Here is a 48,674-nt window from a genome sequence, read left to right as displayed (position 1 = left end):
TTGTGACAACGGATGCGCATTATAGGGAGTCAGAAAATTCTAGCAACCCTTATTTTGCATTTTCTTTTCGTTCGCGCTTTTTTTCATCAAAACGGTGATAAATCAACTAAAACAACGGTAGAATTGATTATTTCAGCAGCAATTATCCCCCAACTCACGTAATATAATTGCTCAAGGTTATGTATTGGGACTAATTATGGAATTTAGTGAGCAGCAAACTGCTTCGCAAAAAAACCTTTCTTATCTTATTGCCGAACAGCTAGGCCAAGAGATTTTGAAAGGCACTTATTTACCAAGCTCTATTCTTCCCAGTGAAATAGAGTTATCTGATAAATTCCAAGCCAGCCGCACAGCGATTAGAGAAGCGGTTAAGATGTTAGCAGCAAAAGGGATGTTACTTGCGCGTCCTCGCATTGGCACAAGAGTTATGCCTTCATCCCACTGGAATTTTTTGGATCAAGATCTGCTTAAATGGTGGATAAGCAGTGATGAACAAACGGTCGTTATTAGGCATTTTCATGTTGTAAGACTCGCGATTGAACCGCAAGCTTGCTACCTTGCCGCAAAACATGCCACAGACAAGCAAAATAATTTACTCAAAGCACTCGCCAATGAAATGCAATTATTAGAAAAGCAATTTGATAGGCAACGTTGGATAGATGTTGATCACCGTTTTCATCTAACGATTTATGAAGCTTGTGCCAATCCATTTTTGATCTCCTTTGCCAATTTATTCCGTTCTGTCTATCAATTCTATTTTGATGCGATTACAGAAAATGACGTTATTGAAGTAGACATTCATCAGCAACTGGCAAATGCCATAATAAAAGGTAATAGCGCCAAAGCGTTTGATCTCTGCTATAAGTTATTAACTATTACTGGAAAACAAACCTAACACGATAACTTTCCATGTTTGCTTTAACTTTTTATTTAATAGGTTACCGATGTTAAAAACAGCTAAAAGCATGTCAGGCCTTCCATGGATAGCCGCAATGGCATTTTTCATGCAAGCCCTTGATGCAACCATTTTGAACACGGCGCTACCTGATATCGCCAAAAGCCTCCACCATTCACCACTCGCCATGCAATCTGCGATTGTCAGTTATACATTAACAGTTGCATTATTAATTCCTGTGAGTGGATGGTTTGCAGATAGGTTCGGCACTCGTCGCATTTTTATTATCGCTGTTTCACTGTTTTCCTTTGGTTCCCTTCTTTGTGCACTATCACCGTCATTGACATTCTTAGTCACATCCCGCGTTATCCAAGGTATTGGTGGGGCAATGATGATGCCTGTTGCGCGCCTTGCATTGATCCGTGCCTATCCACGCAGTGAATTACTCCCAATATTAAACTTTGTTACTATCCCTGGATTAGTAGGTCCTATCTTAGGCCCTTTACTAGGCGGTGTATTAGTGACTTATGCCACATGGCATTGGATCTTTATTATCAATATTCCGATTGGTATTTTAGGGATCTTGTACGCCTTAAAATCAATGCCTGATTTTAAAATGCCAAAACGTAAGTTTGATGTTCTTGGGTTTATTCTCTTTGGCTTTGGTCTTGTCATGTTATCAGTCAGTCTGGATCTCTTTGGCGACAAGTCCTTGCCCGGTTACATTCCAGCATCCATCGTACTCGGTGGTTTTGTATGCCTATTTCTTTATGTTTTTCATGCTCGACGTATAAAACATGCCATCATTCCACTAAATTTATTTAAAACCCGTACTTTTAGTATTGGTATTAGCGGTAATATTGCCACTCGATTAGGGACAGGAAGTATTCCATTTTTGATGCCATTAATGTTGCAGGTTGGTTTTGGCTACGAAGCGGTTATCGCCGGTATGATGATGGCTCCAATGGCTATAGGGTCAATTATCGCAAAATCAGCAGTAACTCGGATACTGACTCGCTTTGGTTATCGAAAAACACTGTTTACCGTGACGGTCATTATTAGTTTTATGATAGCTCAGTTTTCTCTCCAGACTCCGACTATGTCTATCTATTTACTGGTGATACCTCTATTTGTGCTTGGGATGGTTATGTCAACGCAATTTACTGCGATGAATACGATTTGCTTAGCTGATTTAACAGATAATAATGCCAGTGCGGGGAATAGTATGTTAGCGGTGACTCAACAGCTATCGATCAGTTTTGGTATTGCAGTCAGTGCGGCAATATTGAGCTTCTATGAAGGCTTACCACATGGGAATACTGTAGATAATTTCCATTACACCTTTATAACTATCGGTGCCATTACATTACTTTCTGCATTTGTCTTCTTGTTGTTGAAGAGAAGTGATGGTCAAAACTTAATAAAAAATAAGTCTAAACCATCAGATAAGAACTAATTTCGTTTAACGGATTGGCGCTCAACCAGTTTGGGCGTCAACACCAAAACGTTAGCGTCGGCTTCAGGGTTATCCATTCGAAAAATAAGCTGGTCGACAGCCAATTTACCCAATTCATCTTTTGGTTGATGAATCGTCGTTAATGGCGGGATCATATAAGGTGATAAGTCGATATCATCGTAGCCAATGATTGAGATATCATCAGGTACTTTCAGCCCTTTACGAAATATCGCCTGATAAGCGCCAACGGCCATGGCATCATTCCCGGCAAAAATAGCTTTAGGTGGGTTAGCAAGCGCCAACAGTTTATTCATTGAATTAAAGCCACCAGCAAATTCAAAATCACTAAAAATAATATATTCATCAGGAATATTCAGCGATGCTTGCTTCATCGCCTGCATGAAACCTTGGAAACGCGCACGTGCTGGTGATTTGTCTTGGGGGCCTGCGATGCAAGCAATTTGGGTGAACCCCGCATCAATTAAATAACGTGCGGCAATCTCCCCGCCAAGAAAAGAGTTATCTTGAATAATATCGCCATCAGACTCAAAGGGAGACCAATCCATCATCACGGTAGGCACTGCGGGATAACGGGAAAGAACCTCTTTTGATGGCCCCTGAACTTCTGTACACATCATCAGTAAACCATCAACGCGTTTCTGTAATAGTGTTTCTAAACTATGATTCATCCGCTGAAGGTCGCCTTCAGTATTACAGAGGATCAAACTATAACCACGTTCATAACAACTGCGCTCAACCCCACGAACCACTTCTGCATAAAAAGGGTTATTACTGGTTGTCAGTAACATACCTATCGTATTAGTACGATTCATTTTTAAGCTACGAGCTAACGCCGATGGAGCATAATTTAGCTGCTCAATCGCATTTTTGACTCGTAATGTCACACTTTCGCTGACATAGCGATTTTGGTTGATGACATGAGAAACGGTGGATGTCGACACGCCAGCAAGGCGCGCAACATCTTTCATTGTTGCCACAAGCTATTCCTGTTGAGTTAAAAATGCATCGATTTCATTGCGCCATGGTACAGAGGGTTGTGCACCGGGTCGAGTTACCGCAATTGCAGCCGCTGCATGAGCGAAAACAATAGCCTCAGCATCACTTTTCCCTTCAAGTAAAGCGGTAACATAAGCGCCATTAAAGGTATCCCCTGCCGCAATTGTATCGACGGCTTTCACTTTAAATCCAGCGATAATTTTACCTGTTGAACCTTTTTCACTATACCAAACGCCTCTCGCCCCTAACGTAATCATGACTTTACTGATACCTTTATCATGCAATACTTGAGCTGCCGCTTGTGCGCTCTGATCATCTTTGACGGTAATTCCAGTCAAATGCTCCGCTTCTGTTTCATTTGGCGTAATAATATCGACTAAAGCAAGTAACGAGTCAGGAAGAGCTTGGGCAGGTGCAGGGTTTAAGATGACTTTTGTACTGTTTTTTTGTGCAATTTCCGCTGCTAACTGAACCGCTTCAATAGGGGATTCTAATTGCATCAGTACGGCATCTGCATCAATGATTTTTTGCTGATAGTGGTTCACTCTTTCTTTAGTTAAATGCGCATTGGCTCCAGCATGGATACCAATTACGTTTTCACCTTGTTGGTTTACAAAAATCAGTGCAACACCCGTTGTTTCATTATCAACGACATCAATACATTCAACATCAATATGATCATTTTTGAGCTGCGTTTTGATGCTTTGCCCAATGCTATCGTTACCGACGCAAGCAATAAATGTTATGTCAGCACCACTTCGTCCAGCAGCAACCGCCTGATTCGCACCTTTACCACCAAAAGCAACCTGATAGTGATTACCTCTAACCGTTTCTCCCGGTTGCGGAAATTGCCCGATGTTTAGAATATGATCAGCATTGATACTACCTAAAACCACAAGTTTAGCTGCGCCCATAACATTTATTTCCTTTTGCCTTTTTTATTTTATTCGCAAATAGAGCAAACCGCCGTTAAGGATAACGGCGGTTAATCTTTATTACTTTTTAACAACCAGTTCTAGTTCTACAGGTACTGTTGGCTCGACCTTTTCACCTTTCAAAACTTTATCGGCGATTTGTACACCTACAATGCCAATTTGATCAGGGCGCTGTGCAATTGTTGCGCCTAGTTTGCCCCCTTCAACCGCTTTAATACCATCATTGGTTCCATCGAACCCGACAACTAATACATCATCACGTCCTGCGGTTTGTAACGCTCTTAGCGCCCCTAATGCCATTTCATCATTTTGAGCAAATACCGCTTGCACAGTAGGATGCGCTGTCAGTAGGTTTTGCATCACGTTTAAGCCTTTTGTTCTATCGAAATCAGCAGGCTGGCTGGCTAATACATTAAATTTATGCTCTTTTGCACCGGTATTAAAACCTTCACCGCGTTCACGAGCAGCGGAAGTTCCTGTGATCCCTTCGAGTTGGATCACTTTGGCGTCGTTACCTGTTTTTTCAGCGATAAAATCTGCCGCCATCTTACCGCCCATTCGGTTATCAGAAGCGACATGACTGACTACATCACCTTTGTTAGCTGCGCGGTCTAGGGTGATAACAGGAATTTTTGCTTTATTGGCCATGATAATGGCATTCCCAACCGCATCTGAATCGGTCGGGTTAATCAACATGAGTTTAGTGCCACGAACAGTTAAATCTTGAACGTTAGCTAGCTCTTTAGCAGGGTTATCTTGAGAGTCGAGTACTATTAGTTCGTAACCTAATTTATCGGCTTCTTTTTGAGCACTATCTTTCATTGTCACAAAGAACGGGTTGTTCAGTGTGGAAATAACCAGAGCGATACTTTCTTTCGCCATCGCATTAACACTCACAGTAGCACTTAAAGCGACGGCTGATAGCAAGGTTGCGAGTTTTTTCATTTTCATAATCGTATTCCTGTAGGGTATAAGTTACTTTTTATTATCAACGAGTACGGCAAGTAAGATGACAACCGCTTTTACAATCATTTGATAGTTTGATGATATACCTAGTAAGTTTAAGCCATTATTGAGAAAACCTAAGATAAGAGCACCAATCAAAGTTCCAACAATGCGTCCTTTACCACCAGCCAGACTTGTACCGCCAAGAACAACAGCGGCAATTGCGTCAAGCTCATAACCATTACCAGCCATTGGTTGCGCTGACGACAGTCGAGCAACTTCAATAACACTCGCCAATGCCGCTAATAATCCACACAGGGCATAGACAATAATTTTAATTCTGTCGACATTAATGCCAGATAAGCGCGTCGCGGCTTCATTTCCACCCAATGCGTAGATATATCGACCCAAACGGGTGTGGTGTAATAGATACCATGCCGCGGCAAACACAATGATCATCAACCAAACAGGGGTCGGGATCCCGAAGGGACGACCAATACCAAACCAGCCGAAAAGATCCGCATTATCACTGAAACCTGTATTGATCGGGCTACCATCGGTATACACACGTGTCACCCCCCGCAATAACAACATCATGACTAATGTCGCAATAAAGGCTTGAACTTTACCTTTGGCGACAATCACCCCCGTACAAGCACCAATAGCAGCCCCAAGGGCTAATGCTCCCGCAACGGCGACGAAGGCATTCACATCAGCCCCCACCATCGATGCCGCAACAGCCCCTGTTAAAGCCAGTAATGAACCAACAGATAGGTCAATACCGGAGGTTAAGATCACCAACGTCATCCCCACAGCCATGATGGCGTTAACCGATGTCTGTTGCAGGATATTAAACAGGTTATTAAGGGTGAAAAAATTCGGGCTAAGGGATGAAACAATGGCAATTAACACTAATAATGCAATCAGTGATTTTTGCTCCATTAGCCATGCTTTACTGAACCAACGTTTTGAGGTTGTGGTATTCGATGTCATTCTGATAACTCCTGAACTGAGCCGTAGCTTTTGCCAACAGCGGCAGCCATTAAGACTTCTTGAGTGGCCTGTTTAGCTGAAAACTCACCGCTAATATGCCCTTCATGCATAACGAGAATGCGGTCACTCATCCCAATCACTTCTGGCATTTCAGAAGAAACTAAGATGATGCTCAGCCCTTCTTTTTTAAATTGGTTAATTAATTGATAGATCTCTTTTTTAGCCCCAACATCCACACCTCGAGTTGGTTCATCTAAAATCAGGACTTTAGGCCTTGTCATCAAACCACGCGCAATCGCGACTTTTTGCTGATTTCCTCCCGATAGGTTGCCAATAATCTGATCCATGGAAGGGGTTTTGATATTAAATAAGCGAATAAAGTCACCGACCGTCTGTTGTTCTTCTTTATGTTTAAGATTGCCGCCAGCACGACTAAAGTAACGAAGTGCTGTCAACGACATGTTCTCTTTGACGGACATACCTAGTACTAAACCGTCACGTTTACGATCTTCCGAGATATAGACAATGCCGTTATTTAAACCATCTTGTGGCGTTTTTAATGAAATACTTTTGCCATCAAGGCGTACTTCACCTGATTTTTTTGTCGCAGCGCCGTAAATGATCTTCATTAATTCAGTACGCCCTGCTCCCATCAAACCAGAAACGCCTAGAATTTCACCGCTTCTCAATGAAAAGCTGGCATTATCGACACCAGGGCCTGATACATTTTCAACCTGTAAGCGAACCTCTCCCACCGGAACATGAATACGTGGGTATTGGTCTTCTAATTTACGGCCCACCATCATTTCAATCAGGGTTTCTTCTTCTAATTCTTTGACGGGTTTTTCACCGATAAATTGTCCATCACGAAACACGGTTACATCATCACAGATTTCAAAAATCTCTTTTAAGCGATGAGAGATATAAACAATTCCACGCCCTTGCGCTTTAAGCTCTTCAATAACTCTAAAGAGTGATGCTGTTTCCGTATCTGTGAGGGCATCCGTTGGTTCGTCCATGATGATGACTTGCGATTCAAAACTTAACACTTTCGCTATCTCAACCATTTGCTGTTCGCCAATAGAAAGCTCAGCGATCAATTGATGGCTGTCATAATCCAAGTTCAAGCGTTTTAGTAGCTTATCGGATTCACTGAACATGGTTTTCCAGTCGATTTTGCCGAATTTATTAACAAATTCGCGACCAAGAAAAATATTTTCAGCAATTGTCAGTTCAGGGATCAAATTAAGTTCTTGATGGATAATACCAATCCCTGCTTCTTGTGAATTTTTAGGGCCATGAAAGACCACTTCTTTCCCTAAATAACGGATAGCGCCAGCATCTTTACTATAGATACCTGTAAGCACTTTCATCATGGTGGATTTACCCGCACCATTTTCACCGACTAGCGCCATCACTTTTCCTGGGTAAACTTTAAGTGCAGCACCGTTTAGTGCTTTTACTCCGGGAAAAGACTTTTCAATGCCAATAAGCTCTAATAAAGGCTGCATACACACCTCAAAACGTCACACCAGAACAAAGGATCACATTAGCAAAAGGTGAACACTCCCCTGTTCTAATCACCGCTTTGCTGTCATGAGTCATTTTTTTAAAGCTTTCATGACTACAATATTCCACTGTTATTGGTTTTCCTTGGGCAAGCTCTAATGCCTGCAAATGTGCCAATATTGCGCGTTCCATTTCAGGATTGACGGTCGTGATCTCGCCAGCCAAAATTGCCTTTTCAATCTGCATCTCTTGAGTAATGACACTCAATACCGACATCAAATCGGGCAAACCTTGTGTAATAGCTAAATCAATACGTTCAACCTGCTGTGGTATAGGTAACCCAGCATCAGCAATTGTGATATGGTCGGTATGACCTAACTTTGCTATCACGGATGTAATATTGGAATTAAGCAAAATACCTTTTTTCATTGTTCCCGCCGTTTCCTTATGAGCGAAACGTTTCGCTAAATCTAATCATAGATAAGAAAATGAACAACACAATGTTGTTGGCTAAGATTTGTGATCGCCATCGAAACGTTTCGTTAACGCCCAAAAGAGAAGAAAAGATGAAAGTATTGAATTAGTTATAGCTGAATCGTTTTTGTTGATAGTAAGTCTAAATCAAAGAAAAATGACAAAATTCGTTGCAAAATTGGCACCTCGATGGATAACCTAGCAATAAATGACATAAATAATAAAAGGAACGAATATGCAGTTAGCGGAAAGAATCGCCCAACTTAGCAATTACCTTGAAAGTGGTTTGTATGAACGCCAGCAAGCAATTCGTTTATGTTTATTGGCCACATTAAGTGGTGAAAGTGTCTTTCTTCTAGGGCCTCCAGGTATCGCTAAAAGCTTAATTGCACGCCGCATGAAGTATGCGTTTCGCCACGCGAATGCGTTCGAATATTTAATGACCCGTTTTTCCACACCAGAGGAAATTTTTGGGCCATTATCCATCCAAGCTTTAAAAGATGAAGGGCGCTATCAACGACTAACAAAAGGCTATTTACCTGATGCTGAGGTGGTTTTTCTTGATGAAATTTGGAAAGCTGGCCCCGCTATCTTAAATACCCTACTCACCGCTATCAATGAACGGAAATTCCGTAATGGAGATGGTGAAAGTGCTATTCCTATGCGTTTATTAGTCACCGCATCTAACGAGCTTCCTGATGCTGACAATAGCTTGGAAGCGCTATTTGACCGAATGCTTATCCGTATTTGGCTCGATAAAGTACAAGAAAAACAAAACTTCCGAGCGTTGCTGACAGGTAAATCCCCCCAAGATGAGTCACTGGTTCCTGAACACTTAAAAATCAGTGATGATGAATATAAAGAGTGGCAACAGCAAATCCCTAAAATTACGCTGCCCGATCACTGTTTTGAACTTATTTATCAACTCCGCCAGCAACTGGATGCCACCGATAAACACCTTTATGTCTCGGATAGACGCTGGAAAAAAGCGGTCTATTTATTACAAGCCAGTGCGTTTTTTAATGGGCGAAATACCATTTCACCCCTTGATATCATCCTATTAAAAGATTGTTTATGGCATGACATGCAATCGATGAATGCCTTACCTCAATTACTCAAGTCCATATTAGAAGAAGATGGCTGGCAACAGAGAAAACTCTCTCGTGAAATAGAAATGCTCTACCAAGAGTGGACCTCATCAACCCAAGATCAAAACAATCAAAATGCTTTTAAGGTCAATAAAAATACGCCAATGTTTGCTCGTAAGCCAACGTACACTCTTCCAGAAAATATCAAAGAGGGGCGTTTAACACTATTTTTGCATAAGCCACTACAGTTACATGATATAAAAGTAACGTTTATTACCACGGATAAAAAGTTACTGACTCATTTTCTAACGAAAGGTACTACTCTATCAGCTCACCTCAATGGTATTGGTTTTGCACAAGAAATTGCTGCTGAAATTAATAACTTAAATCAGATTCAGCTATTAGATGTGAGTCACCAAGCTTCCACTCTTTATTTACAAGAATCCACCACCACCGTCGATAAAACGGATAACACACAATGGTTAGAAAAGCTTGATAAGATCCAACAAGATATTCAATCGGCGCGTTATCAATTTGAACAACAACAGCCCAATTTATTTATTGAATCAAGCTGGCTGGCAGGAATCGAAGGAAGCTTTATGAAGTTAACTGAAAAGCTCACTCAGTTACGTAATCAAATAACAGGAAAAATGGCGGATTAACTATGCTGAGTTTAGCCACGCTAGACTTATTGCTTTCCGTTAATGAAAGCCAGCTTATAGAAGAGATTATTATCTCTCTTCTTGCCACACCTCAACTCGCCGTTTTCTTTGAAAAACACCCTCGACTTAAAAAAGCCCTGTTAAAAGATTTATCGGAATGGAAAAAAGATCTTAAACAAAAGCTGCAAGATGCCTTAGTGCCTGCTCAACTCGCTGAGGAGTTTCAACTTTATCAACAGTCTCTTGGTCAAGCGACTGAGTTATTTTTTAATCAATTACCCGAGATTATTGAAACACTAAAAGCCATAGACTCTCCTTTTTATGCCGAAGCCTGCAAATTAAGTTCAGGTAAAATAGAGAATAAAAGCGCTAGGCAAAGTTTATTTATCCAACGCTGGCGGATCAGTTTGATATTGCAGGTGACAACTTTACATAAAGAGTTATTAGAGCAAGAAAAAGAGCAGTTACTCGCTGAACTACAACAACGGCTCGCGTTAAGCGGTAATCTTGAAGAGATTTTAGGTGAAAATGAGCGGGCTGCTGGCCGGTTATGGGATTTAAGTAAAGGGCTAAATACAGCATCAGCCTATAATGATAAGTTATTGAATCAATATAGTGATTTTTTACGCCAACAACCAGAATTGGAAAAGATAGCTCAATTATTAGGCCGCAGCCAATCTGCTCGCACCCTGCCTGAAGATAGCGTGCTGCTAGAGCCAATGACTATCTTCGAGAAAGTCCCTGAAACAATACCAGAGCAAGTTGATGGATTAAGCCAAAGTGATGACGTATTACGACTATTACCTACCGAATTAGCGATGTTAGGGCTTGAAGAAATTGAGTTTGAGTTCTATCGAAAACTGCTTGAAAAGCAGTTAATCACTTATCGTCTCCAAGGGGAAAGTTGGCAAGAAAGACGAGTATTGCGCCCCGTAACTCACCATCATCATGAAGAGCAACCTAGAGGGCCTTTTATTGTCTGTATTGACACTTCAGGCTCTATGGGGGGAATAAATGAGCGATGTGCAAAAGCATTTTGCCTCGCATTATTAAAAATTGCGCTGGCGGATAACCGTTCATGTCACATCATGTTATTTTCTACTGAACTCGTCCATTATGATTTACTCTCCGTGGATGGTTTAGAGCAGTGTATTCGTTTTTTACACCAAACATTTCGTGGAGGAACAGATTTAGCTAACTGTTTGCAAGAAACGGTCAAAAAACTCGAAACCCCGACATGGTCAGATGCTGACGCGGTGGTGATTTCCGATTTTGTTTCTCAACGTTTGCCTGACGAATTAATCAAAAAGATAAGATCCCTTCAGCAGGTAGGGAAATACCGCTTCCATGCGGTATCTGTTTCAAATTATGGGAAACCCGGCATCATGAAGATATTTGATCATATCTGGCGCTTTGATACCGGATTAAAAAGCAGGTTATTGCGCCGCTTTAGTCGCTAACTACAGCATACCCGCAACAGATTCACGAGTTTCTGGAGACCAAACACCACATTGAACTTGGCCAATGTGCTGACGTTGGAGCAGTAACATCACTAAACGTGACTGACCAATACCGCCGCCGATAGTCTGTGGCATTTTGCCTTCGACTAATGCTTGGTGCCATTCTAGCTCCATGCGCTTTTCATCGCCTGTTAAGCTTAGCTGACGAGTCAGGCACTCAGGGCTAACACGGATCCCCATTGACGAGATTTCAAATGCGTCTTGCAGCACTGGGTTCCACACAATGATGTCACCGTTTAAGCCTTTAAAGCCATCTTCGTTTTCAGTTGTCCAGTCATCGTAGTCTGGTGCACGCACATCATGCGCTTCACCGTTTGATAGCTTCCCACCGATACCGATAAGGAAAACAGCGCCTAATTCTTTAGCAATCGCACGTTCACGGCCTTTTGCATCTAAATCAGGATAGCGCTGTAGCAGTTCTTCACTGTGGATAAAGTGAATTTGGTCTGGCAGGAACGGTGCCAGCCCAAATTCGCTGCTAATTGCGGCTTCTGTTTGTTTTATTGCCTGATAGATTTTACCCACTGTCTGCTTCAGATAAGGAAGTGTACGCTCCTCATCTGCCATCACTTTTTCCCAATCCCACTGATCAACGTAAACAGAGTGGATTGGTGTTAAGCGATCTTCGTCCGGACGTAACGCTTTCATATGAGTGTAAAGGCCTTGGCCTTGTTTAAAATCGAAACGGCCTAATGTCTTACGTTTCCATTTAGCCAAGGAGTGAACCACTTCAAAGGTTGCGTCAGGAATTGATTTTACTTTTACTTGAACTGCTTTTTCATGGCCTGACAAGTTATCCTGAGTTCCATCACCTAAACGGCTTAAGATAGGACCTTGAACTTCAATTAAGCCAAGCTCTTTTTCAAGTAAACGTGAAAAATAAGATTTAACAAAGCTGATTTGCTGCTGTTGTTCGATGAATGATTTGTCCATTTTATTTACCCATAATTTGTTAGCTGCGTTAGCCGATGTGTAGATTAAGCAACAAAACAGGGGTGGAATTCAATATACTTCATTAAAAAAACACTTTCTCATTTATTTTATCTAAAAAAATGGGTATAAAAATGAGAATTCGTTAAATTAAGGAGGTAATAATGCCTGAAAATTATCAAATCGATAATCTCGATCGTGACATACTTCACGAATTAATGCGCAATGCACGTACAGCTTATGCTGAACTTGCTAAAAAATTCTCCGTTAGCCCAGGTACTATTCACGTCCGTGTAGAAAAAATGAAGCAGGCAGGGATCATTACAGGAACACGTATTGATATCAGCCCGAAACAACTCGGTTTTGATGTGTGCTGCTTTATTGGCATTATTTTGAAAAGTGCTAAAGATTATCACACCGCCCTCAAAAAATTAGATGCCCTAGAAGAAGTAGTTGAGGTCTACTATACGACTGGGCAGTACAGTATTTTTATTAAGGTGATGTGCCGATCTATTGATGCCCTCCAAGACGTACTTATCAACAAAATTCAAACTATCGATGAAATTCAATCGACAGAAACGCTGATCTCGCTACAGAACCCGATCATGAGAACAATCACCCCATAGAAAAAATTTATATAACCACATTATCCACAGGTAGATCCCAGCTCATTCACAGCGTACAATAACGCCCTAATATTGCTATCGGGAATCACCATGACAAAAGTAACCCTAATAAGTGGCAGCACAATGGGCAGTGCTGAGTATGTTGCAGAACATATGGCTGAGATCTTAGAAGAACTTGGTTATGAAACAGAAGTGCAGCATGGGCCTGATCTTGACTCACTTCCACGTGAAGGTTTATGGCTGGTGGTGAGTTCCACTCATGGGGCAGGCGATCTTCCTGAAAATATTCAACCTCTAGCTGAACAAATTGAAAGCCAATCCCCTGATCTTAGTCAGGTGCTGTTTGGTAGTGTAGGTATCGGTAGTTCTGAATATGACACTTTCTGTGGCGCGATCCATAAATTAAGTCGCCTATTAGTCGATCATGGGGCGAAAAGGATCGGTGAGCCACTAGAAATCGATGTACAGCAACACGAAATACCGGAAGATCCAGCAGGGGAATGGGTTAAAATTTGGGCAAACGAACTCTAGTTTGTTCAAAATAACAACGAACAGATGTGGATAACTCTGGTAAGATCGCGGTATTAACCCGTAGTTATCCATAGTATAAGTTTTAAAGGGTCGGGTGCCTGTGCATAACCCCCCTTTTAGATCCCAGCTTATACGCAAAAGGATCACGGATCATTCACAGTATATGATCCTTTACACTTTTATGATCTTTAAAGTGAAAAGTCAGTTATCCACAGATATCGATGATCCTAATAAAAGATCTAATAAAGAGATCTTTAAATAAAAAGATCTTTATATAATAAGGCTCGGATCAACTTAGCTTGGTCTATCCTTAAAACTTGAGTAGAATTCTCTCCTCGAATGCAACACTCAGCATTTTTCTAACGTTAAGGTTCACACATGTTTTATCCAGAGCAATTTGACGTCATCGTAATTGGTGGTGGTCATGCCGGTACTGAAGCAGCAATGGCAGCTGCACGTATGGGGCGTCAAACCCTATTACTGACTCACAATATTGATACATTGGGCCAGATGTCTTGCAACCCAGCCATCGGTGGGATCGGTAAGGGGCATCTGGTAAAAGAAATTGATGCCCTTGGTGGCCTAATGGCTATCGCGACAGACAAAGCGGGTATTCAATTTAGAACCCTCAATGCCAGTAAAGGGCCAGCTGTTCGTGCAACTCGAGCACAAGCAGACCGCGTCCTTTATCGCCAAGCGGTAAGAACGGCTTTAGAAAATCAACCAAATCTCATGATCTTCCAACAACCCGTGGAAGACTTAATTGTGGAAAATAACACGGTTACTGGTGCGGTAACCCGTATGGGGCTGAAATTTAAAGCCAAAGCAGTTGTGTTGACAGTCGGTACTTTCCTTGATGGAAAAATCCACATTGGTTTAGAAAATTACAGTGGTGGACGAGCAGGGGATCCCCCATCTGTTTCACTGTCACAGCGCCTAAGAGAATTACCTTTACGTGTTAATCGTTTAAAAACGGGTACACCACCAAGAATTGATGCTAGAACAATAGATTTTAGCCAATTAGCTCAACAGCTTGGTGATGATCCAATGCCTGTATTCTCCTTTTTAGGATCACAGGATCAACATCCACAACAGATGCCTTGCTATATCACTCATACGAATGAAAAAACCCATGATGTGATTAGAAATAACCTTGATCGTAGCCCAATGTATGCTGGGATCATTGAAGGGATCGGTCCTCGTTATTGCCCATCGATCGAAGATAAGGTCATGCGCTTTGCCGATCGTGACGCTCACCAGATCTTTTTAGAGCCTGAAGGGTTAACGAGCAATGAAATATACCCTAATGGGATCTCCACCAGCCTACCATTTGATGTACAGATGCAAATTGTCCACTCAATGAAAGGGATGGAAAATGCAAGGATCGTACGTCCGGGTTACGCTATTGAGTATGATTTCTTTGACCCTAGAGACCTAAAACAAACACTTGAAAGTAAGTTTATTAATGGTTTGTTCTTTGCTGGTCAAATTAACGGAACTACAGGTTATGAAGAAGCTGGTGCGCAAGGGTTGCTAGCTGGCTTAAATGCGGCTCAATATGCTTTTGATTTAGAAGGTTGGTTCCCTCGTCGTGACCAAGCTTACATGGGAGTGCTGGTGGATGACCTTTGCACCCTAGGAACAAAAGAGCCTTACCGTATGTTTACTTCTCGTGCAGAATATCGATTAATGTTACGTGAGGACAATGCTGACTTGCGCTTAACAGAAAAAGGCCGTGAGTTAGGATTAGTCGATGATGTCCGTTGGGCTCACTTTAACAACAAAGTTGAGTTGATTGAGAAAGAGCGTCAACGCCTAAAAGATATTTGGGTTCATCCAAAATCTGAAGGTCATGATGAAATCAATCAGATACTGTCAGTTCCGCTTTCTAAAGAAGCGAACGGGGAAGACTTATTACGTCGCCCTGAAATGGATTACCAAACATTAATTTCACTAAGCCGTTTTGCACCGGGGATCACCGATCCTCAAGCTGCGGATCAAGTTGAAATTCAAGTGAAATATGAAGGTTATATCGCTCGTCAGCAAGAAGAGATTGAGCGCCAACTACGCAATGAAAACACCTTATTGCCTGTTGATCTTGATTATAAGCAAGTCAAAGGGTTATCAAATGAAGTGATGGCTAAGCTAAATGATCATAAGCCAACTTCAATTGGTCAAGCTTCGCGTATTTCGGGAATTACTCCAGCAGCAATTTCCATCTTGCTTGTTTGGTTAAAAAAGCAAGGCATGTTGCGTAGGAGCGCTTAATAATGAGTTTATTAGCACAACTAACGCGCTTATCGGCTCTCGCGAACATTGAATTAACCGATCAACAAAAGCAGCAGCTAGTGGGATATGTCGAACTACTGGCGAAATGGAATAAGGCTTATAACCTGACCTCTGTTCGTGACCCTCAACAAATGTTAATCCGCCATATTATGGATAGCATAGTGGTGAACGGTCAGCTTAAGGGCACATCATTTATTGATGTTGGAACGGGGCCGGGGTTGCCTGGAGTACCGTTAGCGATTGTTCGACCTGATTCGCATTTTGTTTTGCTTGATAGTTTAGGGAAGCGAATTCGCTTCCTCAAACAAGTCCAACATGAGCTAGGGTTAAATAATATTGAGCCGATTCAATCACGTGTTGAAGAGTATCAGCCTGAAGCAGGGTTTGATGGCGTAATTAGCCGCGCATTTGCTTCCTTAAGTGATATGTTGAGCTGGTGCCATCATCTGCCAAATGCTTCTGGGAAGTTCTATGCATTGAAGGGAGCGGTGCGTGAAGAGGAACTGACTGACTTACCTGATAATTTTTCAATTGATACCATCGTTGAATTGAAAGTGCCTGAACTTGATGAACAACGTCATTTAGTGATTTTATCTTTAAAATAAAGTTGCTTTTCATCAATAAATTTTTATCTTTTAGAGCTTTAGCAGTAGCATTTACAATGTTACTGCTATTTTTATTTTTACCTTATTCTCTCAATTCGGGTTTTACGTGATATTTACACGGTAATAACGAATAACTAGCAAAAATGAACATTAGAGATTAAAAAATATCTCTAAATGGATATTTTAGATAAATCCAGTTTGTGTCTTAGTTAATTAATAATGAAATATTTGATTTATTATGGCTTTTTTTTGTTTAAAAAATATCGCTTTTAATTATTTGATTTATGGCTCAAATCTTTTTTTTCTTAGTGAGAACGCGGGAGTCCGCTAATAATCTGAACAGTAAATATTGTGACACTCATCACAGAAAAATGTTTTTAGTTGTCAAGTCATTAACTATTTATTAATTATTATTGCCACATTTCTGCGCTATCTCGAAAAAATTAAATATTTATTCACCTTTTCGCTACTTACTGATTGAATTCATTTCGCCTGCCCGTATAATTTGCTCGTTTTTGTCTCTTGACACATTTAAGCAAAGACAGTTTTATACAACACTTAGCGTTTCTGAGGCTGAGAATAGCTGGGAGTACAAAAAGTTATGTCTGTATCCCTTTACGACAACAAATATGCTGTAAAGCAGTTGTCTTTTCAGTTAATAACTTTTGTGATCCTCAGTGGGGCTTTCTGTGCAAATAGTATAGAATGGGGGGCCTCTGCTCTTGCGGGTGGTTTAGCATGCTGGTTACCAAATATCGTATTTATGCTGCTAGTCCACTTTCAGAAAGCAAAAGAAGAGGATGAACCTGTCCGCATTGCCTGGTTCTTTGCATTAGGAGCAGGGCTAAAGGTTGTTACAACTATTATCGTACTAGTTGTTGCTTTTGGTGTGTTTAAAGCGTCATTAACACCACTGGGTTTGGCCTATTTAGCTGTGCTAATTGTTCAGATTGTTGCACCAGCCGTTTTTAAACGGTAAGTAATTTTAAACTACAAAAGGGTAAGAGGCATCATGTCTGCATCAGGAGAAGTGATGACTACAAATGAGTACATAGGTCACCATCTGAAAAACCTTCAGTTGGATCTACGTACCTTTGAGTTGGTCGATCCCCACGCTAGTCCAACATTTTGGACGTTGAACATTGACTCGCTTTTTTTCTCGATAGTTCTCGGGGCTCTGTTCCTGTGGCTATTTAGAAAAGTTGCAGTTAAAGCGACTAGTGGCGTACCCGGTAAGTTACAGACTGCAATAGAACTGATCATTGGTTTTGTTAATAATACCGTTCGTGATATGTATCACGGCAAGAGCAAAGTTATTGCTCCTTTGGCATTAACTGTGTTCGTCTGGGTATTTTTGATGAACCTTCTGGATTTACTCCCTATCGACTTTATTCCATACATTGGTGAGCACTATTTAGGTTTACCTGCTCTGCGTATTGTTCCAACAGCAGATGTCAGTATCACTATGTCTATGGCGATTGGCGTGTTTATCCTAATCCTCTTCTACAGCATTAAGATGAAAGGAATTGGTGGATTTACTAAAGAGTTAACTCTTCAGCCATTTAATCATCCAGTTTTTATTCCTATCAACTTAATTCTTGAAGGGGTAAGCCTGCTATCAAAACCTATATCACTCGGTCTACGACTGTTTGGTAATATGTATGCGGGTGAATTGATCTTTATTCTTATCGCGGCTCTGCTTCCGTGGTGGTCACAGTGGTTGTTAAGCCTACCTTGGGCTATCTTCCACATACTGATTATTACGTTACAAGCCTTTATTTTTATGGTTCTAACGATTGTCTATCTGTCGATGGCATCTGAAGAGCATTAATTTAACTATCAATTATTGATTAAACTGAAACAAACTGGAGACTATCATGGAACTTGGTATCTTGGCTGCCGCTGTAATGATGGGATTAGCGGCAATCGGTGCTGCTATCGGTATCGGCATCCTAGGTGGTAAATTTTTAGAAGGAGCTGCTCGTCAGCCAGATTTAATCCCTCTGCTGCGTACTCAGTTCTTTATCGTAATGGGTCTAGTCGACGCTATTCCGATGATTGCAGTTGGTCTGGGCCTATATGTGATGTTTGCTAGTTAGCCCTAAACCGCTAACTATTTTGAATATCAAGTGATAATTGAATAAGAGGTATTGTCTGTGAATCTAAATGCAACAATCCTCGGCCAGGCTATCGCGTTTGTCCTGTTTGTTTGGTTCTGTATGAAGTATGTATGGCCACCGATTATGGCGGCCATTGAAAAACGTCAAAAAGAAATTGCTGACGGTTTATCTTCCGCAGAACGTGCTAAAAAGAACCTGGAACTGGCGCAAACCGACGCAACCGACCGACTGAAAAAAGCGAAAGCTGAAGCTCAGGTCATCATCGAACAAGCGAATAAACAACGCAATCAGATGATTGAAGAAGCAAAAGCAGAAGCTGAAGCAGAACGTACAAAAATCGTCGCACAAGCCCAAGCAGAAATTGATGCTGAGCGTAAACGTGCACGTGAAGAGCTACGTAAACAGGTTGCGATGCTTGCTGTCGCAGGTGCCGAGAAGATCATCGAACGTTCCGTGGATGAAGCTGCTAACAGCGACATCGTTGATAAACTAGTCGCTGAACTGTAAGGAGGGAGGGGCATGTCTGAAATCGCTACTGTAGCTCGCCCCTACGCCAAAGCAGCTTTTGACTTTGCTGTGGAAAATCAATCTGTTGAAAAATGGCAAAATATGCTGGCCTTCACCTCTGAGGTGACGCGCAATGAACAGGTTGGTGAGCTACTTTCTGGGTCTATTGCCCCTGATAGGTTAGCAAAAACGTTTATCTCTGTTTGTGGAGATGAAATTGACGAGCATGTTCAAAATCTGATTCGTATTATGGCTGAAAACGGGCGTTTGAGTACGCTACCAGAAGTGTTAGCTCAATTTATCCAATTGCGCGATACCCTGGAATCAACGATTGAAGTTGATGTTATCTCTGCTAACGAATTGAATGAACAGCAGTTAGCCAAAATTTCTGCAGCGATGGAAAAACGTCTGTCACGCAAAGTTAAGCTGAATTGCAAAATTGATAAGTCTGTTATTGCCGGAGTGATTATTCGTGCTGGAGACCTCGTTATTGACGGGAGTGTCCGCGGTCGCTTAGAGCGTTTAACTGACGTCTTGCAGTCTTAAGGGGACTGGAGCATATGCAACTGAATTCCACCGAAATCAGCGAACTGATCAAACAGCGTATTGCTCAGTTCGATGTTGTGAGTGAAGCTCACAATGAAGGTACGATTGTATCCGTTAGTGACGGTATCATTCGTATTCACGGTTTAGCCGAAGTCATGCAGGGTGAAATGATCGCTCTGCCTGGTAACCGTTACGCAATCGCATTGAACTTGGAGCGCGACTCCGTTGGTGCGGTTGTTATGGGTCCTTATGCTGACTTAGCTGAGGGCATGAAAGTTAAATGTACTGGTCGTATTCTTGAAGTTCCAGTGGGTCGTGGCCTGCTAGGACGTGTTGTGAATACACTGGGTGAACCTATTGATGGTAAAGGTCCTGTTGAGCACGATGGCTTCTCACCAGTAGAAGTGATTGCTCCAGGTGTTATCGACCGTCAATCTGTTGATCAACCTGTACAAACTGGTTATAAATCAGTCGATGCGATGATTCCAATCGGTCGTGGTCAGCGTGAGCTTATCATCGGTGACCGTCAAACAGGTAAAACTGCTTTGGCAATCGATGCAATCATCAACCAACGTGATTCTGGCATCAAATGTGTTTACGTTGCTATCGGTCAGAAAGCATCAACGATTTCTAACGTTGTTCGTAAACTGGAAGAACACGGCGCATTAGCTAACACCATCGTTGTCGTTGCAACTGCATCTGAATCAGCTGCACTGCAATACTTAGCACCATACTCTGGTTGTGCGATGGGTGAGTATTTCCGTGACCGTGGTGAAGATGCACTGATCGTTTACGATGACCTGTCTAAGCAGGCTGTCGCGTATCGTCAGATTTCACTATTGCTACGTCGTCCACCTGGACGTGAAGCTTACCCTGGTGACGTTTTCTATCTGCATTCACGTTTGCTGGAGCGTGCTGCTCGCGTTAACGCTGAATACGTTGAAAACTTCACAAAAGGTGAAGTTAAAGGTAAAACAGGTTCATTGACAGCATTGCCTATCATTGAAACTCAGGCTGGTGACGTTTCTGCATTCGTTCCGACTAACGTAATTTCGATTACAGATGGTCAGATCTTCCTAGAATCTAACCTGTTTAACTCTGGTATTCGTCCAGCGGTTAACCCGGGTATTTCTGTATCGCGTGTTGGTGGTGCTGCTCAGACGAAAATCATCAAGAAACTCTCTGGTGGTATCCGTACAGCACTTGCTCAGTATCGTGAACTGGCAGCATTCTCTCAGTTTGCTTCAGACCTTGATGATGCAACGCGTAAGCAGTTGAATCATGGTCAGAAAGTAACTGAACTGCTGAAACAGAAACAATATGCACCGATGTCAGTTGCAGAGCAGGCACTGTCTCTGTTTGCTGCAGAACGTGGATATCTGGAAGATGTTGAGTTAGCGAAAATTGGTGCGTTTGAAGCTGCATTAGTTTCTTATGCATTGCGCGAGCATGCTGACCTTATGAATGAAATCGGCCAGGCGGGTAACTATAACGATGATATCGAAGGCAAGTTGAAAAAACTGCTCGAATCATTTAAAGCAACTCAGTCCTGGTAATACTATTCGGCCCGTAAATTTAAATGGGCCGTCTGGTTAAAAGGAGAAGCAGAAATGGCCGGCGCAAAAGAGATACGTTCCAAGATCGCCAGCGTGCAAAACACGCAGAAGATCACTAAAGCGATGGAAATGGTCGCTGCGTCCAAAATGCGTAAATCGCAGGAACGCATGGCGGCCAGCCGTCCTTATGCAGAGACTATGCGCAGTGTGATTGGTCACCTTGCGTTAGGGAATCTGGAATATAAACATCCATACCTTGAAGAGCGTGAAGTTAAGCGTGTTGGGTATCTGGTTGTTTCTACAGACCGTGGTTTGTGCGGTGGCTTGAACATTAACCTGTTCAAAAAGCTGTTGTCAGACATGAAGACGTGGTCTGAAAAAGGCGTTCAAGTTGACTTGGCTTTGATCGGTTCTAAAGCAGTATCATTCTTTGGCTCTGTTGGTGGCAATGTTGTCACACAGGTGACAGGAATGGGGGATAACCCAACGCTTTCAGACTTGATTGGCCCAGTTAACACTATGCTACAAGCCTATGATGAAGGGCGTTTGGATAAACTGTATGTGGTGACCAATAAGTTCATCAATACAATGTCTCAGGAGCCAACTATTCTTCAACTTCTGCCATTACCTGAAAGTAATGACGAGTCATTGAAGAAAAAATCTTGGGATTATTTATATGAACCCGATCCTAAGGCGTTGCTGGATACCCTGCTGCGTCGTTATATCGAGTCGCAGGTTTATCAGGGCGTCGTTGAAAACCTGGCTAGTGAGCAGGCCGCACGAATGGTAGCAATGAAAGCTGCTACCGATAATGGTGGAAACCTGATCAAAGAGTTGCAGTTGGTTTACAACAAAGCTCGTCAGGCCAGCATTACTCAGGAGCTTACCGAAATTGTTTCGGGTGCTGCCGCGGTTTAACAGCTAGGTTTACGAATTACGTAGAGGATTCAAGATGGCTACTGGAAAGATTATCCAGGTAATCGGCGCCGTTGTGGACGTCGAGTTCCCTCAAGATGCAGTACCAAAAGTGTACGATGCGCTTGAGGTTGTTAACGGTAAAGAAAAACTGGTGCTGGAAGTTCAGCAACAGTTAGGCGGTGGTGTTGTTCGTTGTATCGCAATGGGTACATCAGATGGCCTAAGCCGTGGTTTAGAAGTTAAAAATTTAGAACACCCAATTGAAGTACCAGTAGGTAAAGCAACACTCGGACGTATCATGAACGTTCTGGGTGACCCTATTGATATGAAAGGTGATATCGGCGAAGAAGAGCGTTGGTCTATTCACCGCGCTGCACCAAGCTACGAAGAGCTATCGAGCTCAACTGAACTGCTAGAGACAGGTATCAAAGTCATGGACTTGATCTGTCCATTCGCGAAAGGTGGTAAAGTTGGTCTGTTCGGTGGTGCGGGTGTTGGTAAAACGGTAAACATGATGGAACTTATCCGTAACATCGCGATTGAGCACTCAGGTTACTCAGTATTCGCAGGTGTTGGTGAGCGTACCCGTGAAGGTAACGACTTCTATCATGAAATGACAGATTCAAACGTTCTTGACAAAGTATCACTGGTTTATGGTCAGATGAATGAGCCACCAGGAAACCGTCTACGCGTAGCATTGACTGGTTTGACTATGGCTGAGAAATTCCGTGACGAAGGCCGTGATGTTCTGTTGTTCGTGGATAACATCTATCGTTATACACTGGCAGGTACAGAAGTATCGGCTCTGTTAGGTCGTATGCCATCAGCAGTAGGTTATCAGCCAACATTGGCAGAAGAGATGGGTGTTCTTCAAGAACGTATCACTTCTACTAAGACAGGTTCTATCACCTCTGTACAGGCTGTTTACGTACCTGCGGATGACTTGACTGACCCATCACCAGCAACAACCTTTGCTCACTTGGACGCAACAGTGGTTCTGAGCCGTCAAATCGCTTCTCTGGGTATTTACCCTGCGGTTGACCCTCTGGATTCAACTAGCCGTCAGCTTGACCCACTCATCGTTGGTCAAGAGCACTATGATGTTGCACGTGGCGTTCAGTCTATCCTTCAGCGTTACCAAGAACTGAAAGATATCATTGCAATTCTGGGTATGGATGAATTGTCTGAAGAAGACAAACTGGTTGTTGCTCGTGCTCGTAAGATCCAGCGCTTCCTGTCTCAACCATTCTTCGTTGCAGAAGTCTTTACTGGTTCACCAGGTAAGTTCGTTTCCCTGAAAGACACTATCCGTGGCTTCAAAGGCATTCTGAACGGCGATTACGACCACCTGCCAGAACAAGCGTTCTACATGGTTGGTACCATTGAAGAAGCTGTGGAAAAAGCTAAGAAGCTTTAATCAGGCTGACGGGAGGTTGATATGGTAGCTGCAATGACATACCACCTGACAGTTGTCAGCGCTGAAAAACAGATGTTTGAAGGGCTGGTACAAAAAATTCAGGTGACAGGTAGTGAAGGTGAACTGGGAATTTATCCACAGCACACCCCACTGCTGACTGCCATAAAACCGGGCATGGTACGTATTACTAAGCAATTTGGTGAAGAAGAGCTAATTTACCTCTCTGGCGGTATTTTAGAAGTGCAACCAAATGGCGTTATCGTACTGGCTGATACAGCTATCCGTGGTAAAGATTTAGATGAAGCGCGTGCGCTGGAATCTAAACGCAGAGCGGAAGAACATGTCCGTAAAGCTCACGGTGATGTTGATTATGCTCAGGCATCGGCAGAACTTGCGAAAGCAATAGCGAAACTTCGAGTTATCGAGTTAACTAAAAAGCTGATGTAATGAAGGCAGTATAAAGAAAAGCCAGTCGGTTAATACCTGACTGGCTTTTTTATTTGTGCGAAATATGTAGTAATTTATGTAGGAAATAGGTTTACTTTTATCCCAAAGTTGGAGTTTCAGGAAATTATGACTGTGCAAAGAAAAAGTGTCGTCATTCTTGCTGCTGGAAAGGGCACTCGAATGTATTCAGAACTGCCTAAAGTCCTGCATTTATTAGCAGGTAAACCAATGGTTCAGCATGTTATTGATACAGCTAAATCTGTTGGGGCATCAGACATTCACCTTGTTTATGGACATGGTGGCGATTTACTGAAAGAAAAATTGGGTGAACAAAACCTCAATTGGGTATTACAAGCAGAGCAACTCGGTACAGGGCACGCAATGCAACAAGCTGCCCCACACTTTCAAGATGATGAAGATATCATCATGCTTTATGGTGATGTGCCATTAATTGCGAAAGATACGCTGCAACGCTTAATTGAAGCTAAGCCTGAAGGTGGTATCGGTTTATTAACGGTAATTTTAGATAACCCAACTGGTTATGGCCGTATCATCCGTGAAAACGGTGAAGTTGTCGGTATCATTGAACAAAAAGACGCAACTGAAGAGCAACGTAAGATCCAAGAAATCAATACTGGGATCATGGTTGCAAGTGGTAAAGACTTTAAACGTTGGTTATCCCAACTGGATAATAATAATGCTCAGGGTGAATACTATATCACTGACGTTATTGCATTAGCTCATAAAGAGGGGAACAAGATTGAAACTGTTCACCCTAGCCGTTTGAGTGAAATGGAAGGGGTGAATAACCGCTTACAACTTGCCGCTCTTGAACGTATTTATCAAAGAGAACAAGCAGAAAAGCTCCTGCTTGCAGGGGTAATGCTAATTGACCCTGAACGTTTTGATATTCGCGGTACATTGACACATGGGCGCGATATTATCATTGATACGAATGTGATTATTGAAGGTAATGTGACGTTAGGTAATAACGTACATATTCAATCAGGCTGTATTCTTAAAAATTGTGTTATTGGTGATAACTCGGTTATCAGCCCCTATTCTGTGATAGAAAACTCTGAATTATCTGCGGAATGTACAGTCGGTCCTTTTGCTCGTTTACGTCCTGGTGCTAAATTGGCAGCCAAAGCCCATGTAGGTAACTTTGTTGAAATGAAGAATGCCTCATTAGGTGTTGGTTCTAAGGCTGGCCATCTAACCTATTTGGGCGATGCTCAGATTGGTGAAAACGTCAATATTGGTGCAGGAACGATCACCTGTAATTATGACGGTGCGAATAAGTATAAAACCATCATTGGTGATGATGTGTTTGTTGGTTCCGACACCCAGTTAATTGCTCCTGTTTCCGTTGCAAATGGTGCAACCATTGGTGCTGGTACAACGGTAACTCGTGATGTTAATGAAGGTGAGTTAGTCGTGAGTCGTGTGAAACAAGTCCATATTAAAAACTGGCAGCGTCCAGTGAAGAAAAAATAAAATACATTTTTAGGAGAGGTGAATGTGCCTCTCCAATAGTAGCGTTAATAAGATAAAAATATAATAAACCCCATTTTCTACAAGGCTTGGGGAGCAGCAAAAGCTGTAACAACAATCAGGTAGCGACATCATAAGGGTTGGAGCCCTTTGTTTAGGAATAAATTTAATATGTGTGGAATTGTAGGTGCTGTCGCACAACGTGATATCGCAGAAATTTTGATAGAGGGGCTTCGCCGCCTTGAGTATCGTGGTTACGACTCTGCTGGTATGGCTGTCGTTGATCATGAAGGCCATCTTCAGCGTTTACGTGAAGTTGGTAAAGTACAAATGCTGGCGGAAGAAGCGGAGAAAAACCCTGTATCAGGTGGAACGGGGATCGCACATACCCGTTGGGCAACCCATGGTGTTCCGAGTGAACGTAATGCTCACCCACATACTTCTGGTTTTATTGCCGTTGTTCATAATGGGATCATTGAAAACTATTTAGAACTTAAAGAAGAGTTAAAGCAACTTGGCTATATCTTTAGTTCTGATACTGATACCGAAGTGATCGCACACCTTGTTCATCATGAACAACAAAAAGGTGGTGCTTTAGTTGAAGTGGTTCAGCGCGTTATCCCACAATTACGCGGTGCTTATGGCACGGTGATCATGGATAGTCGTACTCCTGAATTATTGGTAGCAGCCCGTTCGGGAAGCCCATTAGTGATTGGTTTAGGTGTGGGTGAAAACTTCCTCGCATCGGATCAACTTGCATTATTGCCTGTTACACGTCGTTTTATTTATCTTGAAGAAGGCGATATTGCGGAAGTCACTCGTCGCACTGTACGTATCTTTGATAAGCAAGGTCAGGCTGTTGAACGAGAGCAAATTGAATCTAATGTTCAATATGATGCAGGTGATAAAGGTGTTTATCGCCACTATATGCAAAAAGAGATCTATGAGCAGCCAATGGCGATTAAAAACACCCTTGAAGGGCGTTTTAGCAAAGACAATGGCATCGATCTGAGTGAGTTAGGCCCTAAAGCAAGTGAAATATTATCTCAAGTTGAGCATATTCAGATTGTAGCTTGTGGTACATCTTACAATGCGGGGATGGTTGCACGTTACTGGTTTGAATCTTTGGCTGGCATTCCTTGTGATGTTGAGATTGCCTCTGAATACCGCTATCGCAAGCCCGCTCATCGCAAAGGCAGCCTGATGATCACGCTATCACAGTCAGGTGAAACGGCTGATACGCTAGCAGCATTACGTTTATCGAAAGAGCTAGGCTATTTGACGTCTCTTGCGGTATGTAACGTGGCTGGCTCTTCATTGGTACGTGAATCAGACTTTGCACTAATGACTAAAGCAGGTGCAGAGATTGGCGTTGCTTCAACCAAAGCGTTCACCACGCAATTAACCGTACTGTTGATGCTGGTCGCCTATATGGGACGTATTAAAGGCGCAAGTCCTGAATTAGAAGAGAGTATTGCTAATGCTCTGCATGCACTGCCTGCGCGCATTGAAAGCATGTTATCTCAAGATAAAGTGATTGAGGCGCTGGCGGAAGATTTCTCTGATAAAAATCATGCTCTATTCCTGGGTCGTGGCGAGCAGTACCCTATTGCGGTTGAAGGTGCATTAAAGCTCAAAGAGATCTCTTATATTCACGCAGAAGCGTATGCGGCGGGTGAATTGAAACATGGTCCATTGGCTTTGATTGATGCCGATATGCCTGTCATTATCATTGCACCTAACAACGAACTGTTAGAAAAATTGAAATCTAATATCGAAGAAGTACGCGCTCGTGGTGGCTTGCTTTATGTGTTTGCAGATCAAGATGCAGGCTTTGAAGCGAGTGAGAATATGAAAATTATTCCGTTGCCACATGTTGAAGAGTTGATTGCGCCGATTTTCTATACGGTTCCTCTACAACTGCTCTCTTACCATGTTGCGTTGATCAAAGGTACTGACGTTGACCAACCACGTAACTTGGCTAAATCAGTGACGGTTGAATAAATTAGAATTATTTAAAATTTAAATACATTAAATCCGATTATGCTTTTAACTGCATAATCGGATTTTTTATTTTTATCTTAACATGCTGAGATCAATACCAATTATTGGCAATGATGGTGAAAAGTAATGACACGTTGCTTTATAAGGAAGGAGTTTGTTTTGGTGTAAAATAACATCAAAAATTGTTTGTATATTATAAGGTTGATCTGAGTTTTGATGGTTTACTTTGACTCGTTCATCTTGGTAATTTAGTAAAATACAGGGGAGAAAAGTCAGATTTAACCGCTTAGCCACTTGATAGCGGTGGTTGCCATCCATAATAATGCCGGAGTTTATTTCGCAAGGAATAGGGGTTGTCCAAATACCCTCACCAATTATTTTTTTACTTAAATAGTCGACGTGGCGTTGATCCGTTTCTTCTGATGAGCAAAGAAATTGTATTGGCTTCAGTTCAATATGATAGGTATTGATAGTCATACCCCCTCCTTCTTATCAAGATGGTTATTTATCACCTAAACTTACAAAGTAACCAGGTTCATAGCTGATCGGTAAAAATTTATCGTAAAGCGCCTTAAATGTTTCATCTGCATTTAAATCTGGAAATAATTCGGGATGGAACCAACGTGCTAATTGTTGGATTGCAATAAAATCGTATGGACTATTATAAAATTGATGCCAAATTGCATAAAATTGTTGGTTTTTGACGGCATTACTTCCGGTATAAGCAGGCTTTTTTAGGTATTTTTTTAGCTTCGCTTTTGCCGCTTCCATATTTTCATTTGGCCCTAAACCAATCCAATCACCATTAGGCATAAATGATGAAAAGTTTGCACTGGTAACAACGACTTTATCAGGATTTGCGGCAATAACTTGCTCCGGATCCATCATATAAAATGTGTTAGGCGCATTTTTTTCACCGATATTTTCACCTCCGGCGAGTGAAACAAAACGCCCAAAGTTACCATTGCCAAATGTCAGACAGCATTCATCGGTATATCCACCAATGCGCTCAATAAAAATACGTGGCTTTTTAGGATTTTGGTTACTTAATACATCACTCACTCGTTTTAATTGCTTATCTCTAAATTCAATAAACTTTTCTGCTATTTCTTCTTTACCCCATAAAGTGCCGAATAGGCGCATCGTTGGCGTCGTATTTTTTAATGGGTTATAGCGAAAATCAATATAGACAATAGGGATCCCTGCTTTCTCTAATGCTTTATCATACCCTTGTTCTTCTATTGCTGTTTTTGCCTCAATATTCATGATGATAGCATCGGGTTGTAGCGCTAATGCTTTTTCAATATTGAGTGAACGTTTTTCAGTGCCGCCAAATGTGGGAATACGGTTCAGTTGAGGAAAATAAGTACTGTATTGTCGCCATGTTGCAGGATCTGACGTTTGCATATCATTCCCCATCGCAACAATACGTTTTGCTGGATTATCTTTATCTAGCATGGCGACAAGGTAGAGCATACGCCCTTCACCTAAAATGACTTTTTTTATGGGGGTATTTACGGTGACCTTTCTACCAAGTATATCTGTAACAACGGTCGGTTTTGCTGAGATTATTGTGGAAAATAATAACCCAAAAAGAATAAGTAAAAATTTAGCCATTTGCTGGTGTAGCCTATACTTTTTTTTCATATTGTTCCTTATTGATGATATGTTTTGTTAGTAAAATAATCGTGCTAAGGCATATTAGATAACCGACTGAAATATAATAAAAAAGCATATTGATTCCAGGGTAAATAATAAGAATACTGCCGAGAGAGATCCCCCCGATTGATGCAAATTGATTAATACTTTGCGATAAACCAAGTACATAACCTTGATGTTCTGCTGGCGATGCTGAGGAGATCAGTGCTGTTAAGATGGGAGTGGTTGCGCCCAGTAAAATTCCCCAAATAAAATAGAGTAAGGCAAACCAAATAATTGAAGCGTTTGCGAGACTGATGGCAATAGCCGCGCAGCCAAAGATAATCCATCTTAAGCGTGTCAAAGAGGCAACAATGGATTGGTGTTCAAACCATTTAGCCCATAATTGAGCCGATAGGATCACCCCCATCGCTTGTAATCCATAAATAAGCCCTATTACCCAATAGTCTGTTGAGTAGGTTTTTTCGATATATAAGGAGAAACTGGGCAGGGTGATAAGCCGGATCATTAATAATAACCCTGTAAGCAACATCAATTGTTTAACGATAGTTTGAGGGGAACCGTTTTTTTTCGTTGTATGGGCTGTTTTGGCGGGGGATAAAAGGGGGGAATGCTTATCTGATGGTAAAAATAGAAAAACAGCCACGGCACTTAACATACAAAGCCACCCAGCCATCATATTGATCCAAAAGAAATTGAGATAATCTAAAATTAACCCGCCAGCCAGCGCCCCTAATAGAGAGCCTATATTGGTTGATATTTGTAGTAGGGCAAAGAGATGAGTCCGTTTTCTAGGGGCTGTTACCGCCACTCCGTAAGCTTGCGCTGGCGCTATATACCCCGCACATGCTCCTTGAATAAACCTTAATAGTAAAATTAACCAAGGGTCATTACAGAATGACAGTAAAATTTGGGTAATTGATAACCCAAGCAAGGCTCGGATTATCATTGCTTTATTCCCCATCCGGTCACCAACTTTCCCCCAAAAAGTACTGGTTAGCATGATGCCAATCATGGGGGCTACATAGACCATTGTTAGGGCGAAAGGGAGTAGTGAATCTGAGCTGTTATTTTGCAAATGAATAGGCCAAAATGGCCCACTCATTTCCATTGCACCCATTGATATTATTTGAATACCGAATAAGAACCCAATAATCAGATGGTTTTTAAGCAATTTCACCGTTTAGCCACCCTATATTGAGTGAGGTCTATCTTGGTAAATATAGGGTGATGAATTTCAGGTTTTAGCCCTAAATAATCCATACACCAAGTGTAGATCTCTTGCATATAGGGAATAGGGATATTGAGATGCTTCCCTAAATTAACGAGTAAGCACAAACCATAAATAATATCTTCCTGAAAAACGCGATGGTTTTTATTGAAGACCCAGCCACCGCCTTCAGCCTTTATAAGAGGTAATTGAATACCATGGTAGGCCTTGTTTGAACGAAGAATTGACCATAGTGTTTTGGCATCCTCGATTTGTTCGGTATAAGCTTCTCGTAATTCTTCAATTAAAGGTTTTACGGTATTAAGTGAGATTGCCAATTCTTTGGTTAAATATTGGCAAATCGCCAGTCGCTCCTCATCACAGCGCTGTAAATAATAAGCACCAAGTTCAGGGCAATCATTCCACCAGCACAGTGGAGATTCAAAATTGCGTTGATGCCATTGAGCGTAGGGGCCTATCAGCCCATAAATGACTGAGCTGTGCATAATAGGATTTGCGGGAGTGAGGGTTATTTCTAAGTAATTATCAAGAATAGTAATAGGAGCCGAGTATATTTCCGATAACCAACAATGGAGTTGGTTTTTATTTGTTTCATTTTCTCGATGATGAAACGCAATAAAGAGTTCAGATTTCTCACCACCGAAACAAACTTTTGTGCCAAGTTCTAAACCCCATGCAATATGAGGCACATCTTTCATGCCCCATATTACGACATTAGGTTTATCTTTAAAAAATTGTTCAGCAAGCCAATCAAAGCCATTTATACCGGGAATGGCGCCAATAAACACCGTGTGGGATGTCGATAAGTAGGGTGAGATAAAATTTAGCCAATTTGCTTGTTGATGGGAAGGAACAGTAAGAATAATTATATCGGCATGAGGTATGACGATTTGCGGTAAATTAGTTATTAATTCAATCGAATAATCAATAACTTTTCCATCATGATAGTGAACTGATAATTTTTGGTTCTGCTGCTGGTGGCGTTCGACGGTTATAGGATTTTGGGTAAGTAATGATGCCTTAACATGAGCGAAATGGCTAAACAGAGCAACCGCTAAATGACCGGTTTGGCCTCCCCCACAGACAACAACCTTGAGCTGTTTGTTATCTATCATCATGGTTTCCTCTAGTTAGCTTGCTCTAGTGGAATGGTATTCGTTAGCCAACGATTGAGTTGATGCGAAATCTCCTCTGAAATCAGGTTGCGAGCGCTTAACCATTGTTCGTTGAATATTGTATTCAGGTATTTTTCACCGCCATCAACAACAATGACCACGACATTGCCGCTAAGAATATCTGTATTTATATATTCTAAGGCTTTATAGACAATGCCTCCGGTTGACCCTCCTACTAATAAACCGTATTTGTTGGCGAGAAAACGGGTTGTTTCAAAAGCTTGGCAGTCAGAAACTTGAGCATTATGGTCAATACAACTGTAATCGAGCACTAAGCCTACGGTGTCCCCTTTTGGCGTCCCTGTTCCTGATTGATAATAGGGTTTGCCTGGGTTACCAAAAATAATTGAGCCTTCAGGCTCTACAGCGACGGTAATCGTTTGTGGGTTATGAGCCTTTAACCCTTGAGAGATGCCAGTAATAGAGCCACCTGTACCGACACAACCGACATAAGCATCAATTTTACCTATTTGCTCAATAAGCTCACAGACTAAAGCTGCATAACCTCCTGAATTAGCAGCATTATCTGATTGATTCAAAAAGGTTGCATTAGGCAGTTGAGATGCTAACTCGCTGGCAAGGCGTTGCCGTTCAACAACAGCCACTTCATCCTCTTGATAATCACCTGTAACATAGCGAATATCTGCGCCTAGCGCCTTCATAATAGAAATTTTGTCGGGGGCGGCATGGTGGTCAACAACCGCGATAAAATGCAAATCAAACTCGATTGCTGCCAGCGCGAGTCCTATTCCGGTATTACCTGATGAGGATTCGATAATAGTGCTTTTAGGTTTTATTTTTCCTGATTTAAGGCCAGCAATAACCATGTTTCGAGCCATTCTGTCTTTCATACTTCCCCCTGGATTGTTCTTTTCCATTTTTAGAAATAGAGCACTTTTTTTGTGGGTAACAGCGATACGTAAAACAGGTGTATTGCCGATCAAATCAGTGACTTTGCTGCTGATCATAAATATTCCTATTTGTTATCTTTGAAAAAAATAAACTGCCCATCATGATTTTCCAGTGCATACAATCGACAAGGAATAGGGTGCCGATGAAATTGATTTTCAAGTAAGTCCATTTGATATCCGGCTGTATTTATGAAAATGAGCAAATCACCGGCTTGAGGAAGGTGAGTAAATAAAATTAAGCGATGGGTGATCACATCATTTTCTAAACAGCTATGTCCTGCTATCCATACTCGGGTGGGGCGCTGTTTATGTTGTTTTGAGTGTGGTACTAAAACATGTAGTGGATCGAGTAAAAACTCTGAGTTAAACCAAGTTTCACAGGCACTAAAGCTACTGCCTTCAACAAAAATAATAGGATGTTGGAATTGCTGATTAACGCGCACAACTCGAAATAGCGATATTGCACTTTGATCGACTAAACATCTGCCGGGCTCTATCGTTAGTGTGATATGGTTTTTCTTAAGGTATTGAGAGATGGTTTCGTTTTCTGTGTATTGGGATGATAGGAATGTAGTTAACCATTGGGTGGCTGATTGTTCCCCTCCATAAGGGTAAAAATCGGTTGGTATACGGTTATTTTGGTAATATTGGCTCGTTTGATTATCTATCCATGATTGGTATTGCCTCGTTGAAACATATTGAACCGGTAGCCCGCCGCCAATATCAATGGTTTTAATTTCAAACCCCAATGACAGTGCTGATTTTATAAGTGGCTGTAATTCACGGAAAGCTTGTACGCGTGAAGCGCTTTTATAGCCACCTAAATGAAAATGGATACCTTGCCAAAGTAAGCCTGCATGCTGTTTGGCTAATTGAAGTGCCGTTATAAATGCAGCAGATTTCATGCCAAACCTAGAGCGGCTCATTTGTGGTTGATAGCGAAATAGAACCCTCGCGATGAATGATGTTCCTGATAATAGGTTGAGGATATCTTGTAATTCTTCAAGAGAATCAACGACAATCAGTGAGTTATGTAATATCAGTTTCCAAAGAAATTCATTGGTCTTCGCAGGACCAGTAGCACAAATTTTTTCTGGTGAAATCCCATAGTCATAGGCATCTTGCCATTCATGAAGGCTTGATACATCAACGCCAATACCTTCTTCAACGGCTATTTTGACTAGGATATTGGATTGGTTAACTTTCACGCCATACATAATGCGCCCTGTTACACCATGTTCTTGAAAAACAGCATTCAGTTTTAGAATATTTTGTTGCATGGTATGAGGGAAAATCACGTTTAATGGGGAACCATACTGCTTAACCAGTTCTACCAGCCTTTCATTATTTTCAAAACATAGCCGTTTGACCTGCTCATCCATGAGCGGCGGTAATTCTGTTGGCGCTACGGTTTTGATAGATTGATAAGGTACCGATAAAAAATGGGTTAAGTTAGTTTGGTTCACCATGATTTCACCTCTTAGAAATCAACTGAAATAGAACCGAGTACGGTTCGCGGAGAGCCTTGAGCGAATGTGCTGTAGGAGGCTACACCAGACCAATAACGCTCATTTAAAATATTGGTGATATTTAGTCTCAACGTAACAGGCGTATTCGATATCTTAGTCTTATAGGCAGAGCCAATATCGACGGTTGTCCATGAAGGTATTGAATGAGTATTTTCTTTATTAACGTATTGACGAGTATGGTAATTGATATTGCCATTGATACTTAAACCTGAAACAGAAGGGATATCATATTCCGCACCAAAATTTGCGACCCAAGGGGAAACGCCAATCGGTTCATTTCCTTTATTTTGCCCAGATGCAGTTTTGGTGAGCTCTGCTTGAATATAAGTGACGCCGCCGGTTAAACGGAGAGAATCAAATGGCTTACCAGAGACACTTAGCTCAATACCACGATTACGTTGTTCATCGTTGGCAGAATAAATCAGGCTGTTAGGGTCTAATGACCCGCTTGGTTTACTGATTTGGAAAAGGCTCAGTGTTGTTATTGCGACGGGTTGTTCATATTTAACGCCTAACTCATATTGCTTAGAACGAAATGGCTTCATCATTTCGCCGCTATTTTTAGCATTAACCGGAGCAGTACTTCCTTTGCTGAGACCTTCAACATAATTCGCATATAGCGAGATATTATCAGTAGGTTTAAACAATAAACCGACTAATGGGGTAATAGCGGATTCATCATAAGTTGTTGAAAGAGCCCCTAAAGTAAAGCTATCAGATTTTATATTTTGATAGCGAATACCGGGGGTGACCATAAAGCTATCGTTAAAAAAGCCAATTGTATCGACCAATGAAACCCCTGAAAGTGTATTTTCGGAGCGTTTTGTTATTTCTGGGTAATCAGGGATTTGTTTATCAATATAAGTAGGGTGATATAAGTTGGTATTGTATGGCGTGCCTGCATTTGTACCGACATTATAACGATCAAAATAGCGGTTCCACTGTAATGCGAGTTGATGAGAGGTATTTCCTGTCATGAATTCACTTTTGATACCAGTGCCAACAGAGTAACGCTGGGTTTTGCTTTGAAAATTCATGATATATGTGGAGATATCCCCTTGATCATTAAGGACGGTGTAGGTTTGTTCATTAACCCGATCGATACGGGTTCGAGCACCACCAATATCCATAAATAATGAGGTATTGCTTAGCACATCATATTCCATATGTAATAAGGCGGAATCATCATTGGATTTCCACCATGTCCATGGGCTAGCTAAATTGGTTTTCCCACTAGGCGCAGGTGGAACAACCCCATTTTCCCCTAAAAAAAATGGACGATTAGTCGCATTCATATTTTGGTTTTGAGTAATGAGATCCAATGAAGCGCGAAAGCGTTCACTAGAATAATCTAGCGCGATAGCACCGACGCCGAGCCGACGGTCTTGATGGTCAACGGCAGTATTACCATTGGTGTAACTTCCATTCACGCGAATACCAAAATATTGGTTATTCCCTAGGTCATATAAACGGCCAACATCTAATTTACCACCTAACTGGGAGTCACTTAGATATTGGGCGGTTAAGCGAGTGATAGGCTGCGCACTGGCACGTTTGGTTACGACATTGATAACACCACCAACCCCCCCTTCAGGTGACATACCATATAACAGAGATGCTGGTCCTTTTAGAATATCAACACGTTCAGCGTAGTCTGCTAATAATTGAAAGTTAGGGGATACACCATAGATACCATTAAGCGCAAACTCACCGATATTACCTTCCGTTATAGGGAAGCCTCGAATATATAGTGAGTCAAGTAGTCCACCTTTAGAGCTACTAATTTGTATCGAAGTATCGTGAGAAAGAATGTCTGAAATTTGTTGTGCTTGTTGTGATTCTAAATAAGCTGAATTGTAATTAGTGATATTAAAGGGAATATCCATAATATCGTTATCCCCTAATAGCCCCGCTTGTATTGATCTTGAAGAAAAAAGGTTAGGTTGTAGGTTATTATTACCCTTAGCTGATACGATGATACTATCTTTGCTGAGCTTATTATCTGATTTAGCAAAAAGGGTATTAGGATAAAAGAATGAAATTACCACACAAAATAAAGAGTGATAGGTAATTTTATGTTTTGCTATGTCTTTAAATGGTATAGTTAATAAGTTATTTTTCATATTGAATTAGTCGTTTTATTCGCTTTATTTACAAGGAAGGGAACAAACCTAGTATTACCTTCTGTTAGATAAAGTTTATTTATTGAAATAATAAAAATGGGTTCGTTAAACCATGTTGTATTCGGTAATTAATATATCGTTGGATATGCATAGTGAGTAGTGAGCGAGTTTGCCAAGGTGAATTCATAAATATTTCATATTCTTGCCTCCAAAAACTTTCATCAATTCGAGGCTTAACTGATTCAAAAATATATTGAGTTATATTTTTTAATTCCCTCCAAAGCTGGTGGTTAGTTAAGCGGTAAAAACGAGTAATATGGACAGCTAGTTCATGTAAATGGCTTACAAAACAAGCGTCAATCAAAAAACTCCGTACAGGTTCTATATCCTCTTCAAAAACGGTCGGTAAAATACCGGGCCAAGAGTAGGCTTGTAATTGATAGCCTTGTTGGTGCAATAGGGGTAAAAAGGCTCGGCCATCACCATAGTCACGGATTAAACATTTTTCTGGGATACCTTCTGATGTGAAGAGTACTTGGGTATTTTGCTGATGAGCTTCAAGAGCAATGCCATATATCAAATACATAGATATAACAGGCTCTAAAATAACTTTTGTATAGCTGCGGAACCATTCACGAGGAGTTAATCCTGATTTTTCAATGAGTTCAGTGAAAATCGGTTTTTGTTGATTTGGTAAAGCAGTAAAGAGTGTTGCAACCGTGATAGGCAATAAATTGTCACTTCTTTCATAAGAATTCGTGCAACGAAATACGACAGAAAGAAAGCGCCCAGCTGAATCATCTTGTTCAATGGCATGTCGGTAGTGGATACCGAGATCTTCACGTAGAGATTCTAATTTCCCATGAAAGTTTTTCTCTTGTTTTAAGATGGTATCGATTAACTGACTAATTCTAGGCCCCATATGGATGGATTTTGCTTGCAAGCTACGCATTTCACTTGTCATCCAAACTGCGATGGGTAATTTAACAAATGCCTTATTAGTGGCATCTGTGGGGAGCATGGTCCTAAAGGACATCGTCGGTTTGGTCTCTAATTGAGGCCCATCAATAAGCAGTATTTCATCTTGAATGAGTTCTGCTGCTTGCTCTTTTACCCAATGATTTAAGTGCCAGGGATGAATGGGTAATGGAAGCCATTGTTGAGGATCCCTACCTTGCTGCCCAAGCCAATCACACCATTGTTGACCAGTAAGTGGAAATTGTTGAAGAAACCAGAGGTGAATATTAGCGACATGCGGCAATGCTTCAATATAGGCCATATCTCGGCGTAGAGCTGCGACAGTAAGATTCACCGTAGCATTAAATTCAGGAGAGTAAGCCATAACATCTTTGGCTTTCATGTTTGGTCGGCTTTTCCATGTTGGATAATAGGGATGCCCTTCAAGTGAGCCCCATTGGTCGAGAAACAAAGCCGCATCGCGGATACTGTATTTATGAACGACCCAATCAGTTAAGTCATTAAAACCGTATTTAGACATTTGTTGGCTAATATCGTGTGACCAATTAATGCGGAAGTTGCGTGCATTAATGTCATTATCGACACTGTTTTTTATATCATTTTTTAATTTATTTAAATTGTTAGGGGTAAACGCTATATTTAAATCTTCTTTTAATATATCAAGCATGTCATCTATCGTTTGAATAATTTCCTTTTGATTGTTTTTATCGATTATATAAATATTTCCATAACTTAATACGGTATTGGCAGGGTATATATCTACATCGGTGAAAAGGATTTTAAATGATGATGTTATGGATTGATAAATATATCCACAATAATCAAAATCCCAATAAAATTGTTTTTTATCAATCAGTTTTTCTGCAAACAAGCAATGAATTAAACGCCTAAGGCTATTATGATGAGAAAATTCAGCATTAATATTTAAAACATTTGTTTGTTTAGGGGTATTCGTCATGATTAGCCTCTTATAGCTATGAGAACGAATTAATTAATGATGAATATCATTAACTAGAAAAATAATTTTGAATACTTGAAAGATATTGGTAATAAAGTTAGCATTGCCGAAAAAAATAGTAAATGAGAATTATTGTTTTTTTTATTCTCAATTGAGATGTAAGGGAAAATAATATGTTATTCAAATGATTGATTAGGAAGGTTCACGATGACTAATTGTTCTGTAACTTATTTATTTGTACCCGGAGATCACCCTCAATTCTTTGATAAAGCGTGTATTAGTGGCTCAGACGTGTTGATTTTAGATTTGGAGGATTCAGTCCATCCTTTACATAAATCTCTTGCTAGGCAGGAAGTTATGGATTGGTTACTCCATTATCCAAGAAAGGAGGTAACGCAAAAAATAGCCATTAGAATTAACCAGCCAAATAGTATTGAATATGATCAAGATATTGATTGGCTAAAGAAAAATAACTTATTCATCTATTTATCTCACCTTGTTATACCTAAAGTTGAATCTGTAGCGATGATCAACGATGTTAAAAAACATCTCTTTGATAATCCGCAACTATCGATGATTGCTATCATTGAAACGGCATGGGGGTTACACCGTGTTTATGATATCGCACATTCAGGTGTTGAGCGCCTTGCATTCGGCTCTTTAGACTTTTCTCTTGATATGCAGTGTGACATGTCTCGTGAATCACTGTTGTTTGCAAGAACACAAGTGGTGCTTGCTTCTCGCCTTGCAAATCTTTTAGCTCCTATTGACTGTGTCACACCAGATATTGATGATTTGGCTGCTTTAGAGCAAGAGTGTTTGCATGCTAAAGCTCTTGGTTTTACAGCAAAATTAGCTATTCATCCCAATCAAATTGCTATTATCAAGCGATCGTTTGATATAACACAGCAGCAGCTGGCTTGGTCAAAAAAAGTATTACAACAATCTCAAGAGCAGTACGCCTTTAAAGTGGATGGCAAAATGGTAGATTTACCTTTAATTTTGCAGGCAAAGAAGTGGCTAAATACCCACAAATAAAAATACGCCTAATTTGCTTACCGTTTCTGGCATCATTCCCGTCCATTTATTTCGTCGTAATGAAAAATAGCGATTTTTTGTATCTCTGTATCGATACAACGAACGATTGTTTTTTTATAGGATAAGTTCCTAGGTTTGTCACGTTAGCCTAAAAAACGTGACATATCATGGAACATCTCTTGCCACTCGTTTTCGTCTATTTCCATCAAACCAAAATAGCGCAACATAAAGGCGCCCTCGGTAGCAAGAAACATCAGCCGAGCGCGTTTGCCATGCTCTGTTGAGGTGTCTATATGGCGCAATCTATCACGATACCAAACACGGGTACTTTCTAAGTATTCAGGGGTTTGTAGTAAAGCTGCCATTAATGCTGCCCCCTTCGCCATCGCGACTTTGTCATGTTCATAGGTTGCAAGCCGATGGGCATTAATACGATTTTCTGGGGAGCTGTCTTTTTCAATCTCACGGTTAAATATTTGCTCATAGGTATAACCCCAGCGTTCAAACATTGCATCGATTAAGGCATCTTTGTTACCAAAACAGTATTGAACCCCTCCTTTAGAGATCCCCATGGATTTTGCGACTGCATCAATCGTCAGAGCAGCAGCACCTTGGTTAAGTACGATGTTTTCAGCGGCATCGAGCACTTTATCTCGATCGATAGTTCGTTGACGTCCCATTTAACAAAAACCTCTTTTCAATACATACGTATGGATTTATATTGTAGCACGATCATGAATAAATAGTGATTAAATAAACTTGTTGAGATGATTTTATGCTAGCAAATTATAAACGCTGGATTATTTTACTTTTAGTATCAAGTGTACTCTTTCTGATTGTTATCGATGTGACGGTGTTATATACCGCGTTACCGCGATTAACGCATGATTTAGGCGCCACATCTTCTGAAAAATTGTGGATCATGAATGCTTACCCATTAATTGTCGCTGGGCTGTTGCCTGCTGCGGGTATGCTTAGTGATCGCATTGGCCATAAGGTCATGTTTCTGTTAGGGCTACCTTTATTTGCGGTCGCTTCTTTATGTGCGGCATTTTCTCCGACGGCAATGAGCCTAATTTTATCCAGAGGCTTTTTAGCTGTGGGAGCGGCGCTGAGTATGCCTGCAACCTTATCGATTGTTAGACACGTTTTCTTAGATCCAAAAGAGCGTGCACTTGCGATAGGTATTTGGTCGGCGGTGGCATCAGGTGGTGCTGCGATAGGCCCTTTGGTTGGTGGTGCGCTGCTTAACCACTTTTGGTGGGGATCGGTCTTTTTAATTAATGTTCCTGTGGTATTGCTGGTATTACCTTTTGCCTATTTTTTAATTCCTAAATGTGGCGGAACAGGCTCACAAAAAATTGATTATCTTGGCTCTGGGTTAGTGCTAGTCGGGTTAGTTGGCATTATTTATGCTCTAAAAGAGCTGGGTAAGCCTTATACCAATTGGTGGGAGTTGACTATTGTTGGGGTTATCGGTGGGCTATTTTTATGGTTATTTAGCCGCAGACAAATAGCGTCTGAATCACCAATGATTGATTTTAAATTATTTTCTAACCCTCGTTTTAGTGCCGGTATTTTAATGGCGATATTATCGATGGTGATTATTGTGGGTGTCGAACTCCTATTGAGCCAAAGACTACAATTAGTTCAGGGGTATACGCCACTTCAAGCGGCGCTGTATATTATCCCGATCCCGATTGCTTCTGTATTAGCAGGCCCATTAACTGGAATGTTATTACATACAATGGGGGAAAGACGTTTAACCGTCATTGGCTTTGTTTGTACTTTGGCAGGGGTACTTGGTCTCATTTCTATTTATCAAACCTCAACAGGTTTCATCTTATTGTTATTCCTGTTTTTAATTGGTTTTGGTTTAGGAATTATTTTTACGACAGCTTCAACAACCGTGATGCTCAATGCGCCAGATAAAAAAGCCGGTATGGCCGCGTCTATTGAAGAAGTCGCATATGAAATTGGTAGTGTGTTGGGTGTAACCTTTATGGGGGGATTGATGAGTGCCATTTATACAATGAAATTATCATTGCCCGATAGCTTAGTCGTTGATAATAAAGCTTATGATAGCATTGATGAAGCTTTTATTGTTGCGGAGCATCTGCCGCACGAAAGTGCTAATTTATTGATAAATCAAGCGCACATAGCGTTTGATCAAGCCTTTTTTGGTGTCATGGTATCGACAGCGATTATTGTCATAATCAGCACGCTGTGTATCCCTTACTTTTTCCGTAAAAATTAACGTTAATGAATAAAGGGAAGTGAATTAAATGACACTTCCCTGCTTTTACCACGTATCCCCCACGCGGGAGTATTACTTCACTTTCCTGATCAACAGTGCGGCAAAGAATGGACAAATGGCAAATAAAATAAATAACCAAACAGAGGCTTGTTGAGCGCCTGCTATTCCACCAGGGGAAATCAACCCGCTGTTATTCACGACGACACCCACGAGCGCGGCAGAAAGCGCAGTCGCATATAGTTGAACGGTAATGACGGATGAAGACGCGAGATTTTCTTCACCACTAGGGGCGACACTGAACACTTTTAACACCAAGTGTGGCCAGCAAATACCAATACCAAGGCCAACTCCCATCATTGCGACTAAATAAATTGTAAACAGTAAGATTGAACTCACAAGCTCCGTATGAGGAGTCAAAATGGCTAACACAATTAATGAAATAAATATGATGATTGGCCCTGTACGAAGTATTTTTAACACGATTGGGCCAGTTTTATTGGCACTTAATAATGCGCCAATCGTCCAACCTGCTGCCATAATCGCTGTAAGATAGCCTGCTGATAATGGGGAGAAGTGGTGGATGGTTTGTAAGAAATAAGGAACATAAATTTCCGTTGTCATACCACCCACCAACAAGCTCATCGTTAAATAAATCACACCGAGTGAATTTTTTAATGAATAAGTGCCTGTTGGTAGTAATCGCTTACCTTTTTTACCATCGATTTTTGCGATAGTGACCAATAAGATAAGGCCAACGAATAGGCCAATGGCATTGAATATCAACTGACTGGATAAGCTACCGATGGAAATCGCTAAGACGGAAATCACTAATAGTGAAATGGCGAGAACAGGCAGTTTACTGATCTGTTGGGATTGATTTGTCCTTTTAGGCAATTGATTTATCACGATTAGAACGAGTAGAAGTGCAACGGGAAGTAATGACCAAAAAGCCCAGCGCCAATGACCCGTTTGAGCGAATACTCCACCAATAGCAGGACCGCAAAGTGTCGCTATTCCCCACATACCGGAAACAATGCCCATGGCACGTGACCAAAGGTTTTCAGTAAACACAATGCGAATAAGGGCGTAGCTTAAGGCGAATAAAATTCCACCGCCTAGCCCTTGTAACGCTCGCCCGCCAAGTAACATTAACATTGATGGTGACAGTGCACACCAAATGGAGCCTAATGAGAAAATAAGCAGAGCCGTTAAATAGGCGAATTTAGGCCCTAATTGATTGAGTATTTTACTCGACAGTGTTGAACCCACAATTGAAGTAGCAACAAAAATCGTCGTATTCCACGCATAATATTCAAGACCACCGATATCATTGACGATACTAGGTAAGATAGTTGTCACAATATAAATATTGATAGCATGAAGAGCGACACCACCGGTGAGGGCAATCGTCAATAATGCGTTACGACCACTAAGTAAATCAGCCCACTTAGCTTGAGTTGTCGTGGAGGGTTCATTGCTCATAGCGAGACCTGCTAGACGAGAGAGTTAAAAAAACGTTAATATCCAAGTACTGACTTGGATATTAGAGTGACAGAATGATTAATGCAAGTGATTACTTTGATAATTTAAATATCAGCCAAGCGGTTGATAAGGTTTTGTTTTGCATAAAAACAAAAGGTCCTATCTCGACAGCTGTGATTGCAAAAGACTTGGCAATGACGGGGGAAGCGGCACGCCAGCATATTCAGAAACTGACGTCTTTAGGTTTAGTTGAAGGGGTGCAATGTACCTCTCAAACCGGAGCGGGCCGACCAAGGCAGAATTGGGTGCTCACAGCATTAGGGCATCAGCGCTTTCCTGACACACATGCTCAATTAACATTGCAGCTCATTGATTCTGTAAAAAATATTTTTGGTAATGAAGGGCTGGAAAAGCTAATTAGCCAACGAGAAGGGGAAGTTAAGGCGAAATATTTGTCGCGATGTGGCTCTTTACCTTTTGTTGAACGATTACAGGCATTAGCCGATGTTCGCAACGAAGAAGGTTATATGGCACATATTGAGCAAGATGGTAATAGCTGGTTATTTATTGAAAATCATTGCCCTATCTGTGCTGCGGCGACGGTCTGCCAAAATTTTTGTCGTTCAGAATTGCAACTGTTTCGCGATATTATGGGAAGTGATGTGACAGTTGAGCGTGAGCAATATTTGTTAAATGGCGCGGGACGTTGTGTCTATCGTGTACAGCAAATGAAATAGGGCCGAGTGTTACCTCGGCCCTGTTGAGATTGACTATTTTTCGATCTCAACCTGTTCGCTAGATTCGATGTGCGGCGTCAATTCTTCCGTTGTGAGCCATAATGGTTTCTTTTCAAATTGTTCATAGAGCGACAATTGGTCTTGATAATGAGGTGATGGTTTGCCTTGAGGTGAAATAAAACCGCTTTGGCCTGGTGCGACGACATCCCAAGCTTTCACTTTACCATCGCTAAACACGATCAAATCATTTTCTGTGCCTCTATTATGATACTCATTTTGATGAAAACGCTCTTTTGCATTAGCTTGAGGAACGCCAAAGAAATTATTGGCTCTGAAAGTGAGTGCCGTGGCAGGGGTTTGCCAGCTTGCAAGATTATCACCATATTTTAGGGTCATCTGCTGATAAGTATTGCGTAATGCTTGGTGAATGACCTCATCTTGAGGTTTGCCTGCAAAGAGATCAATCGCTTGAGGAATTGCAGAGCGTTGTCCTAATAACGATTCATATAAGATTTTGGCCCCCGTACTAATATTCAGTGAACCTGTAGGGCCGTCTTGTGTTGTTTCATAGCCACTGGCTAAATACCATTTATCAAAGGGAGCCGGTACAGCTTGACCGAGAGTCGCTTTTAACATCTCCTTGAGCCAGATATCTAATATTGCCGAGCCTGGTTGAATATAATGCTTACCATCCTTTGTAAGATGATTAATGCCATCCCATTGGTTCAGTATATTAGCAAGTTTTACTGCATCATCATCGGCAGGTAAATCACGCGTAGCACGGATGATATAAGGGGTGAATAAGCGATGATTGAGGTCAACACGGCTGGTTTGTTTTAGGATATCCCACATATCCTCTTGGTTTAACAAAGCTTTTGATTCTATCAGTCTATTTATTTCTGTCACTCGATCAGCCGAACCCCATAAGAAAGCAAATAAATCACTAGCGGGGTAGTTTTTGGCTGGGGAATTATTCCAGTTGGCAATATAACCGGATTTCGGGTTATACACTTTTGGGTTATTGGCAAAGGGTTGCATACCTTGCCAATCCCACTCCCCGGTACCTGGCACTGGAAGGCGAGGGTCATGGTTTTCTTGGCGCTCAGGGTAATGTCCTGTATGGATATAACCAATATTGCCATCTCGATCGGCATAATACCAATTAATGGTCAGTGCTTGATTTTGTGCCTGAGCTTGCCATTGCTGCCAATTTTTGGCTTGTGCTTGTTTTACCCATGCCATCAAAGAAGAGACTTCTTTTCCATCCCACGCTCGAGCCTTGCTGTATGCGATGTTAGCGCTGTTATCTTGTTTGACTATGTTGCCGTGCACCGTTCGATAAACATCTAATGTGACAGGCGAAGCATCTTTCACGTTAATGACCTCTTGGCGGCTGAGCATTTTTTTCCATTGGCCTTGATGTTGGTAATAGTTAGGACGTTTTGGGTCGAGTTTCTCTGCAAAAATATCGACACCATCACCAAAACCAGCCGTTGATCCCCATGCTATGTTGCCATTATGGCCAAATAATATTGCTGGATAAGCGAAAGGGGTGTTGCCAACCAAATCAAAACCAGCACCATGTAAACCAATGCCATAGGTATAGGCTGGGTTAAACCAGCCAAATTGTGGGCCGTTGAGCAAAATTGCGTTAGCGCCATCGGCTTTTGATTTGCCGACAACCCAGATATTACTCGTCGTTGGGTAACCTGCTAACCCGTTCGCACCGCCTTGCTCATATTGCTTGGCAATCAATTGGCTATTTTGCTGTGCTGTTAATGCGATTAATTTGCCGGAGGCATCCTTTGCAGGGCGCTCAAACATAGGGGGAATTAGACGGTAATCGTTTATTTGATTCACCTGAGATTGTTTATTTTTATTTTTTGTATCTGAATAGGTAAATTCTTGAGCATCAATAGTGGTGGGGGCATTAGGGTTGTTTAGCCAATTTATTTGGTTGAATACTGCTAACCCTGTTTGCTCACCATACTTATCTTTTAAGGCGGTTAATAAGGCTAGATTATCGATTTCACTGTTCATATCTGAGAAGCGGTTAGCCATAGTGCCCACCATAATCATGGCAACATCAAAGCTGTTCCATTGAGATGGTGTGAAGCCATAATCAATAAATTGTTTAGGCATTAATTTATCTGGTGTCGCATTCACTTGTTTGATCCAAGCGTTCATGCCGTCTGCATAGCCACGTAGGATATCCTGTTCTTCTTTAGGGAGATTTTTAATTTGTTGATGGATGGAGTCAGGCCAGTAATTACTGCGGATATCTTTATCAAAGGCAATAAAATCTTTGCCGAGCACTTCTGAAACGGTGCCTTGGGTACTGCGTTTTGCCATTTCCATCTGGAAAAGCCTGTCTTGGGCGACAGCATAGCCATAACCATAAAAAAGGCTATATACGTCATCGGCATAGATATGAGGAACGCCGTAGCTATCTCGATCGATTTTGATTTTATTCGGTTCGGCATAGCCAGTAGATGAAAGTGTTGTTAATCCAAAAATAATAACCGCAGATAATAAGTTGTTTATCTTCATCAGGTGAGTCTCCATTTTTTATTGTTTTATGAGACTAACAATCACTAATTTGTAAATGAAGAGTTAAATAATAGTTAAATTATTAATATGTGAACCAAGTAGATAAAAAAGGATACATAAAAATAAAAAAAAATATTAAAAGTGAATCTGATCACGTTAGCTAAAAATTAGCTTTCTGTAGGTGAAAGGGCGCTTTTCTTGCGGCGATTAACCCACCATGCATAGAAAATACCCGATATTGCACCAGCAATATGCGATTCAGTTGAAATATATTGATGAACGGGCAGCAAGCCGGATGCCATTGCGCCAAAATAAAATAGCACCAAGACAGTGATGATAATGTCAGAAAGTTTGCGACGAAAATAACCTTGGGCGATCAGTAACCCCCAAAGCCCGAAAATCCAACCACTTGCGCCAACATGAATGGCGTAGCGACCAACTAACCAAACAGCTAATCCACCAGTAATAATAATAAAGAGCGAAGCTAATAGATATTCACGGATCTCTCTATGTAGCAGTACTGCGCTGAGGATCAGTAAAGGAGGAAGGTTACTCAGTAAATGTCCCCAACTACTATGAATAAAGGGGGAAAGGGGGATACCGATGAGGCCCTCTAAGCTTCTGGGGATGATACCAAAGCGATTTAACGAATAGCCTGTTAGGCTATTGATCACTTGGATGATGACCAATAGCCCAGCCAAAATAGCAAGTAGTTTCAGTCGTTGGTTCAACCACTGTTTCATGCTTGCTGGCTTAATGCTTGTACACTTTCAACCAGATCAGCAAGTTGTGCAACAACACGGTCACCCACATCTGCATTATCCCCACCTAGTGCTTTATTGCGCATAAAGTCCTTTTTGATTTGTTGCCAGCGTGCGGCCTGTTGCTCCGTGAGCTTACCGCGAATTTCAGCTAATTTGAGTAAATTTTCTTCTGCTCCTGTGGTGAGTAATTGTGCTTCACCGAGGTAGTGATCATCCAATAAACGTTCAAGCTCCTCTTCATTCATGACAGAGGACACTTTTTCACTCAGTTTATTCATATTTCGATAGCTACCTTGCAAACGGAAGGCTGGCTCGGTGCGGTATTTATCGGACTGTGCTGCACTGGCAATATATTGCTGATTCACTTTGAGTACGACATCGCGTAGCGTGATTAGGCGCTTAATGACAGCGACAATTTCACTGATTTCTGCATCTGAATAGGGGTAGCTCAAAGCATTAGTTGAGACTGATTTACCCATTGCTTTATCAACGAAAAGGTAGAGGTCATTGAGATCACGTAGAGCAAGCGGCGCAAGTACAGGGTTTGAGGTTAGACTGTTTTCAATGTAGCTTAATGCGAAGGCATCATCCATGCCGCCAAGCACTTCCCCTAGGTTATAGATATCAGCGCGGTTGGCGAGCATGTCCGGTATGCGGAACACTTCACCTGATTCGGTATATGGGTTACCTGCCATAACAACACAGAATTTTTTACCACGCATGTCATAGGTTTTCGTTTTTCCTTTCCAAACCCCTTCAATGCGCCTTGTTCCATCACACAGAGAAATAAATTTCTGTAAAAACTCAGGATGCGTATGCTGAATATCATCCACATAGAGCATCACGTTATTCCCCATCTCTAACGCTAAATTGAGTTTTTCTAGCTCCTGACGTGCAGTTGCATTTGGTGCTTGGTCTGGGTCGAGTGATAACACGTCATGACCTAACGCAGGCCCGTTAATTTTCATGAAAATGAGGCCTAAGCGGTCAGCAACATATTCCATCAATGTGGTTTTACCGTAACCAGGCGGGGAGATCATCAAGAGTAGCCCCATCAAATCGGTACGTTTACCTTCCCCTAAAGTACCGATTTGCTTCGCCATATTGTCACCAATAATCGGTAAATAGACGTCGTTGATCAGTTTATTACGAACAAAGGAGCTAAGAGGGTGCGCTTTAAACTCATGCAGCTTCAAACGACGGCGCTCTTCAATGACAACACGTTGGCGTAACGCTTGATATTCACGGAATGCGGGAATAAACCGTTTTCTTTGAAAACGCATGCGACTGAAATAGTTATCTAAGCTCAACGAGAGGGTTTGATTTTCTATCGTTGGATGTTCGCCTAATAACCCATTAACTTTGAAGTACAGATCAGCTTCGCTATAACGTGCTGATGCGACTTTGTCTAAAATAATAATGGCGATTGCACCCGGAATATAAGGCGTAAGATGGGCAAATTCAGGCACTGAACATAGCCCTTGTAACCAGTTTTGAATCAATGCCCAACGCTGAGCATAGCGGCCTGCAAGGTTTTGTTGGGAACGGTTGAAGTCTATCCACATATGGGCGTCTTCTAACCGAGTTTGCAAGGCGGCAACAAGGTCTCTAGCATATTTACTGTAAACTAATTCAATAGGCGTTCTCGCCAGCGCAAAGCTAAGATACTCCGCGGCTTGAGTTTGTTGGTAACTTTCACAAGGTATCGGGTGCTCTTGTAAAAATAGGCTAATGTCTGCTTCGATCTCCGCCTGCAAATCGAGCAAAGCATCATCATTATGGAATAGCTGATGAATAT

42 protein-coding genes (1 of these 42 only partly in view) are annotated in these 48,674 nt (G+C 41.4%); 22 read left to right on the top strand and 20 right to left on the bottom strand.

Going from position 1 to position 48,674, the window contains the following annotated elements:
* Positions 1 to 196: 196 nt before the first annotated feature.
* Positions 197 to 895, top strand: a complete 699-nt coding sequence (locus PR833_RS15830) for a FadR/GntR family transcriptional regulator (protein ID WP_004923944.1) — start codon at positions 197 to 199, stop codon at positions 893 to 895.
* A 49-nt stretch (positions 896 to 944) separates the two neighbouring features.
* Positions 945 to 2,351, top strand: coding sequence for a multidrug transporter subunit MdtD (gene mdtD / locus PR833_RS15825; protein ID WP_272526334.1), 1,407 nt, complete (start codon positions 945 to 947; stop codon positions 2,349 to 2,351).
* On the opposite strand, the gene rbsR is transcribed toward mdtD, so the two are convergent.
* The 6 genes from rbsR to rbsD form a co-directional block, all read right to left on the bottom strand.
* Positions 2,348 to 3,349, bottom strand: coding sequence for a ribose operon transcriptional repressor RbsR (gene rbsR, locus PR833_RS15820; protein WP_014657138.1), 1,002 nt, complete (start codon positions 3,347 to 3,349; stop codon positions 2,348 to 2,350). The genes mdtD and rbsR overlap by 4 nt on opposite strands.
* A gap of 3 nt (positions 3,350 to 3,352) precedes the next feature.
* A complete protein-coding gene (gene rbsK, locus PR833_RS15815; protein WP_004923951.1) occupies positions 3,353 to 4,282 on the bottom strand; it encodes a ribokinase in 930 nt (309 codons plus the stop codon).
* Between the two features lie 81 nt (positions 4,283 to 4,363).
* Positions 4,364 to 5,254: a ribose ABC transporter substrate-binding protein RbsB gene (gene rbsB, locus PR833_RS15810; protein WP_014657139.1), complete on the bottom strand. Its 891-nt coding sequence runs from the start codon at positions 5,252 to 5,254 to the stop codon at positions 4,364 to 4,366.
* A 24-nt stretch (positions 5,255 to 5,278) separates the two neighbouring features.
* Positions 5,279 to 6,241 (bottom strand): ribose ABC transporter permease, encoded by a 963-nt coding sequence (rbsC, locus tag PR833_RS15805; protein WP_004923956.1) that lies wholly within the window; start codon positions 6,239 to 6,241, stop codon positions 5,279 to 5,281.
* Entirely contained in the window at positions 6,238 to 7,752 is a 1,515-nt protein-coding gene (rbsA, locus tag PR833_RS15800) for a ribose ABC transporter ATP-binding protein RbsA (protein ID WP_004923958.1), read from the bottom strand. The genes rbsC and rbsA overlap by 4 nt, the downstream gene beginning before the upstream one ends.
* A gap of 7 nt (positions 7,753 to 7,759) precedes the next feature.
* Positions 7,760 to 8,179, bottom strand: a complete 420-nt coding sequence (gene rbsD / locus PR833_RS15795) for a D-ribose pyranase (protein WP_272526333.1) — start codon at positions 8,177 to 8,179, stop codon at positions 7,760 to 7,762.
* A gap of 280 nt (positions 8,180 to 8,459) precedes the next feature.
* Here rbsD and ravA point away from each other — a divergent pair, with 280 nt between their 5' ends.
* Both ravA and viaA read left to right on the top strand, forming a co-directional pair.
* Positions 8,460 to 9,974 carry an ATPase RavA gene (gene ravA / locus PR833_RS15790; RefSeq protein ID WP_004923961.1) on the top strand — a complete coding sequence of 505 codons (1,515 nt, stop codon included), beginning with the start codon at positions 8,460 to 8,462 and terminating at the stop codon, positions 9,972 to 9,974.
* Positions 9,975 to 9,976: 2 nt separating this feature from the next.
* A complete protein-coding gene (gene viaA, locus PR833_RS15785; protein WP_004923962.1) occupies positions 9,977 to 11,434 on the top strand; it encodes an ATPase RavA stimulator ViaA in 1,458 nt (485 codons plus the stop codon).
* Here the strand turns inward: viaA and asnA are convergent, their stop codons facing one another.
* Positions 11,435 to 12,427 carry an aspartate--ammonia ligase gene (asnA, locus tag PR833_RS15780; RefSeq protein WP_004923963.1) on the bottom strand — a complete coding sequence of 331 codons (993 nt, stop codon included), beginning with the start codon at positions 12,425 to 12,427 and terminating at the stop codon, positions 11,435 to 11,437.
* A 161-nt stretch (positions 12,428 to 12,588) separates the two neighbouring features.
* On the opposite strand from asnA, the gene asnC reads away from it, so the two are divergent.
* From asnC to glmS, 15 genes are all read left to right on the top strand, one after another.
* A complete protein-coding gene (asnC, locus tag PR833_RS15775) occupies positions 12,589 to 13,050 on the top strand; it encodes a transcriptional regulator AsnC (RefSeq protein WP_004923964.1) in 462 nt (153 codons plus the stop codon).
* 90 nt (positions 13,051 to 13,140) lie between these two features.
* Positions 13,141 to 13,581 carry an FMN-binding protein MioC gene (gene mioC, locus PR833_RS15770; RefSeq protein ID WP_004923965.1) on the top strand — a complete coding sequence of 147 codons (441 nt, stop codon included), beginning with the start codon at positions 13,141 to 13,143 and terminating at the stop codon, positions 13,579 to 13,581.
* Between the two features lie 378 nt (positions 13,582 to 13,959).
* Positions 13,960 to 15,849 (top strand): tRNA uridine-5-carboxymethylaminomethyl(34) synthesis enzyme MnmG, encoded by a 1,890-nt coding sequence (gene mnmG / locus PR833_RS15765; RefSeq protein WP_004923968.1) that lies wholly within the window; start codon positions 13,960 to 13,962, stop codon positions 15,847 to 15,849.
* Between the two features lie 2 nt (positions 15,850 to 15,851).
* A complete protein-coding gene (gene rsmG / locus PR833_RS15760) occupies positions 15,852 to 16,475 on the top strand; it encodes a 16S rRNA (guanine(527)-N(7))-methyltransferase RsmG (protein WP_036942414.1) in 624 nt (207 codons plus the stop codon).
* A gap of 601 nt (positions 16,476 to 17,076) precedes the next feature.
* A complete protein-coding gene (gene atpI, locus PR833_RS15755) occupies positions 17,077 to 17,454 on the top strand; it encodes a F0F1 ATP synthase subunit I (RefSeq protein ID WP_004923974.1) in 378 nt (125 codons plus the stop codon).
* 33 nt (positions 17,455 to 17,487) lie between these two features.
* Positions 17,488 to 18,306 carry a F0F1 ATP synthase subunit A gene (gene atpB, locus PR833_RS15750; RefSeq protein WP_004923976.1) on the top strand — a complete coding sequence of 273 codons (819 nt, stop codon included), beginning with the start codon at positions 17,488 to 17,490 and terminating at the stop codon, positions 18,304 to 18,306.
* Between the two features lie 46 nt (positions 18,307 to 18,352).
* A complete protein-coding gene (gene atpE, locus PR833_RS15745) occupies positions 18,353 to 18,574 on the top strand; it encodes a F0F1 ATP synthase subunit C (RefSeq protein WP_004923979.1) in 222 nt (73 codons plus the stop codon).
* 57 nt (positions 18,575 to 18,631) lie between these two features.
* A complete protein-coding gene (gene atpF, locus PR833_RS15740) occupies positions 18,632 to 19,102 on the top strand; it encodes a F0F1 ATP synthase subunit B (protein ID WP_004923980.1) in 471 nt (156 codons plus the stop codon).
* A gap of 12 nt (positions 19,103 to 19,114) precedes the next feature.
* A complete protein-coding gene (gene atpH / locus PR833_RS15735) occupies positions 19,115 to 19,648 on the top strand; it encodes a F0F1 ATP synthase subunit delta (RefSeq protein ID WP_004923982.1) in 534 nt (177 codons plus the stop codon).
* Positions 19,649 to 19,662: 14 nt separating this feature from the next.
* Positions 19,663 to 21,204: a F0F1 ATP synthase subunit alpha gene (gene atpA, locus PR833_RS15730; RefSeq protein WP_004923988.1), complete on the top strand. Its 1,542-nt coding sequence runs from the start codon at positions 19,663 to 19,665 to the stop codon at positions 21,202 to 21,204.
* A 54-nt stretch (positions 21,205 to 21,258) separates the two neighbouring features.
* The gene (gene atpG, locus PR833_RS15725; protein ID WP_004923989.1) at positions 21,259 to 22,122 is read left to right on the top strand and encodes a F0F1 ATP synthase subunit gamma; all 864 of its coding nucleotides are present in this window, start codon (positions 21,259 to 21,261) and stop codon (positions 22,120 to 22,122) included.
* Between the two features lie 34 nt (positions 22,123 to 22,156).
* The gene (atpD, locus tag PR833_RS15720) at positions 22,157 to 23,539 is read left to right on the top strand and encodes a F0F1 ATP synthase subunit beta (protein ID WP_004923990.1); all 1,383 of its coding nucleotides are present in this window, start codon (positions 22,157 to 22,159) and stop codon (positions 23,537 to 23,539) included.
* 21 nt (positions 23,540 to 23,560) lie between these two features.
* Entirely contained in the window at positions 23,561 to 23,986 is a 426-nt protein-coding gene (locus PR833_RS15715; protein ID WP_004923991.1) for a F0F1 ATP synthase subunit epsilon, read from the top strand.
* A 126-nt stretch (positions 23,987 to 24,112) separates the two neighbouring features.
* A complete protein-coding gene (gene glmU / locus PR833_RS15710; RefSeq protein WP_004923994.1) occupies positions 24,113 to 25,483 on the top strand; it encodes a bifunctional UDP-N-acetylglucosamine diphosphorylase/glucosamine-1-phosphate N-acetyltransferase GlmU in 1,371 nt (456 codons plus the stop codon).
* Positions 25,484 to 25,651: 168 nt separating this feature from the next.
* Positions 25,652 to 27,484, top strand: a complete 1,833-nt coding sequence (gene glmS / locus PR833_RS15705; protein ID WP_004923999.1) for a glutamine--fructose-6-phosphate transaminase (isomerizing) — start codon at positions 25,652 to 25,654, stop codon at positions 27,482 to 27,484.
* Between the two features lie 72 nt (positions 27,485 to 27,556).
* Here glmS and PR833_RS15700 read toward each other — a convergent pair whose 3' ends face one another.
* The 8 genes from PR833_RS15700 to PR833_RS15665 form a co-directional block, all read right to left on the bottom strand.
* Positions 27,557 to 27,961 (bottom strand): ParB N-terminal domain-containing protein, encoded by a 405-nt coding sequence (locus tag PR833_RS15700; protein ID WP_061064555.1) that lies wholly within the window; start codon positions 27,959 to 27,961, stop codon positions 27,557 to 27,559.
* A gap of 24 nt (positions 27,962 to 27,985) precedes the next feature.
* Positions 27,986 to 29,131 (bottom strand): ABC transporter substrate-binding protein, encoded by a 1,146-nt coding sequence (locus tag PR833_RS15695; protein WP_072502648.1) that lies wholly within the window; start codon positions 29,129 to 29,131, stop codon positions 27,986 to 27,988.
* Complete coding sequence (locus PR833_RS15690) at positions 29,115 to 30,323, bottom strand: MFS transporter (RefSeq protein WP_072502649.1); 1,209 nt, start codon at positions 30,321 to 30,323, stop codon at positions 29,115 to 29,117. Before PR833_RS15690 ends, PR833_RS15695 begins: the two co-directional genes overlap by 17 nt.
* Positions 30,320 to 31,492, bottom strand: a complete 1,173-nt coding sequence (locus PR833_RS15685; RefSeq protein WP_072197197.1) for an NAD/NADP octopine/nopaline dehydrogenase family protein — start codon at positions 31,490 to 31,492, stop codon at positions 30,320 to 30,322. The genes PR833_RS15690 and PR833_RS15685 overlap by 4 nt, the downstream gene beginning before the upstream one ends.
* Positions 31,493 to 31,500: 8 nt before the next feature.
* Positions 31,501 to 32,517, bottom strand: coding sequence for a PLP-dependent cysteine synthase family protein (locus tag PR833_RS15680; protein WP_076914792.1), 1,017 nt, complete (start codon positions 32,515 to 32,517; stop codon positions 31,501 to 31,503).
* Between the two features lie 8 nt (positions 32,518 to 32,525).
* Positions 32,526 to 33,929 carry a Y4yA family PLP-dependent enzyme gene (locus PR833_RS15675; protein WP_014657147.1) on the bottom strand — a complete coding sequence of 468 codons (1,404 nt, stop codon included), beginning with the start codon at positions 33,927 to 33,929 and terminating at the stop codon, positions 32,526 to 32,528.
* A gap of 11 nt (positions 33,930 to 33,940) precedes the next feature.
* Positions 33,941 to 35,875: a TonB-dependent receptor gene (locus tag PR833_RS15670; RefSeq protein ID WP_237683248.1), complete on the bottom strand. Its 1,935-nt coding sequence runs from the start codon at positions 35,873 to 35,875 to the stop codon at positions 33,941 to 33,943.
* Positions 35,876 to 36,191: 316 nt separating this feature from the next.
* The gene (locus tag PR833_RS15665; protein ID WP_060560770.1) at positions 36,192 to 38,048 is read right to left on the bottom strand and encodes an IucA/IucC family protein; all 1,857 of its coding nucleotides are present in this window, start codon (positions 38,046 to 38,048) and stop codon (positions 36,192 to 36,194) included.
* 207 nt (positions 38,049 to 38,255) lie between these two features.
* Between PR833_RS15665 and PR833_RS15660 the strand changes: the two genes are divergently transcribed.
* Positions 38,256 to 39,086 (top strand): HpcH/HpaI aldolase/citrate lyase family protein, encoded by an 831-nt coding sequence (locus PR833_RS15660; protein ID WP_060560771.1) that lies wholly within the window; start codon positions 38,256 to 38,258, stop codon positions 39,084 to 39,086.
* A gap of 143 nt (positions 39,087 to 39,229) precedes the next feature.
* On the opposite strand, the gene PR833_RS15655 is transcribed toward PR833_RS15660, so the two are convergent.
* Positions 39,230 to 39,766 carry a TetR/AcrR family transcriptional regulator gene (locus tag PR833_RS15655; RefSeq protein ID WP_072502652.1) on the bottom strand — a complete coding sequence of 179 codons (537 nt, stop codon included), beginning with the start codon at positions 39,764 to 39,766 and terminating at the stop codon, positions 39,230 to 39,232.
* 95 nt (positions 39,767 to 39,861) lie between these two features.
* Between PR833_RS15655 and PR833_RS15650 the strand changes: the two genes are divergently transcribed.
* Positions 39,862 to 41,343, top strand: coding sequence for an MFS transporter (locus PR833_RS15650; RefSeq protein ID WP_004924034.1), 1,482 nt, complete (start codon positions 39,862 to 39,864; stop codon positions 41,341 to 41,343).
* Between the two features lie 72 nt (positions 41,344 to 41,415).
* On the opposite strand, the gene PR833_RS15645 is transcribed toward PR833_RS15650, so the two are convergent.
* Entirely contained in the window at positions 41,416 to 42,825 is a 1,410-nt protein-coding gene (locus tag PR833_RS15645; RefSeq protein WP_072502653.1) for an MFS transporter, read from the bottom strand.
* Positions 42,826 to 42,899: 74 nt separating this feature from the next.
* Here PR833_RS15645 and PR833_RS15640 point away from each other — a divergent pair, with 74 nt between their 5' ends.
* Positions 42,900 to 43,562, top strand: a complete 663-nt coding sequence (locus PR833_RS15640) for a helix-turn-helix transcriptional regulator (protein WP_040132622.1) — start codon at positions 42,900 to 42,902, stop codon at positions 43,560 to 43,562.
* A 33-nt stretch (positions 43,563 to 43,595) separates the two neighbouring features.
* On the opposite strand, the gene PR833_RS15635 is transcribed toward PR833_RS15640, so the two are convergent.
* The 3 genes from PR833_RS15635 to PR833_RS15625 form a co-directional block, all read right to left on the bottom strand.
* Positions 43,596 to 46,127 carry a penicillin acylase family protein gene (locus PR833_RS15635; protein WP_404935975.1) on the bottom strand — a complete coding sequence of 844 codons (2,532 nt, stop codon included), beginning with the start codon at positions 46,125 to 46,127 and terminating at the stop codon, positions 43,596 to 43,598.
* 152 nt (positions 46,128 to 46,279) lie between these two features.
* Positions 46,280 to 46,855 carry a rhomboid family intramembrane serine protease gene (locus PR833_RS15630; RefSeq protein ID WP_004924046.1) on the bottom strand — a complete coding sequence of 192 codons (576 nt, stop codon included), beginning with the start codon at positions 46,853 to 46,855 and terminating at the stop codon, positions 46,280 to 46,282.
* Positions 46,852 to 48,674, bottom strand: the final stretch of a protein-coding gene (locus PR833_RS15625) for a DNA repair ATPase (RefSeq protein ID WP_272526331.1). It continues 3,118 nt past the right edge of the window; 1,823 of the gene's 4,941 nt are visible here — the last part of the coding sequence; its start codon lies off the right edge, out of view; it ends in the stop codon at positions 46,852 to 46,854. Before PR833_RS15625 ends, PR833_RS15630 begins: the two co-directional genes overlap by 4 nt.

The sequence above is a fragment of the Providencia sp. PROV189 genome, from assembly GCF_028480065.1.
In the GTDB taxonomy this organism is placed as follows: domain Bacteria; phylum Pseudomonadota; class Gammaproteobacteria; order Enterobacterales; family Enterobacteriaceae; genus Providencia; species Providencia stuartii.
This window is presented reverse-complemented; position numbering and strand designations above follow the sequence as displayed.

Coding starts and splice junctions, on each gene's coding strand:
- rbsC (WP_004923956.1), bottom strand. CDS start 6,241: ATGACATCGAATACCACAACCTCAAAACGTTGGTTCAGTAAAGCATGG.
- atpH (WP_004923982.1), top strand. CDS start 19,115: ATGTCTGAAATCGCTACTGTAGCTCGCCCCTACGCCAAAGCAGCTTTT.
- atpD (WP_004923990.1), top strand. CDS start 22,157: ATGGCTACTGGAAAGATTATCCAGGTAATCGGCGCCGTTGTGGACGTC.
- PR833_RS15640 (WP_040132622.1), top strand. CDS start 42,900: ATGATTAATGCAAGTGATTACTTTGATAATTTAAATATCAGCCAAGCG.
- PR833_RS15655 (WP_072502652.1), bottom strand. CDS start 39,766: ATGGGACGTCAACGAACTATCGATCGAGATAAAGTGCTCGATGCCGCT.
- mnmG (WP_004923968.1), top strand. CDS start 13,960: ATGTTTTATCCAGAGCAATTTGACGTCATCGTAATTGGTGGTGGTCAT.
- PR833_RS15680 (WP_076914792.1), bottom strand. CDS start 32,517: ATGATCAGCAGCAAAGTCACTGATTTGATCGGCAATACACCTGTTTTA.
- asnC (WP_004923964.1), top strand. CDS start 12,589: ATGCCTGAAAATTATCAAATCGATAATCTCGATCGTGACATACTTCAC.
- PR833_RS15630 (WP_004924046.1), bottom strand. CDS start 46,855: ATGAAACAGTGGTTGAACCAACGACTGAAACTACTTGCTATTTTGGCT.
- PR833_RS15685 (WP_072197197.1), bottom strand. CDS start 31,492: ATGATGATAGATAACAAACAGCTCAAGGTTGTTGTCTGTGGGGGAGGC.
- PR833_RS15645 (WP_072502653.1), bottom strand. CDS start 42,825: ATGAGCAATGAACCCTCCACGACAACTCAAGCTAAGTGGGCTGATTTA.
- viaA (WP_004923962.1), top strand. CDS start 9,977: ATGCTGAGTTTAGCCACGCTAGACTTATTGCTTTCCGTTAATGAAAGC.
- asnA (WP_004923963.1), bottom strand. CDS start 12,427: ATGGACAAATCATTCATCGAACAACAGCAGCAAATCAGCTTTGTTAAA.
- rbsB (WP_014657139.1), bottom strand. CDS start 5,254: ATGAAAATGAAAAAACTCGCAACCTTGCTATCAGCCGTCGCTTTAAGT.
- atpI (WP_004923974.1), top strand. CDS start 17,077: ATGTCTGTATCCCTTTACGACAACAAATATGCTGTAAAGCAGTTGTCT.
- PR833_RS15700 (WP_061064555.1), bottom strand. CDS start 27,961: ATGACTATCAATACCTATCATATTGAACTGAAGCCAATACAATTTCTT.
- PR833_RS15650 (WP_004924034.1), top strand. CDS start 39,862: ATGCTAGCAAATTATAAACGCTGGATTATTTTACTTTTAGTATCAAGT.
- PR833_RS15660 (WP_060560771.1), top strand. CDS start 38,256: ATGACTAATTGTTCTGTAACTTATTTATTTGTACCCGGAGATCACCCT.
- PR833_RS15635 (WP_404935975.1), bottom strand. CDS start 46,127: ATGGAGACTCACCTGATGAAGATAAACAACTTATTATCTGCGGTTATT.
- rbsD (WP_272526333.1), bottom strand. CDS start 8,179: ATGAAAAAAGGTATTTTGCTTAATTCCAATATTACATCCGTGATAGCA.
- atpA (WP_004923988.1), top strand. CDS start 19,663: ATGCAACTGAATTCCACCGAAATCAGCGAACTGATCAAACAGCGTATT.
- atpG (WP_004923989.1), top strand. CDS start 21,259: ATGGCCGGCGCAAAAGAGATACGTTCCAAGATCGCCAGCGTGCAAAAC.
- PR833_RS15695 (WP_072502648.1), bottom strand. CDS start 29,131: ATGAAAAAAAAGTATAGGCTACACCAGCAAATGGCTAAATTTTTACTT.
- ravA (WP_004923961.1), top strand. CDS start 8,460: ATGCAGTTAGCGGAAAGAATCGCCCAACTTAGCAATTACCTTGAAAGT.
- glmU (WP_004923994.1), top strand. CDS start 24,113: ATGACTGTGCAAAGAAAAAGTGTCGTCATTCTTGCTGCTGGAAAGGGC.
- rsmG (WP_036942414.1), top strand. CDS start 15,852: ATGAGTTTATTAGCACAACTAACGCGCTTATCGGCTCTCGCGAACATT.
- PR833_RS15830 (WP_004923944.1), top strand. CDS start 197: ATGGAATTTAGTGAGCAGCAAACTGCTTCGCAAAAAAACCTTTCTTAT.
- PR833_RS15715 (WP_004923991.1), top strand. CDS start 23,561: ATGGTAGCTGCAATGACATACCACCTGACAGTTGTCAGCGCTGAAAAA.
- mioC (WP_004923965.1), top strand. CDS start 13,141: ATGACAAAAGTAACCCTAATAAGTGGCAGCACAATGGGCAGTGCTGAG.
- glmS (WP_004923999.1), top strand. CDS start 25,652: ATGTGTGGAATTGTAGGTGCTGTCGCACAACGTGATATCGCAGAAATT.
- PR833_RS15675 (WP_014657147.1), bottom strand. CDS start 33,929: ATGGTGAACCAAACTAACTTAACCCATTTTTTATCGGTACCTTATCAA.
- rbsA (WP_004923958.1), bottom strand. CDS start 7,752: ATGCAGCCTTTATTAGAGCTTATTGGCATTGAAAAGTCTTTTCCCGGA.
- PR833_RS15665 (WP_060560770.1), bottom strand. CDS start 38,048: ATGACGAATACCCCTAAACAAACAAATGTTTTAAATATTAATGCTGAA.
- PR833_RS15670 (WP_237683248.1), bottom strand. CDS start 35,875: ATGGATATTCCCTTTAATATCACTAATTACAATTCAGCTTATTTAGAA.
- atpE (WP_004923979.1), top strand. CDS start 18,353: ATGGAACTTGGTATCTTGGCTGCCGCTGTAATGATGGGATTAGCGGCA.
- rbsK (WP_004923951.1), bottom strand. CDS start 4,282: ATGGGCGCAGCTAAACTTGTGGTTTTAGGTAGTATCAATGCTGATCAT.
- mdtD (WP_272526334.1), top strand. CDS start 945: ATGTTAAAAACAGCTAAAAGCATGTCAGGCCTTCCATGGATAGCCGCA.
- atpB (WP_004923976.1), top strand. CDS start 17,488: ATGTCTGCATCAGGAGAAGTGATGACTACAAATGAGTACATAGGTCAC.